This is a genomic window from Microbacterium trichothecenolyticum (genome assembly GCF_000956465.1).
Lineage (GTDB): Bacteria > Actinomycetota > Actinomycetes > Actinomycetales > Microbacteriaceae > Microbacterium > Microbacterium trichothecenolyticum.
Map to the genome: position 1 here is coordinate 114,733 of NZ_JYJA01000031.1, position 50,211 is coordinate 164,943.

Consider the following 50,211-nt stretch of genomic DNA (forward strand, 5'->3'; position numbering starts at 1 on the left):
ACTCGCTCGCGCTCACGCGCACGATCCCCTTCGACGACGACCGATCCAGCGAGGCGCTCATCACCGACGGCCGGGGTGGCCTCGTGGCCGCGGGGTGGGACGGCACTGTCCGCATCGCCCCCGACGGCACCGTGGCGTGGCGTCGCTACGGGGACGCGACCGCGACCTGCGTGGCTCTGCACCTTGCGTCCGCCGACACGATCGCGTGCGGATCCTACGGAGGGCTGTCGCTGCTCGATCTCGACACCGGCGAGCCGACAGGGGCGGGGGCACCGCTCCAGTACAACCGCAAGGCGTTCTTCGACACCATCGACGACGAGTCGCTGCTCGCGTTCCCCACGGTCCCCGCGGTCTGGCTGCGCTGGCGGATCGACGGCGGCGGCGCGGGAGCGGACGTCGTCGCGAAAGGACGCGAACTTCTCGAAGGACCCGAGGCGGGAGGCTCTCTCGTCGTCACCCAGCCGTCGGGCGGCGGTTCCATGCAGCTGTGGGACATCGACCGCGACGTCCCCGTCGGGAAGGAGTCGGCGCGGATCATCCCGCTCGGCAGCGGTGTGGTCGCGCGCTTCGCCGAGTACGAGCCGGGTCCCCTGTTCGCCCGGTATGAGCCCCGGTGGGGTCGGCCGACGCTCGAGCGCGTGTCGACGGAAGAAGAGATCCCGCTGCGCATACCGGACCTGCCGGACTCGGTGACCCTCTTCCCGGGCGGCTGGGCGACTCCCGCCTTCGCCGCGTGGCCCGAGGGCGTCGTCGCCTTCGATCCTTCGACGGGCCGGGCCCTCGGCCCCATCGTCACGCCTCCAGAGGGCCGCTTCGCGACGGTGACATCGGTGAGCGAGACGCCCGACTCCACGCTGGCGGTGATCACCTGGTGGAATGAGGAGCGAGCAGCCTCCGAGACCGGCGTCTTCGACTTCACGACCGGCGAGCTCCTCGCACGCGGTCTCTTCGGTCTGGAAGGAAGCCTCGCCGTCGACGATGACCGCATGATCGGCGTGGCGGCCGACGACGCGCGGATCTACGACCTTCGCACACTCGAGCCGCTGGTGGCCCTCCCCCGAGCGGCGGGAGGCGGCAATCGGATCGGGGTCAGCGCCGACGGTCGCACGCTGCTGAACGTCGGATACAACAACACGCTCACGCTCTACGATCTGGCGGGAAACGTGGCCCTCGCAGCCCCTCTCGACGGCCGTGCGGACGCGACCCGCATCTCCGGCGGGTTCCTCACGGCGGACGGCCAGACTCTGATGGAGGCTCTGCCGAACGGCATCCGGATCTGGGATCTGCGCGCCAGGCAGCAGGCGACTCAGGCGTGCGCGCTGGCCGGGCGAGAGCTCACCGCGGACGAATGGTCGACATACTTCGCGGGCGAGGAGCAGGTGAAGACGTGCACCGCGCTGGTCTCAGCCGCCGCCACCGACTGAGACCGGCTTGCGGACCGCGGCTCCCGATCCGCGCTGACGTCCTGACGGGGAGACCCCGAGGGTGCGGTGAGGGCCCGGCACTCCGGAGGTTGCCGGGCCCCGGCGGCGGGCGTCAGAACACCGGCGTGCCGGCGCGGACCAGCCGCCAGTTCTCGACGTGGAAGTCGGCGGAGTCGATCACCCCGGTGGCGGAGGCGTACGCGACGATCGCCTCGCGGATCGCGACCTGCGCGTTGTAGACCACGGGCGCCGTTGCGACGTGCGGGAACCCGCCGCCACCTGACTGCCGGTAGTTGTTGATCGCCACGACGAACCGCTGGTCCGCCGCGACCGGCGCGCCGCCGAAAGCGAGGTTCACGATGCGCGAACCCTGCGGCTGCGAGATGTCGATGTCATATGTGACGCCCGAGAACTGGTCGAAGTTGTAGTCGGGGGTGCCGAGCGCATTGGTCCAGGTCGCAGGCGCGACCGGAGCGTCGGGTGGGACCTGCTGGAAGTACTTGGCCGAGTACTCGAGGTAGTCCTTGATCTGGGCGCCCGTGATCACCGACCCGAGCAGCGTGTTGTCGTAGATGTACAGCCCCGCGACGTCCTTGATCGTGACCTGCCCGGCCGGGAACGTCGCGGCGCGGTTGAACGGCGCCGCGAGCGAGATGATCGGCAGGGATGCCTCGGGGGTGCCGACGATCGCCTTCGACACGGTGTCGATCTGCACGTGGTGGACGTAGTCGAGGATCGCGGTGTCCTTCCAGCACGACTCGGCGGCGGAGAGCACCTCCGTCGACGTCGCGACCGGAGTGTTGACGTACGCCACGACGGCTTCGTGCTGCGCTTTCACGACCTGCACGAACGCGGGGTCGTCGGCGACCGTGTTGGTGTTGCACGTGAGCGACTTCGCTCCCGTGACGACCCACTTGCCGCGCTCCATCGTCAGCGTGAGGTCGAACACGCTGAGTCGCTGGCCCCAGTTCTTCGGCTCGCTCATCACCACCTGCTTGCCGGTGACCTTGTTCGTCACGAACCGCTGCGGGACGTCCTGGTGGGCGTGGCCGAAGAGGATCGCATCGATGCCGGGCACCTGCTCCGCGAGCAGCGCCGACGCGTTCTCGACCGGGATGTCGCTGCCGTACGACGACAGGCCGCTGTCGCCGGCGTGGACGCTCACCACGACGACGTCGACGCCTTCCGCGCGCATGACCGGCACCCAGCGGGCTGCCGTCTCGACGACGTCCAGCACCTCGATGCGGCCGCTCACGTTCGCCTTGTCCCAGATGACGACGCCGGGGTTGGTGAGGCCGAGCACGCCCACGCGGATCGGCTTGTAGCCGGGGATGTGCATCTTCTTGACGACATACGGCCGGAACGCCGGGTCGGTCGTGCCTGCGTGCACGGCGTTCGCGGCCAGGGCGGGGGCATCCAGCTGTGAGATCCAGTTGCCGAGGAAGTCGAGGCCGTAGTTGAACTCGTGGTTGCCGAGCGCCACCGCGTCGTAGCCGATCGCGTTGAACGCGGCCGCCATCGGGTGCACCGCGCCCGACGCGGTGACCGGATCGACGGTCGCGTAGTAGAAGCCCAGCGGTGACCCCTGGATCGTGTCGCCGGCGTCGAACAGCAGCGTCCGGCCGCGCCCGCGATCGGCGCGGATCTGGTTCACCAGGCTCGACACGCGGGCGAGCCCGATCGTGTTGCCCGCGCTGTCGCTGTAGGCGGCGTCCTTGTAGTAGTCCCAGTTGAGCGCGTTGGCGTGGATGTCGGATGTGCCCATGACGGTGATGGTCACGGACTTCCCCCCGGGTGCGGCCAACGCCTGCGGCGACTGCACCCAGCCGGCCGCGGCGAGCACGCTCGCCGCGGAGACGCCGACGAGGAAGTTGCGTCGACTCAGACCCGAGTGGGGCGGGTTCTCCGCCGTGGTCCCGAGGTCGTGGTCGGATGCGCGATCAGGCATGTTTTCTCCCATGGCGAGGATCGAACCACGCTCGCGTGCGCGCCGACAAGAGTCCGCGGATGAGGAAACTCTCAGCAATCGCTCCGACCAGCAGCGGTGCTCAGCCCCGGGCGGCCACCACCGCTTCCGCCACGATCCCTGGATCGGTCACGTCGTGCCCGTCCGTACCGCCGCCGGGCCCCGCGGGCGCGCCGAGCCCCGCGCGTCGGCGCGCCGAGAGGTGCACGGCGTCCACGCCGGCGTGGACGAGGTGACGGATGTCCGCCGGCGCCACTCCTCCGCCCGCCGTCACCTCGAGGTCCGGCCCGGCGAGGCGGGCGTACGCCTCGAGGCGGTCGATCCCCTGGATGCTGCGCGCCGCGCCTCCGGACGTCAGCACCCGGCCGACGCCCTCGACCAGGAGGGTCTCGAACACCTCGGCGCTGCGTGGCGACGCGTCGATCGCACGGTGGAAGACGAGCGTCGCCGGGCCTGCGGCATCCGTCCACCGGCGAAGCGCCTCGCGGTCGGCGCGGCCGTCCGCGTCGAGCGCGCCGACCACGACCCCGCCCACCCCCCGCGCGACACACGCGCGGATGTCGGCCGAGACGACCGCGACCTCGTCGGCGTCGTACACGAAGCCGCCACCCCGGGGACGCACCAGCACGTTCACCTTCTCGGCGCCGACCGCGGCGCACACGGCCTCGATCGACCCGATCGACGGGGTGAGACCGCCGACGACGAGCGCCTGGCAGAGCTCGAGTCGATCGGCTCCGGCGTCGATCGCCGCACGGGCGCCCGCGGCGTCCTGTACGGCGATCTCGACGACCGTGCGGATCACGGCCCGACCCGGAGGGCGACCGCCGGCTCGGTCCGGAAGGCGTCGGGGACCATCGCGTGCACGCGACCGTCGGGCCCGCGCTCAAGCGCCGCCTCGGTGCCGTCCGCCCAGCGGGCCGGCCGGCCCGCGAGCTCCTCGGGAAGATCGAACTCCCCCGCTGCGGGGTCGAGGGCGATCACGTTCACCACGCCCTCGGCAGCGGTGTACGCGCGCGGCGCGCCGTTCTCCTCGTCGGCGCGCACCCACGGACGCGTGGCGTAGATCGCGTCGCCGTCGCGGCGGAGCCACGTGCCGAGCTCCCGCATGGCGCTTTCCTGCAGCTCGGGGATCGATCCGTCGGCGCGCGGGCCGACGTTGATCAGGAGGTTGCCGTTCTTGCTCACGACATCGGCGAGGAGCCGGATGAGGGCGTCGCCCGACAGCGAGTGACTCGCGTCCTCCGCCTGGTTGTAGCCGAAGGAGTACCCGAGTCCGCGCGTCGACTCCCAGGGCTCCGCGACGATGTCGGCGACGTGGGTGTACTCGCGTGTGAGGAACCCGTGCCGAGGCACGCCCCAGCGGTCGTTCACTGCGCCGTCCGGCACGACGGCGAGGTAGCGGCGCAGCAGCGCGGCGACCGCGAAGTCCTGCTGTCCCTTGCCGCCGTCCGGCCACTCGATGTCGTTCCAGAGCAGGTCGGGGCGGAAGCGGTCGACGAGTTCGTCGAGCTGGGCCGCGGCATACCGCGAGAACCACTCGTCCGCACGGCGGAACCGGAAGAGGTCGGTGTCGGATTCGATCGGCGGGTAGTCGCTGACGTGCCAGTCCAGCGCGCCCGAGAAGTAGACGCCGAACCGCGTGCCCGCGCGGCGCGTCGCGTCGTGGAGTTCGGCGATCAGGTCCCGGCGCGGGCCGCGGCGGGCCGCGCTGAACGTCGTCGTCGCGGTGTCCCACAGGCAGAACCCGTCGTGGTGCTTCGTCGTGGGGACGACGTAGCGGGCGCCCGCGTCGACGAGGGCGCCAACGAAGGTGTCAGCGTCGAACCCGCCCGGATTCCACTGGTCCGCGAGGTCCTCGTAGCTCGTGCCGGTGCCGTACAGCTCCTGGTGGCGCCGCCACGTCGGGCTGCCTGCGATGCGCACGGTGTTGGCGTACCACTCGGCGTACTGGTGGTGGGCATAGGCGTCCTCGGTGGGCACTCCCCCGGGAGGGTGGGCAGGCGCCCATGCAGGCACGGAGTACAGGCCCCAGTGCACGAAGAACCCGAGCTTCGCGTCGCGGTACCACTCGGGCACCGGAGTATCGGGGTACTCGGGCGCCGCGTGGCCGAGGTCGGGTCCGGTGCGGGTCTCGAAGTTCATGCGCGTGCCTCCGTGCCGCGGCGTCGGGTGACGAGTGCCGCAAGGTCCGGCTCGACGTCGGTCGTGGCGAACGGGTAGGTGCCAGGGCGCAGCCGGGAGTGGCCGAGGCGCAGCAGATCCTGGTCGACGCCGCCGGGTGTGAGTGCGAGCGTCCATCCCGCGGCGAGATCGTAGAGCTCGGGCTCGAGATAGCCGATCTTCACGATCACGATGTCGGCCGTCTCGGGGTCGAGTCCCAGCAGCCGGAAATCGTCGAGGTGGTGGAAGGGCTTGCGACGCTCCGTCACGATCGCGTGCACGGCGCCGCGGCGCACCACGACCTGCGTGCCCGCGACCGGGTCGCCGCCGGTGATCGAGACGATCTCGCCAGTGACCTCGACGGGCCCGCGCGGACCGGGATCGACACGCCCGCCCACGTGCACCGTGACCGTGGCGCCGATCCCCGCCGCCTCGGCGGCGCGCACCGCCTCCGGATCGAAGACGGATGCCGCGAGCACCGTGCGCGACGCATCCTGGAGGTCGGCCCGCTCGAGCAGTCGTCCGAGGGTCCACGAGACGTCTCCGGCGCCGCCCGCAGTCGGGTTGTCGCCGGAATCCGAGATCACGTAGGGCCGCGGCGCGTCGTCCGCCAGAGCCAGATCGAGCGCCTCGTCGAGGCTCGCGGTCGGACCCGCGAAGACGAAGTCCGCGCGCGCGCCCCAATACCGCTGTCCGAGTCGCTCAGCTTCACGCGCGATCACCGCCGGGTCGTCGCCGGTCACGATGACCGTGGCGTGGCACCGGGGCTCGTCGGCCCACGCGTACCCGACCCACACGGCGGCGTCGACGACGCCCTCGAGGTCCTCGACATCCGGGATCGTGCCGTAGAGCCCCTTCGCCGGCTCGAGCCGCGTACTCGTCTTCTCGCCGGGCAGCAGCACCGGAACGCGCACCCACGCCTTGTATGGGCGGCGCGCGTCCGGGTCGGCGCCCGAGGCGCCGCGCAGCCGCTCGAGCAGATTGTGCACCGCGCGCTGCTTCGTGTTCATCCAGTCCTCGTGCGGGGCCATCCGGTAACAGGTGATGAGGTCGACGGCGTCGAAGAGGGCGTCCGACACGTTGCCGTGCAGATCCATCGACGCCGACACGAGGGTGTCGGGACCGAGCGCCTCGCGTACCGCGGCCGCGAGGTCGCCCTCGGCGTCGTCCATGCCCACGACGCTCATCGCTCCGTGGATGTCGAAGAAGAACGCGTCGAACGGGCCTTCCCTACGGATCCCCTCGACGATCGCCTGCTTCATGCGCAGATAGGTCTGCGGGTCGACCGCCCCACCGGGAAGGGAGCGCCCGTGCGTGAGAGGGACCCAGGCCGCAGCATCCCGCAGCTCCTCCCCCTCGGCGAGGAAGGGGTAGTACGCGAGCAGCTCGTCGCCGGTGCGGATCGTGAACGCCTCGTCACCCGAGATGTGCGGTGAGAACGTGCTCGACTCGATCGAGATGCCGCCGATGCCGATGCGCGGGCGGGTGAGCCCCGCCGGGTGGAGCGGGCCCAGCGGGCCCTTCCAGATCTGGTCGTGGTCAGGACGCGACGTCACGGAGGAGCTCACCTTCTGCGAACGGTTCGGAGGGGATGGAACGATCGGATGCCGCCACCAGCGCCGCGGCGCCGAGCACGACCGCGTCACCGCGCAGCGTGCCGGGCACGATGCGCAAGGGAGCGCCCGACACCGGCGGATCGGTCAGGAGCGTGGCCGCGACGGCAGGAGCGAGCAGGTCCCATGCGGACGCCACCCCGCCCCCGACCACCGCGAGCGGCACGTCGACGAGGGTTGCGGCGGAGATGCACGCGAGGGCGACCGCCCTCCCCGCGACGTCGAACACGGTCTTCGCGACGGGGTCGCCGGTTCGCGCCCGGTCGGCCACGACCCGCGCGGATACGACGGCTTCGCCGGTCGCGGCCGCATAGCGGCGTGCGATCGAGGTGCCCGACGCCAGGGTCTCGAGATGGCCGGTGCGACCGCAGGTGCAGACCAGATCGCCGTAGCCCGGAGTATGGCCGATCTCGCCGGCGGCGCCGTAGGGACCGTGGCGCAGGGTGCCGTCGAGCACGAGTGCTCCGCCGACGCCGGTGCCGAGCATCACGCCCAGCACGTCGCTGCCCCGCCCCGAGCCCCACGCGGTCTCGCCGAGGAGGAAGGCGTTGACGTCGTTCTCGACCCGCACCTCGACGTCGAGCCGGTCGCCGAGGTGCTCGCCGAGCGGGAATCCCGCCCAGTCGACGAACATGTCCGATGCCGCGCGAATCGCACCGCTGCGCGGGTCGACGACCCCCGCCGCACCGACGCCTACCGCATCAGGGCGCACGCCCGCGTCGTCGGCGAGCTCCTCGACCAGAAGCGCCGCCGTCTCGGCCATCGCGGCGCCGCCGGTGCGGGCGGGGGTGTCGCGCGTCGCCCGCGCCAGCACCGTGCCGTCAGCGGCGACGAGGGCGCCGGAGGTCTTCGTGCCCCCGATGTCGATGCCGGCGACCACCGCGGGGGCCTCTGCGCACCCGCTCATCGGCCGCCCAGCCCGGCCATCGCGATGCCCTTCACCAGGTGCTTCTGCAGGACGATCACGAGGATCGTGGTGGGGATCATCGAGATGATCGCGGCGGCCATCTGCAGGTCCCAGCGCGTGCCGGTGAGACCCGAGAAGCTGGCGAGGCCCACGGGCAGCGTGCCCAGTGTCGCGTAGTCGACCGTCACGATGAGCGGCCAGAGGTAGCTGTTCCAGAACGACAGGAAGGTGAACACCGCGAGCACCGCCACCGCCGACTTGGACAGCGGAAGGATGATCTGGAGGAACGTGCGCACCGGACCCGAGCCGTCCACCCGGGCAGCCTCCTCGAGCTCGAACGGGATGCCTCGGAAGAACTGACGCATGAGGAAGGTTCCGAACGCCGTGAAGGCGAACGGGAAGATGAGCGCCTGATAGGTGTTGACCCATCCGAACCACTGCATCACCTGGAACATCGGGATGACGAGCACCTCGGCCGGCACCATGAGGGTGGCCAGGAACAGCACGAAGACCGCGTCGCGGCCTCTCCAGCGCAGGCGCCCGAACGCGTAGCCCGCCGTCGTCGAGACGATGAGCACGACCAGGGTGCCGGCGACCGCCACGAACAGCGAGTTGCCGATATAGGTGAGGAACGGCCCGTAGGCGAAGACCTCCGCGAAGTTGCCCCACTTGATCTGCGAGCCGACCAGCGTGGGGGGCATCGAGAAGATCTCCTCGTTGGGCTTGAGCGCCGAGAAGAAGGCGTAGACGAGGGGCGCGACGAAGATGAGCGCCGCGAGGTAGATGCACATGTGCGCGAGAACCAGGCGGATGCGCTCGCCGGCGGTGCGGGCGGCGGTGCGGCGGCGCGCCGGGGGCGCCTCGACGAACTCGTCCTCGGAGGTCATCAGAAGCGTCTGCTCGATCGCCGACGCTTCCTTGTCGGTCTCGGTTCCGGTCCCGGTGTCAGTGCTCATAGTGCACCCACTTCCGCTGTGCGGCGAACTGCATGCCTGTGATGAGGATGATGATCGCGAACAGGATCCACGCCGCAGCTGCGGCGAGTCCCAGGTCGCCGAAGGTGAAGCCCTGCTCCCAGATGAACATGACGAGCGGTTTCGTCGCGTTGCCCGGGCCGCCGCCGGTCAGCAGCTGCGGCTGCGCGAACACCTGGAGGGCGGTGATCATCGTCATGATCGTCGCGAAGAAGATCGACGGCGAGATCATCGGGATCATGACGCTCCAGATGAGACGGAAGCCCCGGGCGCCGTCGATGCTGGCCGCCTCGAGGACGCTCTCGGGAAGCTGCTCGAGCGCCGCGGAGAAGATCAGCATGTTGTAGCCGAGTCCCTGCCACACACTCATCGCGACCACCATGATCATCGCCCACGAGGGATCGGCGAGGAAGTTCGGCAGCGTGATGCCGAACCAGCTCTGCGCCAGCCCGTTGAACAGGCCCTGCGGCTGCAGCATCATCTTCCACACCAGGACGTTGGCCACCATCGGCACGACGACCGGGATGAAGAAGAGCACGCGGAGGGCTCCGCGGCCGCGGATGCGCGGCCCGAGCCCGATCGCCAGGGCGAGCGAGAGGGCGATGCTGAGCGGCACGTACAGCAGCGTGTACACCGCCGAGTTGCGCAGCGCCGGCCAGAAGTCCGGGCTGCTGGTGAACAGCTTGGCGTAGTTCTCGACGCCGTTGAAGGTGCGGTCGCCGAACGTCGGCCAGTCGTAGACGCTCATCACGATCGAGAGCCCGACGGGCACGATCGTGAACAGGGCGAGCCCCACCAGGGCCGGGCTTGCGAAGCCCAGCGCCTGGCGGGCCTCGGCCCTGGCGAGCGACCCGCGACGTGTCGTCGTGGTCGTCATTGCTCTGCTCTCTTGCTCACGTGCGAGGGTTCGAGGACGAACCCGGTCAGTTGCCGAACTGCGCCTGGGCGCTCTCCAGCAGGTCCGACATCTCCATCTGGCCGTTGTAGACGCTGACGAGGTTCGGCTGGATGTAGCTGTCGAGCTTCTCCCAGTTCTTCGTCATGTACAGCGGGACGGTGGTGGCGAAGGCGGACTCGAAGACCGTCTGGACCTGGTCGCGGTACTCCTCGTCGATGGAGTCGAAGTACAGCGGCTGCGACTCGGTGCGCGCCGGGTACGAGCGGCCCGACGAGGCGATGTAGTCCTGCGCGTCCTTGCCGAGGAGCGAGCCCATGACCTTGAGCGCGGCCTCGGGGTCGTCGCACGTCTTCGAGATGCCGTAGCCCGAGCCGAGGATCGGTCCCGAGTTGCCGTGCTCGCCCGTCGGGAGCGGCGCCATGCCGGCCGCGAAGCCCGACTCGTTGTTGAGGTAGCTCACCGCGTTCCACGTGCCGTCGACCGCCATCGCGGCGTTGCCGCCGGTGTACTGGTTCTCGCCCCAGCCCGTGTCCGACGCCGACGCGACCGGCGCCGCGACACCGAGATCGGTGACGAGACCCGAGTACCACGACGCTGCGTCGACGAAGTCGGGGTCGTCGATGTGGAGAGTGCCGTCCTCGGACGCCGGCTGCTTGCCCGACAGGGCGATGGGCATCGACATCCACTGGTAGCCGCCCATGCCCATACCGAAGCCGTACTTGCCGTCGGCGGTCGCCGCCGTCGCGATGTCCTCGAAGTCGTCGAAGGTCCAGCCGATCTCGGGCGTGGCCGCACCGGTCGCGGTGAGCATGTCCTGGTTGTAGTACACGAGCATCGTCGCGACGTCGAAGGGAACGCCGTACAGCCCGCCCTCGAAGCTGAGGATCCCCTCGGCGCCCGGGTTGAAGTCGGCGAAGTCGAGGCCCGCCGTCTCGAGGTCTTGCGCCGTCAGCTCGCGGAATCCGTCGGTGAACCCACCCAGCTGCGCGCCGCTCATGCCGGTGACGCACGCCATGTTCCCGCTGGCCATGTTGGTGGTGAGCTTCGTGAAGAAGTCGTTCCACGGCGCGGTCTGGAGCTTGATCGTCACATCGGGGTTCTCCTCCTGTGCGATCGCGACCTGCTCCTCCAGCGCCGTCGTGTCGGCCTCGCTGCCCGCCCACATGTCGACGACGATCGTGGGCTTGCCGCCGGTGGAGCTCTCTCCGCCCGAACCGCTCGCACACCCCGTCAGGACCACCGCTACACCGGTGGCTGCGGCCACCGCGCCGACGCGCAACTTCTTCATCGAATGCCTCCTATGGCAGCCAGTTCCCACAAGGTTATTTCGATGTTCGAACCAACCTTGTACTCTTGTGTCGCAAGTCACCCTCGCAGGTTTCGATCGGTGACGCAACCCGAACATCGGATGTTTATCGACGTGTGATACTTCGTCACATCTCGGAAACACGACCAGACCACCACCCGCGAGAGGGACCATGACCCCCGACACCGACCGTTCTTCCGCCGACGAGGACCTGTCCCGGCGAATCATCGATCTGATCGCGCGCGGGCACGCGCGCTCGCGCAGCGAGCTCGCCGCGGCGCTCGGCCTCGCGCCGTCGACCGTCAGCCTGAGGGTGCAGTCGCTGATCGACGCCGGGCTCGTGACCGAGCGCGGCGACGGCGCGTCACGCGGCGGTCGACGTCCGCGACTGCTGGGCATCGACGAGGGTTCGGGGATCGTGCTGACGGTCGACCTCGGCGGCGGCCACGCCCGCGTCGGCGCGCACTCGCTCAGCGGCGAGCTGCGCGCGACGCGTTCCATCCCGGTCACCCTCGCCGACGGCCCCGAGGCGACGCTCGACGCCGTGTGCGAGGTCTTCGACGAGCTCGCGCGCGACACCACGATCCACGCGATCGGCATCAGTCTGCCCGGTCCGGTCGACATCGACCGCGGCACCGTCACGCAGCCTTCGCGCATGCCCGGGTGGCCAGGCTTCCGTGTCACCGAATACGTGCGGCGCCGTTACGGCGTGCCTGTCGCCGTCGACAACGATGCCAACCTCGCGGCGCTCGGCGAACACCGCGCGCAGTTCGGCGCGAACGGCCACAGCATCACCGTCAAGGCAGGCACCGCCATCGGCAGCGGCATCATCGTGGACGGCCACATCCACCGAGGGGCCACGGGCGCGGCAGGCGACATCACGCACACGCGCATAGACGGCAGCGGCGACATCCCGTGCTCCTGCGGGAACACCGGCTGCCTCGAGACCGTGGCCAGCGGCGCGAGCCTCGTGCGGCAGATGCGCGAGCGCGGGCGGACGGATGTCGAGACCACCGCCGATGTGCTGGCGCTGGCCCGCGACGCGGAGCCGGAGGCGACCACGATCGTCCGCACGGCGGGCACGCACCTCGGTCAGGCGCTGTCGGGCGTCGTGAACTTCTTCAACCCGCACGCGGTGTTCCTGACGGGCAGCATGAGCGCGTCCGAGCCGTTCATCGCCGCGGTGCGCAGCCGCGTGTACGAGGCATGCCACCCGCTGGCGACCCAGCAGCTGCGGATCGAAGCCGCGCAGACGCGCGCCGACGCCATTCTCTACGGCGCTGCGCGGTGGGCGCTCGACAACCTCGAGCTGCCCACCGCCTGAGCGTCAGCCTTCGCTGAGCGTGAGTTCGATCACGGGCACGAGCACGTCCGGCCGGGCAACGGGGAGGTGTACCGTGAGCGTTCCCTCCGCCTCGCCCGCCGGTGTCATGTTGACGGCCTTCTGACCGGGATCCGCCGCCGACGTGCGAAGCCAGGAGCCGTCGTTGAGCAATCGCGCGTACGTGACATCACCGGCGAGACCGGGAAGGTGGACGAAACCCAGCGGCCACGACAGCAGGTGCAGGTAGAGCTTGTGGCCGCGACGGGTGTACACGCCCTCACGCGGCGGCTCGAATGCCGCATGACCGGCGCCGACGATCGCACCTCGGTGCAGCCGCATCCACTCCCCGATATCCGACAGGGTGCGCTCGTCACGCGGGGCGATCGCGCCGCGCCCGTCCGGGCCGATGTTGAGCAGCATGTTGCCGTCCATCGACACCGAGTCGGCGAGCATCTGGACGAGGAGCGTCGCCGGCTTCTGCTCGGTGTTGTCGCGGTGATACCCCCACGAGCCGTTCATGGTCTGACAGGCCTCCCACACCTGCGGCACGCCGTCGACCATCAGCGGCGCGGTGGGCTGGTACTGCTCGGGGGTGACGAAGTCCCCCGGGATGCCGAGCCGGTCGTTGACGAGCATCTCGGGCTGCAGTTCGCGGCACATCGCCAGCAGCGCCACGGCGTCCCAGTCCTCGGGGCCCTTGCCTGCCAGCCCGTCCATCGACTCGGGGTAGGTGAAGTCGAAGAAGAGATAGTCGATCTGTCCGTAGTCGGTCAGCAGCTCGCGCACCTGGGCGTGCAGGAACTCGCGGTAGCGCGCCATGTCGCGACCCTCGTTGAGGGCGGCGACGTCCTCGTCGGCCCGACGCGGGTGGTTCCAGTCGACCGTGAAGTCGGGGTGATGCCAGTCGATGAGCGAATGGTAGAGGCCCACCCTGAGCCCTTCGGCGCGGAGCGCATCGACATACTCCCGCACGAGGTCCCTGCCGCACGCCTCGACCGCGTTGAAGTCGCTGACCGCCGTGCCCCATAGCGCGAAGCCGTCGTGGTGCTTCGTCGTGAGCACCACGTAGCCCATGCCCGTCTCCTTCGCCCGCCGGGCGAGCGCCCGCGCGTCGAACAGGTCGGGGTCGAAGTTCTCGAAGTACGGGAGGTAGTCCTCGTCGGTGAGGAACTCGTAGTTCTGCACCCACTCGTGCCGTGCTGCACCGCTGTACAGGCCGAAGTGCACGAACATCCCGAATCGCGCCTCGTCGAACCACTGCTGTCGCATACTCGCCCCACTCGCCTTCCGTCGCTGGTCGACTCCATCCTTCCATAAACATCGGATGTCTCCTCATTCCGAGGCCTCAGTCGACCGCGAACGCCGAAGGCCCGGCCCCCTTGAGGGGAGCCGGGCCTTCGGTGAATCGTGGCTCAGCGCGCGGCCGAGCCCTCGACGTAGTCCGCGTCCTGCTGCTTCCACGCGAAGAGCGAGCGCAGGTCCTTGCCGACCAACTCGATCGGGTGGGCGGCTGCCTTCTCGCGGAGCTCGAGGAACTCGACGGCGCCGTTGTCCTGGTCGTCGATGAAGCGCTTGGCGAACGCGCCCGACTGGATGTCGGCGAGCACGGCCTGCATGTTCTCCTTGACGTGCGGGTCGATGACGCGGGGGCCCGAGACGTAGTCGCCGTACTCGGCGGTGTCGGAGACCGACCAGCGCTGCTTGGCGATGCCGCCCTCCCACATGAGGTCGACGATGAGCTTCAGCTCGTGCAGCACCTCGAAGTAGGCGATCTGCGGCTGGTAGCCCGCCTCGGTCAGGGTCTCGAACCCGTACTGGACGAGCTGCGACACACCGCCGCAGAGGACGGCCTGCTCGCCGAACAGGTCGGTCTCGGTCTCCTCGGTGAAGGTCGTCTTGATCACGCCGGCGCGGGTGCCGCCGATGGCCTTCGCGTACGACAGGGCGGTCGCCCATGCGTTGCCGGAGGCGTCGCGCTCGACCGCGATGATGTCGGGGATGCCGCGGCCCGCGACGTACTCGCGGCGCACCGTGTGGCCCGGGGCCTTGGGGGCGACCAGGATCACGTCGACACCCTCGGGCGCCTCGATGTAGCCGAAGCGGATGTTGAAGCCGTGCGCGAACGCGAGGGTCTTGCCCGGGGTCAGCTTGTCCTTGATGCTGTCGTTGAAGATCCCGCGCTGGTGCTGGTCCGGCGCGAGGATCATGATGACGTCGGCCCACTCGGCCGCGTCGGCCACCGACTTGACGTCGAAGCCCTCGTCCTGCGCCTTCTCGATCGACTTCGAGCCGTCCTTGAGCGCGATGACGACCTCGACACCCGAGTCGCGAAGGTTCTGGGCGTGCGCGTGACCCTGCGAGCCGTAGCCCACGATCGCCACCTTCTTGCCCTGGATGATGCTCAGGTCGGCATCGGCGTCGTAGAAGATCTCAGCCATCTTCGTGTTTCTCCTTGATTGATCGGTTCTGGAAAGTGTCGGATGCTGCACGGCTCAGCCGCGCAGCACGCGCTCGGTGATGCTCTTGCCGCCGCGGCCGATGGCGACGAGGCCGGACTGCGCCAGCTCCTTGATGCCGAAGGGCTCGAGCGCGCGCAGGAACGCGTCGACCTTGCCCTTGTCGCCGGTGACCTCGACCACGAGCGCGTCGGGCGCGTAGTCCACGATCTGGCCGCGGAAGAGGTTCACGACCTCGAGCACATTCGAACGGGTCTGGTTGTCGGCGCGCACCTTCACGAGCATGTGCTCGCGCTGGACGGATGCTGCGGGGTCGAGCTCGACGATCTTGATGACGTTGATGAGCTTGTTGAGCTGCTTGGTGACCTGCTCGAGCGGAAGCTCGTCGACGTCCACGACCACCGTGATGCGCGAGAGCCCGGGCACCTCGGTGACGCCCACCGCGAGCGACTCGATGTTGAAGCCGCGCCGGGCGAACAGGCCCGCGACGCGCGTCAGCAGACCGGGCTTGTCCTCCACGAGGAGGCTCAGCACGTGACTCGTCATGTCTCAGTCCTCCTGCTCGTCGAAGGCGGGCGAGTGATCCCGCGCGTACTGGACGAAGCTGTTGCTCACGCCCTGCGGCACCATCGGCCACACCATCGCGTCGGCGCTCACGACGAAGTCGATGACCACCGGGCGGCCGTTCGTCTCGAGCGCCGTCTGGATCGCGGCATCCACGTCCTCTTCCTTCTCGACGCGGATCGCGAGGCAGCCGTACGCCTCCGCCAGCTTCACGAAGTCGGGGATGCGCACCGTGCCGTGGCCGGTGTTGAGGTCGGTGTTCGAGTGACGACCGTCGTAGAACAGCGTCTGCCACTGGCGCACCATGCCCAGGGACGAGTTGTTGATGATCGCGACCTTGATCGGGATGTTGTTGATCGCGCAGGTGGCGAGCTCCTGGTTGGTCATCTGGAAGCAGCCGTCGCCGTCGATAGCCCACACGACGCGATCGGGCTCGGCGACCTTGGCGCCCATCGCCGCAGGAACCGAGTAGCCCATCGTGCCGGCGCCGCCCGAGTTGAGCCACGCGTTCGGACGCTCGTACTTGATGAACTGCGCCGCCCACATCTGGTGCTGGCCCACGCCGGCGGCGTAGACGCCCTCGGGGCCGGTGAGCTCGCCGATGCGCTGAATCACGTACTGCGGTGACATGTGGCCGTCGGTGGGCTGGGTGTAGCCGAGCGGGAACTCGTCGCGCAGCCCGTCGAGGAACGACCACCACTCGGTGATGTCGGGCGCGGTGCCGCCGCTGACCGCGCGGAACGCCACGTCGAGGTCGACGAGCACGTCCTTGAGGTCGCCCACGATCGGCACGTCGGCGGTGCGGATCTTCGAGATCTCGGCGGGATCGATGTCGACGTGCACGACCTTCGCGTGGGGCGCGAACAGGGCCGCCTTGCCGGTGACACGGTCGTCGAAGCGGGCCCCGAGGGCGACGATGAGGTCGGCCTCCTGCAGCGCGAGCACCGCCGGCACCGTGCCGTGCATGCCGGGCATGCCGAGGTGCTGCGGGTGTGAGTCCGGGAATGCACCGCGAGCCATCAGCGTGGTCACGAGGGGCGCGCCCGTCGTCTCGGCGAGCGAACGGAGCTCCTCGGAGGCCCGGGCGCGGATCACGCCGCCGCCGACGTACAGCACCGGCTTCTTGGCGTCGGCGATCAGCTGAGCCGCTGCCTGGATCTGCTTGCCGTGCGCCTTCGTCACCGGCCGGTAGCCCGGGAGGTCGATGTTCGGCGGCCAGACGAACGGCGCCTCGGCCTGCTGGGCGTCCTTCGTGATGTCCACGAGCACGGGACCGGGACGACCGGTCGCGGCGATCTCGAACGCGGCCGCGATGGCACCCGGGATGTCTTCCGCGCGCTTCACCAGGAACGAGTGCTTGGTGATCGGCATCGTGATGCCGACGATGTCGGCCTCCTGGAAGGCATCCGTTCCCATGAGGGTGGAGAAGACCTGGCCGGTGATGCAGACGATCGGCACGGAGTCCATGTACGCGTCGGCGATCGCGGTGACGAGGTTCGTCGCGCCGGGGCCCGACGTCGCGATCGCGACGCCGACACGACCCGATGCGGCGGCATAGCCTTCGGCCGCGTGGCCGGCGCCCTGCTCGTGGCGGACGAGGATGTGACGCACGGACTCGTCGTCCATGAGCGGGTCGTAGACGGGCATGATCGCGCCGCCCGGGAGACCGAAGACGTCGGTCACCCCGAGCAGATCGAGAGAACGGACGACCGCTTCCGCGCCCGTGAGCACGGGCGTCGAGGCGGTGCGGGCTGGCGGCCGGGGAACGGCCGCGGCGGTGTCGGCTGACATGGTGATTTCCTCTGAAATGGGTCGGAGGCGGATGTCGGAAGCCAGGCTCAACCGGTGGTCGCGCCCTCCGCAGCGGAGCGCACGAGTCGGGAGTACTTGGCAAGGACGCCACGGGTATAGCGCGGGGGAAGCGGCTCCCAGCCAGAGCGGCGGGAGTCAAGCTCAGCCTCGTCGACGAGTAGGTCGAGAGTGCGAGCCGCGATATCGACCCGTATCAGATCACCATCGCGCACGAAGGCGATGGGACCTGCGTCCACCGCTTCGGGTGCTATGTGGCCGATGCACAGGCCGGTTGTGCCGCCTGAGAATCTGCCGTCCGTCAAGAGTAGTACATCTTTTCCGAGCCCAGCGCCCTTGATGGCCGCGGTGATCGCGAGCATCTCTCGCATGCCCGGGCCGCCCTTGGGACCTTCGTAGCGGATCACGACGACGTCCCCGGCGGCGATCTCGCCGGCCTCGAGGGCGTCCATCGCGGCGCGCTCGCGCTCGAACACGCGCGCAGGTCCTTCGAACACGTCGGCGTCGAAGCCGGCGGACTTCACGACGGCACCCTCGGGGGCGATGGACCCGTGCAGGATCGTGATGCCGCCCTTGGCGTGGATCGGGTCGTCGAAGGAGTGGATGACCGTGCCGTCGACGGGGTCGGGGTTCAGGTCCGCGAGATTCTCGGCCAGCGTCTTGCCGGTGACGGTGAGCGCGTCGCCGTGGAGCAGGCCCTCGTCGAGCATCGCCTTCATGATCACCGGGATGCCGCCGTGGCGGTCGACGTCGTTCATGACGTACTTGCCGAACGGCTTCATGTCGGCCACGTGCGGCACCTTGTCGCCGATGCGGTTGAAGTCGTGCAGGCTCAGGTCGACATCGGCCTCGCGGGCGATCGCGAGCAGGTGCAGCACGACATTGGTCGAGCCGCCCAGAGCCATCGCCAGCGCGATCGCATTCTCGAACGCCTCCTTGGTGAGGATGTCGCGTGTCGTGATGCCCTGGCGGAGGAGGTTCACGACCGCCTCGCCTGAGCGGTGCGCGAAGTAGTCGCGGCGGCGGTCGGCCGACGGCGGCGCGGCCGAGCCGGGGAGGCTGAGGCCGAGCGCCTCGGCGACGGAGGCCATCGTGTTGGCGGTGTACATGCCGCCGCACGCACCCTCGCCCGGGGCGATCGCGCACTCGATGCGCTTGAGGTCGGCCTCGCTCATCTTGCCCGCGAGGCACGCGCCCACGGCCTCGAACGAGTCGATGATGGTGACGTCCTTCTCGGTGCCGTCAGAGAGCTTGACCCAGCCCGGCGCGATCGAGCCGGCGTAGAGGAAGACGCTCGAGAGGTCGAGGCGCGCCGATGCCATGAGCATGCCGGGGATCGACTTGTCGCAGCCGGCGAGCAGCACCGAGCCGTCCAGGCGCTCGGCCATGATGACGGTCTCCACGGAGTCGGCGATGACTTCGCGGGAGACGAGCGAGAAGTGCATGCCCTCGTGGCCCATCGAGATGCCGTCCGAGACGGAGATGGTGCCGAACTGCAGCGGATAGCCGCCGCCCGCGTGCACGCCCTCCTTGGCGCCCTGCGCGAGCCGGTCGAGGCTCAGGTTGCAGGGGGTGATCTCGTTCCAGCTCGAGGCGATGCCGATCTGCGGCTTGTCCCAGTCCGCGTCGCCCATGCCGACCGCGCGGAGCATGCCGCGGGAGGTCGTTGCTTCGATGCCGTCGGTGACGACGCGACTGCGGGGCTTGATGTCGATGGAGTTGTCAGCGGGCGAATCGGGCTGGGCCATTGACTCAGTGTATTCCCGTGACAGGAGCCGCCAGCTCCCAGTGACGCACCCGCGACGGCGATCTACGCGCGACGCCGCGACCGAGCCTCCGCGAGCTGCTGCAGAAGCACTGCGAGTGCCGCGATGTCGGCGACCCGCACGGTGGCGGAGGTGGGCCCCTCCCCCACGCGAACGCCGAGGTCATCCTCTCCGAGGCTGGCCAGCGCGTCTTCGTCGGTGACGTCGTCGCCGGCGAACAGCACGGCGGTGGCGCCGACGCGCTCGCGCAGCTCGGCGATCGCCGAGTCCTTGCCCTCGTGCCGGAAGGCGAACTCGACGATGTTGTGGCCGGTGCGCCGGCGCCAGTGGGGCGCCTCGCCGGCGACGATCGCGTCGACGCGGCGATTCGCCTCCTCCGCCGCCTCGGCGGTCGCACGGCGTGTGTGCACGCCGAACCCGAAGGTCTTCGGTTCGATCCAGACTCCGTCGAGGTGTGCCGTCGCGTCTTCGGCGCGGCCTCGCAGCGTGTCGCGCAGCGCGACATCCGTCTCGTCCTCGCCGTGACTCACGATTCCTTCGCCCGGGATCCAGAACTCGGCCCCGTGCGATCCCGCCAGCAGCACCCGCGACGTGTCGTCGTGCTCGGCGATCACGCGAAGATCCACGAGGCTGCGCCCCGACACGAACGCGACGATGGTGTCCGGCGTCGCGACCAGCGCGTCGACGGCCTCGCGCGCGGCGGGCAGCATCCGTGCATCCATCGGCTCGTCCTCGAGCGGTGACAGTGTGCCGTCGAAATCGAGGGCGACGAGGAGACGATCGGATGCTGCGAGCTTGTCGATCGCCTCGCCTTCAGCGAGCGGGGCGTCGGTCATGCGCCGGCCCCCGCGGCTTTGTTGAGCGCGGGGAACCTGTTGCGCTCGCGCGCCCCGTCGAGTGCGTCGAGGAACGACTGCGACCATCGCGCGACGTCGTTCTCGAGCACCTTCCTCCGCAACGCCCGCATGCGACGGCCCTGCTCGGCCGGAGGCATCTCGATGGCTCGCATGATGGCGTCCTTCATGCCGTCGATGTCGTGTGGATTGATCCGCACCGCGCTCGAGAGCTCGTCGGCGGCGCCGGCGAACTCGCTCAGCACGAGCACACCCCGGTTGTCGATGCGCGCGGCGACGTACTCCTTCGCCACGAGGTTCATTCCGTCGCGGAGGGCGGTGACCAGCATGACGTCGGCAGCCATGAACAGCGCCACCATCTCCTCCCGCGGATACGCCTGGTGGAGGTACCGGATCGCCGTGTGGCCCATCGTGTCGTGGTCGCCGTTGATGCGACCCACGGTGAGTTCGATCTCATCCCGCAGCTGCATGTAGGCCGCCACCCGCTCCCGGCTGGGACTCGCGACCTGCACGAGCGTCACATCCTCGACCGTGATGCGACCGTCCTCCAGCAGCTCGCCGAACGCCTTCATGCGGTGACGGATGCCCTTGGTGTAATCCAACCGGTCGACGCCGAGCAGGATCTTCTTCGGATTCCCGAGGCTCTCCCGGATCTCCTTCGCGCGCGCCTTCACGTCGTCGCGCTGAGCGAGCTCCACGTACGACGAGGCATCGATCGAGATGGGGAAGGCCTTCGCCAGCGCGCGGCGGGTGGTGCCGTCGGGATTGGGGACGGTGATGCCGGACGCTTTCGTCTCGTAGCGGAACTGCCGTCGCACCGCGCGGGCGAAGTTGCCGGCATCCGCCACCCGCTGGAAGCCGATGACGTCCGCGCCCAGCAGCCCTTCGAGCACTTGCCTGCGCCACGGCAACTGCGAATAGAGGCCGTATGCGGGGAAAGGAATGTGGTGGAAGTAGCCGATCGTCAGGTCGGGGCGCGCCTCGCGGAGCATCTGCGGGACGAGCTGGAGCTGATAGTCCTGCACCCACACCGTCGCGCCCTCGGCAGCCACAGCGGCGGCCGATTCGGCGAAGCGCCGGTTCACCTTCACGTACGAGTCCCACCACACCCGGCGGTACCGGGGCTCGGCGATGACGTCGTGGTAGAGCGGCCAGAAGGTGTCGTTCGACATCCCCTCGTAGTACAGCTCGACGTCTTCGGCGCTGAGCGCCACGGGCACCAGGTACGTGCCCTCGAACTCGAACGGATCGACCTCGATGTCGGCCTGCCCCGGCCAGCCGACCCAGGCGCCGTCGGTGCGGCGCATCATCGGCTCGAGTGCGGTCACGAGGCCGCCGGGCGAGCGCCGCCAGCCCGGCTCGCCGTCCCCGTCCACGACGCGGTCGACGGGCAGACGGTTGGCGACGACGACGAGTTCGGCGGTGTGGGCGGCGGGCTCTGTCACGCGGTCTCCTGACGGTTTCGTGGACTCGGCACGCCCAGGCTACAGCGCGCTGGCGCGGGCCCGGGTCCCCTTGACTCGCCGGGCGGGCCCATGTCAAGGGCGCGGCGCACGCGCACGCCGCGCTAACGTGGCCCCATGCGCAAGTACCTCTTCGGCACCGGCATCCTCACTGCCATCACCGGCGGGCTGACGTTGTTGAGGGGCCTCCGCGAGAACGAGCCCTTCACGTGGCGCATGGCGCTCGCCTGGCTCAGCTGGGGCATCTCCATCGCGCTCGCGATCGGCGCGATCGTCGACGTCCGCCGCGCCTCGCGCGGCGAGCTCATCGCGAACGACTCACCCGTCCACGGGCGGGAGAAGAAGCTCCTCAAGCGCCGCATCCAGCCCTGATCCCCGCCCGCGGGCGATCGCGAAAGGGTGCATCCCAGCCCCGACCAGCGTGACGGGATGCACCCTCTCGCGATTCCTGCTCAGCGTGTGAGGATGAGCGCGTCGCCCTGCCCTCCGCCCCCGCACAGCGCCACTGCCGCCGTGCCACCGCCTCGCCGGACGAGCTCATGCACCGCGTGGACGACCAGGCGGTTGCCGGATGCTCCGATCGGGTGTCCGATCGCGATACCGCCGCCGTGCGGGTTGACGACGTCGTCCGAGAGGCCGAGCTCGGCCTGCGAACGCACGACCACGGCGCCGAACGCCTCGTTGATCTCGACGATGTCGAGATCGCTCGCGGCGATGCCCTGCTTGGCCAGCGCCTTCTCGATCGCCCGAGCGGGCTGCGAGTGCAGCGAATTGTCGGGGCCGGCGACCTGGCCCGACGCACCGACGACCGCGAGCACGTTCCAGCCGTTCTCGTCGGCATGCGAGCGCGTCGTCAGCACGACCGCGGACGCGCCGTCCGAGATCTGCGACGAGTTGCCCGCCGTGATCGACCCGCTCGACGCGAAGGCCGGACGCAGGCCCGCGAGGGTCTCGACGGTGGTCTCGGGGCGCACGCCCTCGTCCTTCGTCACGACGACGGGATCGCCCTTGCGCTGAGGGATCTCGACCGGCACGATCTCGGCGTCGAAGAGCCCCTGGGCCTGCGCGGCGGCCGCGCGCTGATGCGACCTCGCGGCGACGGCATCCTGAGCTTGCCTCGTCACCTCGAGCCGCTCGTTGTGTCGTTCGGTCGATGCGCCCATGCTCTCGCGGTCGTAGGCATCGGTGAGCCCGTCGAACGCCATGTGGTCGAGCACCTCGATCGAGCCGTAGGCCCAGCCGTCACGCGAGCCCATGAGCAGGTGCGGGGCGCGGGTCATCGACTCCATGCCGGCGGCGACCACGACGGTCGCGTCTCCCACCGCGAGCATGCGTGCCCCGTCGATGATGGCCGTGAGGCCGGAGAGGCACACCTTGTTGACCGAGCTGGAGTGGACGTCCCACCCGATGCCGGCGCCCACCGCCGCCTGACGCGCGGGGTTCTGCCCGCTTCCGGCCGCGAGCACCTGGCCGACGAGGACAGCATCGACAGCATCGGCGGGGATGCCGCCCCTTTCGAGAGCGCCCTTGATCGCGGCGCTGCCCAGTTGCACCGCCGTGAGCGGAGCCAGCTGGCCCTTCAGTCGCCCCTGCGGCGTGCGCGCAGCGGCGACGATGACGACGTCGTCGTGGTTCATGCTTCGATTCTCTCTCCGACGGCGACCGTCAGCTCCGGTTCGGTGGCCGCGATGACGTCTTCCACGGTGACGCCCGGGGCCGTCTCCACCAGCACGAGTCCGGCATCGGTCACGTCGATGACCGCCAAGTCAGTGATGATGCGGTCGACCACGCCGCGTCCGGTGAGGGGCAGCGAGCACTCGTTCACGATCTTCGCCGAGCCGTCCTTGGCGACATGCTCCATCAGCACGATCACCTTCGCGGCGCCGTGCACCAGGTCCATCGCGCCGCCTGGCCCCTTCACCATCTTTCCGGGGATCATCCAGTTGGCCAGATCGCCCGTCGCCGACACCTGCATCGCGCCGAGGATCGCGGCGTCGATCTTGCCGCCGCGGATCATCCCGAAACTCGTCGCCGAATCGAAGAACGCCGCTCCGGGCAGCGTCGTCACCGTCTCCTTGCCGGCATTGATGAGATCGGGGTCGACGTTCTCCTCGGTCGGGTAGGGCCCGACGCCGAGGATGCCGTTCTCGGACTGCAGCACGACGGTCACGCCCTCAGGCACGAAGTTCGGCACCAGGGTCGGCAGGCCGATGCCCAGGTTGACGTAGGCGCCGTCGGCGAGCTCCTCCGCCGCGCGGGCGGCCATCTCGTTGCGGGTGAGCGGCATGTCAGGCTCCTTCCGGCATCTCGCGCGCGGCGGCCTGTGCGACCGAGACCGTGCGCCGTTCGATGCGCTTCTCGATGTCGGATCCGACCTCCACGATGCGGTGCACATAGATGCCGGGGAGATGGATGCTGTCGGCCTCGAGCTCGCCGGGGTCGACGAGCTCCTCGACCTGGGCGATGCACACACGCCCGGCCATCGCGGCGAGCGGGTTGAAGTTGCGCGCGGCCTTGTTGAAGACGAGGTTGCCGTGGCGGTCGCCCTTCAAGGCGTGCACGAGGGCGTAGTCGGTGACGATCGCCTCTTCGAGCACGTAGTCGCGAGGCGCGCCCGAGACGTCGAAGCTTCGCACGTCCTTGACGCGTGACGCGACCGCGATGCCGCCGTCCGCGGCGTAGCGGCGGGGAAGCCCGCCTTCCGCCACCTGCGTGCCGACCCCGGTCTGGGTGTAGAACGCGGCGATGCCCGATCCGCCGGCGCGGAGCTTCTCGGCGAGGGTGCCCTGCGGCGTCAGCTCCAGCTCGAGCTCGCCCGAGAGGAACTGCCGCTCGAACTCCTTGTTCTCACCGACGTACGAGGAGGTCATCTTCCGGATGCGCTTGGCATTCAGGAGGATGCCGAGCCCCCAGTCGTCGACGCCGCAGTTGTTGCTCACGATGCTGAGGTCGCTCGTGCCCTGCGCGAGCAGCGCCTCGATCAGCGCGATGGGGTTACCCGAGAGCCCGAACCCTCCCACTGCGAGAGACGCCCCGTCGGGGATGTCGGCGACGGCCTCGGCCGCCGACCTCCAGGTCTTGTCGATCATTGTGCTCCTTCGCATTCCGGTCGCTCGGCTTCCATCGTCCGGCTTGGCGGCGCGCACCGCCACCTCCTCGCTTGCCATGTGGCCACCCCGGGTCGTAGCGTCCATATCGTGGACACCGCAGCCAAGCGCACCGTTCCCGGGGCCCAGTCGATCGCCCGCGCGGCCCAGCTCCTGCGACTGGTCACCTCCGGTGGCGAAGAGGGGATGCCGGTGGCCGAGCTCGCCCGCCGCGCTGAGCTCACCCGCCCGACGACGCATCGTCTCCTCACCGCTCTGCGCCACGAGGGGCTGGTCGATCAGGACGAGCGCACCGGGCGCTGGATGCCCGGACCCGAGCTGTACCTGATGGGCACGGTCGCAGCATCCCGCTACGACATCACTTCCGTCGCGCGCGACATCGTGCGCTCGCTCGCCGTCCGCACCGAAGAGAGCGCGTTCCTCTCGGTGCGCCGCGGCGACGAGACCGTATGCCTGCTCCGCGAGGAGGGCAGCTTCCCGATCCGCTCGTTCGTGCTGTCGGAGGGCGTGCGGTTCCCGCTCGGCGTCGCCTCCGCAGGGCTCGCGATCCTGTCGTTCCTGCCGCCCCACGATGTGGACGCCTACTTCGAGCGCCACCCCGAACTCTCCCGCGAATGGGGCGCCGCCCACAGCGAGCAGCGGTTGCGCACGCGCCTGCGCGACACCCAGGAGCGCGGCTACGCCGTCAACCCCGGGCTCATCGTCGAGGGCTCCTACGGCGTCGGTGCGGCGGTCTTCACGCGAGAGGGCCACCCGCAGTGGGCGCTGAGCCTCACGGGCGTGGAGTTCCGCTTCGGCCCCGACCGCCTCCCCGAGCTCGGCCGAACGCTGCTCGCCCACGCGCACCAGCTCACGACCCGCATCGCCGCTGCCCGGTGACGACCTGTTGCCCTCGCCACGAAACCGGCGAGAGTGCACCCAGCTCGAGACGATGACGAGGCGGGGGCCATGGGTGGCACCCGACCGACGTGGGTCACACGCGGGCCGCGAGCTCCTCGCGCAGCGCGGCGGCGACCACATCCGCCCCCGAAGGCGACATCACGATCGTGTAGTGGTTGAAGCCGTCCACCCGCTCGTGCTCGACCGCCGGGTACTCCGAGAGCAATCGCGCGAGGTGCTCCGGGGCGTACAAGCCAGGCGGCTCGTCCTGCAGGCCGCGGGGGACGGTGATGAGGCGGGTCGGATGCTGCAACCCCGCCAGCGCCGCCGGCAGCGCGTCGCCCGTGTTCATGTCGACGGTGTCGTCGGCGGTCGTCGCATAGCTCGTCGCGGGGCGGAACGCGCCCGCGCCGTCGTCGACGAGGTCGTACGCGAGATAGCGTTCGAGCTCTGGTGTCCACGCGCCGGTGAAGGCCGGATGCTGCCGCCAGAAGTCCAGGTATTCCCCCGCGTCTGCGAACCGCATCGACAGGCGCGCCGCGGTCGGGCCGAGGATGCCGGCGACGAGCTCGTCGGTGCTGAGTCCCGCGGGGACGTCGAGCGGAAGCCCGCCGTCGACGAGCAGCAGCCGCGAGACGCGCTCGGGAGAGAGGTGCGCGAATACGACGGATACGAATCCGCCCATCGAGTGCCCGACGACCACCGTGCTGTGGATGCCGAGCGCATCGAGCAGTGCGGTGAGGTCAGCCGCGTGTGCGGCCATCCCTGCGGCTCCGTCGATGCCGTTGCTGCGCCCGCGCCCTCGCAGATCGGGCGCGACGACGCGCACTCCCGGGAGGCGCTCCACGACGAACGGCCACGCCAGATGCGAGGCCGTGACCCCGTGCACGAGCAGCACGGTCGGCGCGTCGGGTCCGGCATCCTCCGGATCCCACACTCCAGCGCGCAGCGCGCCGCCATCGACGGGGACGTCGATCGTCCGATACTCGTGGTTCACCGCGCCGTCCATCCGCCGTCCATCGTGTACGAGGCTCCGGTGACCATGCCGGCCCTGTCGGACACGAGCCAACCGGCCAACGACGCGACCTCGTCGGCTTCGACGAGCCGCTTCACCGCGCTCTCGGTCAGCATGATCTTCTCGACGACTTCGCTCTCCGCGATCCCGTGGACGGCGGCCTGGTCGGCGATCTGCTTCTCCACGAGCGGTGTGCGCACGTAGGCGGGATTGATGCAGTTGCTGGTCACGCCGTGCGGGGCGCCCTCGAGCGCCGTCACCTTCGACAGGCCTTCGAGCCCGTGCTTCGCGGAGACGTACGCCGACTTGAACGCGCTCGCCCGCAGGCCGTGGGCACTCGAGATGTTCACGACGCGGCCCCAGCCCCGCTCGTACATCGCCGGGAGTGCGGCGCGGATGAGGAGGAACGGCGACTCCAGCATGAGTCGGACGATGAGCCGGAACGCATCCGGATCGAACTCCGTGATCGGCGCGACCCGCTGGATGCCCGCGTTGTTCACGAGGATGTCGACGTCGAGGGTGAGGTCGTCGAGCGCGGCGGTGTCGGCCAGGTCGACTGCCCACGACTCGCCGCCGACGGCGGTGGCGGCATCCGTCGCGGCATCCGCGTTCAGGTCCGCGATGATGACGTGCGCGCCGCGCGCCGCGAACTCGTGCGCGCAGGCGAGGCCGATGCCGCTCGCACCGCCGGTGACGAGCGCGCGCTTGCCCGCGAGATCCTTCTCCGCCATCAGGATTCCTCTCCTGCATCGTCCCCTCGCGGCGCGAGGGCGTTGTCGATGAACCGGGTCATGCCGGCGAACACCACCGGGTCGAGCTGCGCGGGCGGCCTCCCCTCGGCGTCGCGCTCCCACAGCAGGAACCGCATGCCGATGAGCTCGCCCATGCCCATGAGGGCCCACGCCGTCGTCTCGGGGTCGAGGGCGCGGTCGACGTCGCCGGTCGCCTGCGCCGCGCGCAGGCCGGCCTCGTAGCCCTCGACGATGCGCGTGTAGTGCGTGCGCAGCACCTCGGGTGAGACGAACTCCGCCTCGCGTACGACACGGTAGAGCGCGGGGTGCTCGGCGGTGAACCGGAAGAAGCCGGCGAACCCCGCACGCTCCGCTTCGAGGCGACCGGATGCGCCGGCCATCGCCTCCGACATCGAGTGGCGCACGCGGCGGTTGAGGTCGAGCACGAGCGCCTCGAAGATCGCCTGCTTGCTGTCGAAGTAGAGGTAGAACGTGCCGAGGCCGATGCCCGCACGCTCCGTGATCTTGACGATGGATGCCTCGTGGTACCCCTGCGCGGCGAACACGAGCTCCGCCGCCTCCAGCAGGCGACGCCGGGTCGCCTCACCGCGCTTGGTGAGGGGGCGTCCGGTGGCGGACGACACCAGCCCCTCTTCCCGGTCGACGAGTTCGTCGGACATGCTCATCGGGATTCCCCCTTCGTACGCTCGCGCCCCACTGTGTGCGCGCGCTCCCCAGCACGATCTTCCTGCTCCCGCCGCCGTTCGACCAGCAACGCGGCCTCTTCGCGGAGACGCGATCGTGCGAGCTTCTCGATGGTCGACCGAGGCAGCGTATCGACGAACTCCACGTGGACCGGGATCTTGAAGGCGGCGAGGTTGCGTCGCGCGTGGGTCAGCACCTCGTCGACCGACAGCGCCGCCCCCGCCACAGGCACCACGAACGCGACTCCCCGCTCGCCCCACACCGCATCGGACACGCCGACGACGGCGGCCGCCTCGATGAGCGGGTGCAGACACAGCGCGTGCTCGACCTCCGCGGGAGCGACGTTCTCGCCGCCCGAGATGAAGATGTCCTTCAGGCGGTCGACGATCCGGTACACGCCGGACGCGTCGCGCGACGCCAGATCGCCGGTGCGCAGCCACTCGCCGCTCATCGCACGAGCCGTCGCATCGACGTCGTCGAGATAGCCGGCGAAGACGCTCGGACCGCGCACCCACAGCTCGCCGGTGGCCTCGCCCTCCAGGGCGAGCCCCGAGGCGGGATCGACGATCCGCACCGACACGTGCGGGTACGGCCGGCCCACGGCGCCCGGCGACTCGATCGACTCGTCCGCCGGCAGGTGGAGCACATTGGGTGCCGCCTCGGTGAGGCCGTACCCCTGGGTGAGCGGGATACCCCGCGCGGTCCACTCCTCCTGCAGCTGAACCGGCATCGTCGCGCCCCCGACGAGAGCGAGGCGCAGCGCCGAGGCATCTGTCGTCCGCCACTCACGGTCGCCCGCGAGCAGCGCGTACTGCGTCGGCACGCCCATCATCGCGGTGACCTTCCGGTCGGCGACCAGCTGCAGCACGCGCGCCGGCTGGAAGGACCGCTCGAGCACGACCGTCGCGCCGACCCACCAAGCCAGCAGCGGCTGGCAGTTCCACGCAGCCACGTGGAACTGCGGCAGCATCGCGAGCACGACGTCGTCCTGCGTGAGCGGCAGCGCCTGCGCGAGGGCGAGGTTGTTCCAGAAGCAGTTCGCGTGCGTCAGCACGACGCCCTTCGGCGCGGCTTCGCTCCCCGACGTGAAGATCACGAGCAGCGGGTCGTCGTCGCGCACCGGCCGACGGACGCGGCGCCGAGGCGGACGAGGCACGCTCGCCTCGATGCCGGTCGTTCCGAGCACCGCGACCGGCGGCGTCGCGTCCGCCAGGCGCAGCGCCTCGCCGGCGAGCGCCGCGTGCTCGTCCTCGATCAGCACCAGCGCCGGAGCGGAGCGGGTGAGGACATCGGCGAGCTCGCGCGGCGTGAGCCTCCAAGACAGCGGCACGAAGGCGATACCCGCGATCGCGCACGCGAAGAACGCCACGACGTGGTCGGTGGCGTTGCCCGACACGGTCGCGATGCGGTCGCCCGGCCCGTAGCCGGCCTGGCGCAGTCCGTCGGCGAGCCCGGACGAGCGGGCGGCGAGGGTGGCGTAGTCGGTCGTCACTCCGCGGTCGTCGATCGCGATGCGCTCAGGCGAGCGGGTCGCGCGGTCCACGATCCACCGACCGACGGTGTGCGGCCCGTCGTCGATGTCGGGGTCGGCCGTCCAGCTCATGCGCGCACCTCGACGGTCCCCACGCCCTCTCCGGCGGACTCGCCGGCGTCGTCGAGCTGCCGCAGCGACCCGCGGACCCTCTCTCCGCGCCGACGCCGGACCGCGGCGTCGATGGTGCCTGCGATGCCTCCAGGGAGGAACATCACCACGATGATGAACAGCACTCCGAGGAGGAAGAGCGGCTCCGACAGCGGGATCCGCAGAACGTCGGGAAGCCCGGCGATCGCCTCGGAGCCGGCGAGCACCGTGAGCCGCTGATCGAGCAGCGTGTAGAGCACACCGCCCACGATGGCACCCCAGCGGAATCCGACGCCACCCAGCACCACCATCACCAGGACCGTGATCGTGAGGTCCGCGGAGACCGACCGCGGAACGGTGCCCGACTGCAGCAGCATGTACGCGACTCCGGCGAGGCTCGCAAGGCCCGCTGCGATGACGAACACGATGAGCCGGACGCGGTAAGGCGACAGTCCCAGCACACGCACGCGCTGCTCGTTCTCGCGCGTCGCACGGGCGAGATGCCCCAGACGCGATGTGTCCACCCACAGCACCACGAGGTACACCAGCACGAGCACGACGAGCGTGAACCAGTACAGGTTGCGGGTGTTCACGACCCCGATGAGGAAGTCGGGCACCTGCGCCGTGTTGAGGCTGAGTCCTTCCTCGCCACCGGTGACCTGCGAGTTGCGCCGCACCAGCACCGACCCGGCCTGCGCGAATGCCAGTGTCACCATCGCGAACGGGATGCCCGAGACCCGCATCGACACCGCGCCCGTCACGAGGGCGATGACCATGCCGCCGATCAGGGCGATGAAGACGCCCGGCCACAACGGCACGCCGAAGTGCTCGAGCGCGATGCCGAGTCCGTACGCACCGGCGCCGAAGTAGAGGGCGTGGCCGAACGACAGCATCCCTCCCGATCCGAGCAGCAGGTTGTACGACAGCGCGAGCGCCGCGAACACCATGCAGAGGGAGAGCAGCGCGAGGGTGCCGGGCATATAGGTCGGCGTGGGCAGGATGCCGGGGACCGAGAGGTTGAGCAGCGGCAGCATGGCCATGAACGCGACGAGCACGACGCCCACGACGGCGGGAATGAAGCGACGGATGCTGCGATCCGGGGCCTCCCCCGGTCCCCGAGCGTGTCGAAGGGTCATGCCTTCCTCCCCAGGAGTCCGGTCGGACGCACCAGCAGCACGAGTGCCAGGAGGATCACGACGATGAAGTCCCCGGTGCCGCCGAGGTAGAAGTTCGCGAACTGCTGCAGCACCGCCACGAGGACGGACGCCACCGCCGCACCGGTGAGCGAGCCGAGGCCGCCGACGACGGTGACGATGAACGCGAAGATGAGGAGTGTCTGCCCGAGGTGCGCCGACACGAAGGTCGAGTAGTGCATCGCCAGCACGCCGCCGATTCCCGCGGCCGCGCCGCCGATGGCGAAGACGAGGGTGAACGAGCGACGGACGTCGATGCCGAGCGCCGTCACCATCGAGCGGTTCTCGACACCGGCGCGGATGATCATGCCGTAGCGCGTCTTCTGCAGGAACAGCACGAGGGCCGCGAGCACCAGCACGGCCGCGATCATCAGCACCCAGTAGGTGTTGGGGATGCGGGCGCCCAGCACGTCGGTGGTCTGGGTGAGCCACGGGGGTCCGCCGATGTGGATCGGGTCGGTGCCCCAGATCCCCTCGAACAGCGCCACGGCCGCGAACGAAAGACCCACCGTGACGAGCACCTGCTCGATGTGCCGCTCGTACAGCGGTCGGATGAGCACGAGCTCGGTGAGCGTCGCGAACACGGCGCCCACGCCTGCGCCGACGAGGACCGACAGGAGGAACGATCCCCACGAGCCGGTGCCGAGCGCCTGCGCGACCATCCAGCCCATGAATGCGCTCAGGGTGAGGAACGCGCCGTGCGCGAAGTTGAGCACGTGCATGAGCCCGTAGATGAGGCTCAGGCCACTGGCGACGAGGAAGTAGAGGGCGCCGAGACCGACGCCGGTGATCAGGGTGAGGACGAGGGTGCTCATGCTGCATGCTCCGCGTGGACGCCGAGGAGGCGGCGGGTGAGGTCTTCGTCGTCGAGGAGGTCGCCCGCCTTTCCGACGTGCGCAACGCACCCGCCGGCGATGACGACGACGTCATCCGCGAGACGGCGCACGACCTCGAGGTTCTGCTCGACGAGGAGGATGGGGACGGTCTTCGACGCCTTCTGGAGCGCGTCGGCGACCTCGGTCACGATCTTCGGCGCGAGACCCTTCGTCGGCTCGTCGACGAGAAGCAGCCGGTTGTCGTTGAGCAGAGCCCGCGCGACCGACACCATCTGCTGCTGGCCGCCCGAGAGCGTGCCGGCCTGTTGCTCGCGGCGCGCGACCAGGTCGGGGAAGAGCTCTGCGACGAACTCGCGCCGAGGGTTTCGCTGACGCTCGGCGAGGGCGAGGTTCTCGGCGACGGTGAGCTTCGAGAAGACTTCACGGTCCTCCGGCACGTACCCGACGCCACGCCGCACGATGCGATGGGTGGGGAGGCCGTCGATGCGGTCGCCCGCGAGCGTCACCTCGCCACGACGGGAGATGAGGCCCAGGATGCCTCGAAGGGTCGAGGTCTTGCCGACGCCGTTGCGGCCGAGCACCGCGGTGATGCCGGTGGCGGGCACGTCGAACGAGACGTCCTCCACGACCTGCTGGCCCGCGATCGTGCAGCGGAGGTTCCGGACGGTCAGGATGGGGGTTCCGGTAAACGCCCCGGTTCCAGAAGAAGCGCCGCTCATGCCGCCGCCTCCCCCGCCGATCCGGTGCCCAGGTACGCGCTCTGCACGAGGGGGTTCTCCATGATCCGCTGCGGCGTGTCGTAGGCGATGATCGTTCCGAAGTACATGACCGCGACCTTCTCGACAAGGCCCATCAGGACGTCGATGTGGTGCTCGACCATCAGCAGCGTGCAGCCCTTCTCCCGCTGCATGTCGCGGATGTTCTCGACGAGCCCGGAAACGTCGCCCGAGGCCACGCCCGCCATGGGCTCATCGAGCAGCACGATGCTCGCCTCAGTCGCCAGCAGCACCGCGATCTCGAGCTTGCGCTTGTCGCCGTGCGAGATGTCGCCCGCGAGCGCGTCGCGCTTGTGGCCGAGCCCCACGACCTCGAGCTTCGCCAGCGCGAGCTCGGTGGCGGCATCCGTCCGCTTCGGGAAGTGCACGAGCGAACCGGAGCCGCCCAGCGACACCTGGGCCGCCAGGCGAACGTTCTCGAGCACCGACAGCTTCGGGAAGAGGCTCGACGTCTGGAAGGTGCGCCCCAGTCCCGCCCGCGCCCGCGCCGGCACCGACGCCGTCGTGATATCCCGGTCGTCCAGCACGACGCGGCCGGCGGTGGGCTTCATGAGCCCCGAGATCACGTTGAAGAGCGTGGTCTTGCCGGCGCCGTTGGGACCGATGACGCCCACGAGGGAGCCGGCGGCGACGTCGAGCTCGACGTCTTCGAGGATCGTCGCGCCGCCGATCTGCAGACCGAGGGCCTCGATCTTCAGCGGAGAGCCGCGGCGCGCGGTCTCCGCGACGGACGCGGACGGGACTGCGGTGCTCATCGTTTCGCGGAGCCCGGATCACTCGGCTTCGGCGGGAGCGACGTCGTCGGCCGAGACCGTGTCGACGAGCTCGGGCACGAACGTGCCGTCCTTCGCGACGAGCTTGACCTGGTACATCTCCTGGATGAGGGCATGGTCGCTCGCGCGCACCGTCATGCTGCCCTTCGGACCGTCGAACTCGAAGCCCTCGAGCGCCGCGACCATCCCGTCGACGTCGCCTTGGCCCGACTCGATGGCGTGGACGATCATGATCGCCGCGTTGAAGCCGTCGGGGCTGAACAGGTCGGGCGTGCCGCCGGCCTCTTCGATCGCCTCGACCATCGCGGTGTTGACGTCGTTGGCAGGAGCCTCGGCGAAGTAGTGGTTCAGGAAGTTGATCTTCTCGGATGCCTCGCCATAGGCGCCGAAGGTCGCGGAGTCTCCCAGACCGGTCACCACCGGGATCTCGTCGAGCACGCCCTGCTGGCTCATCGCCTGCCACATCGCGCCCGAGGTCGCGCCGGCCCAGGCGACGAACACGAGGTCGGGAGCGCCCGCGAGCACCTGCTGCGCGAACGGCGTGAACTCGGTCGCGTCCTCCGCGACGAGCACGGAGTTCACCGTCGCGCCCTGGCCGCCGAGGATCGCCTGCACGGCCGCGACGTTGCCCTGGCCGAACGCGTTGTCCTGCGCGAAGACCGTCACGGTCTTGCCGTCGATGTCGTCGAGGAACGTGCCCGCGGTCGCGACGTCCTGTGCGCTCTGCCGGCCCGAGCGGAACGTGTAGTCGTTGATGCCCGTGATCGCATCGGCGGCCGCGGGTCCCGAGATGTAGAGCACCTTGTTCTGCTCCGCCTGCTCGGCGACGGCCAGGGCGACGCCCGACGACGCGGTGCCCGCGATGATGTTGACACCCGAGCCGATGAGCTCCTTGACGGCGGTGACGGCCTTGTCAGGGTCGCCGGCGTCGTCGCGGTACTCGACGTTGATCGTGGTCCCGTCGATCTCGCCGGTGCCGTCGGTGGCGTAGTCGAGCCCCGCCTTGAGGGCGTCGAGGTACTGCTTGCCGTAGCCGGCGAGCGGGCCGGACTCGCTCGTGACGATGCCGACGGTGACCTCGGACAGCCCGCCCGGCTCTGTGGATCCGTTGTCGGGATCGCCGGACGGCGCGCACGCCGCCAGGGCGAGCGCTGCCGTGACGACCACGGAGCCCAGGAGCAACTTCTTCGTAACCCGCATGTGCGTGCCTTTCCCCATTGGAAGGATCTGGTGCGTGAATCGGTGCTTCGGTCTCAAACATGAGATCCGATTCAGGTTCTTGCAATCTAGGAAGCGGAAGCCGCGCAGGTCAAGTCGGCGAGCCCACTCCTCCCCCGTCGTTACCGAATCGGGACGAACTCTCGCATCTTCCCGGATTCGCATACCAGAGGTATATATCAGCGGTATGCTTCTTGGGTGACCCACGATCAGGACATCGAGACCCTCATCGTCGCCGCCCACGCGCTGACCCGCGTCGCGGCGCTCGAGACCGCCAACGAGACACCCGCCGCCCAGTGGCGCACCCTCACGATCCTCCGCGACAACGGAGCGCTCCGCATCGGCGAACTCGCCCGCCTCAGTCGGGTGACCCAGCCCGGCATGACGCGTCTGGTCGGCCAGATGGCCGACCACGGACTCGTAGCGAGGACGACGGATGCCGCGGACTCGCGCGCGACGGTCGTGGAGGTCACCCCGCTCGGCCTCGAAGCACTCCAGACCTGGCTGCTGCAGCTCACCGCCGCACTCGCCCCCCACTTCGACGACCTCCAGCCCGAGGAGTGGGACGCGCTGCGGACCACGGCATCCGTCCTCACGCGAAAGCTGGACCGCACCCGCGCCGCGTCCGCCTCCGACACGGCCGAGGCCACCCGATGAGCGCGCACAGCGGCACCACGGGCTCGGTGTGGCGCCAGCCCGCGCAGGTGTGGGCGGTCGCCTTCGCCTGCGTCGTGGCGTTCATGGGGATCGGCCTCGTCGACCCGATCCTCCCCGCCATCGCCGAGTCGCTGCAGGCGAGTCCGGTGCAGACCGAACTCCTCTTCACGAGCTATCTGCTGGTGACAGGGCTCGCCATGCTCATCACGAGCTGGATCTCGAGCCGCATCGGCGCGAAGGCGACGCTGCTCATCGGACTCGCGCTCATCGTCGTGTTCGCGCTGCTGTGCTCGCTGAGCGGCAGCGTCGATGCGATCATCGGCTTCCGCGCCGGCTGGGGCCTCGGCAACGCGCTCTTCATCTCGACCGCCCTCGCCACCATCGTGGGCGCCGCGTCCGGCGGCAGCGGCGCGGCCATCGTGCTCTACGAGGCCGCCCTGGGCCTCGGCATCGCGATCGGTCCGCTCCTCGGCGGCCTGCTCGGCGAGATCAGCTGGCGCGGGCCGTTCTTCGGCGTGGTGGCGCTCATGGCCATCGCGTTCGTCGCCGTCCTCGTCCTGCTGCGCGGGCCGAGTGAGAAGCCTGTACCGGTGCCGCTGTCGGCGCCCTTCCGGGCACTGCGCATCCCGTCGCTGGCCGTTCTCGCGGTCGCCGCACTGTTCTACAACATCGGCTTCTTCGTGCTGCTCGCCTTCTCGCCGTTCCCGCTGGGTTTCGGCGCCATGGGGATCGGCTTCACCTTCTTCGGCTGGGGCGTCGCCCTCGCGGTCACCAGCGTGTGGGTCGCCCCGCTCCTGCTGCGCGTCATGGCCCGCACCACCGTCATGCTCCTGACGCTGCCCCTGCTCGCGATCGATCTGGTCATCGCCGGAATCCTCGTCGAGGACGCCGCGGCCCTGGTGGTCTGCATCATCGTCGGCGGCCTGCTCCTGGGCGTCATGAACACGGTGCTCACGGAGTCCGTGATGGAGGCGACGGATCTCCCCCGTTCCGTCGCGTCCTCGTCGTATTCGGCGGTCCGCTTCCTCGGCGGCGCCGCCGCTCCTCCGCTCGCCGCGCTCCTGTGGCACCTGTACGGCCCGACCGTGCCGTACCTCTTCGCCGCAGCATCCGTCCTCATCGCCACCGGCACGATCCTCTTCGGCCGGCGCGCTCTCGCCCGCATCGACGAACGCGAAGCGGATGCTGCCGATGAGGCCGCAGCCGTGCTGGTGGGCGACGCGGCCTGATTCCCCCGCCGATCGGCTCGCGGCGCCGGTCGTCGATCACTAGCGTCTGGGGTGTGGACCATTCGCACACCGACGTGCTCGTGATCGGCGCCGGCCCCGCGGGCCTCGCGGTCGCCGCGTGCCTCCGCCGCCGCGGGATCGCCGCGACCATCGTCGACTCCGGTGAGGCCGTCGGCGAGACCTGGCTTCGCCGCTACGAGCGCCTGCATCTCCACACGCCCCGCATCCAGTCGGCGCTGCCCGGCCTGCGCATGCCGCGCCGTTTCGGTCGCTGGGTCGCGAAGGACGACGTCGCGCACTACCTGCGTGTCTACGCTCGCCTCCACCACCTCCACCCTCACTTCGGGATCGAAGTGCAGCGGATCGAGCGCGAAGACGGCGTCTGGCGCGCGACCACCTCGAACGGTGACATCACGGCACGCCAGGTGGTGCTCGCGACGGGTTACAGCAACCGCCCGATCGAGCCGCAGTGGCCGGGGCAGGCGACGTTCACGGGCGAGATCCTGCACGCCTCCCGATACCGCCATGCCGCGCCTTTCGCCGGGCGAAGCGTTCTCGTCGTAGGGGCGGGCAACTCCGGCGCCGAGATCGCCGCCGACCTGGCCGAGCAGGGCGTCACCGAGGTGCGGCTGGCCGTCCGCACGCCGCCGAACATCGTCCCCCGTCAGCTGGGCCCCCTCCCGACGACCCTCGTCGCCATTCCGATGGACTTCCTTCCCGCGTGGTGCTCCGACCCGGTGAACCGGCTCCTGCAGCGCCTAGTCGTAGGAGATCTCACCCCCTACGGCATGCCGCTCGCACGCTCCGGGCTCGTCGCGCAGCAGCGCGCGACGGCGGTCACCCCGACGATCGACGTCGGCCTCGTGGCCGCGCTGCGCGCCGGCACGGTGACCGCCGTCCCCGCGCTCGAGCGCTTCGAAGGGAACGACGCGGTCCTGGCGGACGGCTCGCGGCTCACCCCCGACGCCGTGATCGCGGCAACCGGCTACTCGACGGGCCTCCAGGGCGTCGTCGGCCACCTCGGGATCCTCGATATCCACGGACGACCGGCGTCGACCGGCGCCCGCACGCATCCTCGCGCGCCAGCCTTGCGTTTCGTCGGCATCCGGAGCCCGCTGAAGGGCCTCCTCCTGCAGATCAACCTCGATGCGAGGGCGGCCGCTCGAGCGATCTCGCGTGAGCTGCGCAGCCGACGCGTGCAGCGCGCGCGGCGGTGATCCCCGACTCGCCGACGGGATCGCGCCGGACAGCAGAAAGGCCCCGGAGATTCCGGGGCCTTTCTGGTCGGTGCACCCCCTGGGACTCGAACCCAGAACCCACTGATTAAGAGTCAGTTGCTCTGCCGATTGAGCTAGAGGTGCGTTGTTCACTTACGAGGCGAACGAGGATCAACATTAGCATCACGATCGCGTCTCGTGAAATCGAGGCAGGAACGCCCCGGCTATCCTTGATTCCGTGACCTCCCCCTCCCCCGTTTCGACGTTCGACACGCCGTTCGAGGGAGACCTCCGGGCCGATCTCGATCTCGCGCTGCGTCTGGCGGATGCCGCGGACGCGGCATCCATGTCCCGCTTCGATGCGGCCGATCTCGACGTGCACCTGAAGGCCGACGCGAGCCACGTGACCGAGGCGGATCTCGCCACCGAGCGCGCGCTGCGCGACGTGCTCGAGAGCGAGCGCCCGGGCGATGGGGTGTTCGGCGAGGAGTACGGCATCACGGGCGATGCGGCGCGGCAGTGGATCATCGATCCGATCGACGGCACCGCGAACTACCTCAAGGGCATCCCGATGTGGACGACCCTCATCGCCCTCGCGATCGACGGCGTACCGCGCGTAGGAGTGGCGAGCCAGCCGGCGATCGGACGCCGCTGGTGGGCCGCGAGCGGCCTCGGAGCGTGGACGAACACGCCGACGGGCGAGACCAAGCGCCTCGCCGTGTCGACGGTCGACACGATCGCCGACTCGAGCGTGAGTTTCCAGAGCATCGGGCAGTGGCGCGACGCCGGCAAGCTCGACGCCCTGGAGCGCCTGACCTCGTCGGTGTGGCGCGATCGCGGCTACGGCGACGCGTGGCCGTACATGCTGCTGGCCGAAGGTCGTCTCGAATTCGTCGCAGAGTTCGGCGTCAAGGAGTACGACATCGCCGCGCTGGTGCCGATCGTGACCGAGGCCGGGGGAAAGTTCACGTCGTTCGACGGCAACGACTCGCTCTCGGATCTCTCCTCGCTCGCAACCAACCGCGTGCTCCACTCGGCCTATCTCGACCTGCTCCACTCCGCGTGATCCCGCACTCCTGACACCCGACCGCCTCCCATCCCCCACGGAGCCCCTCTGATGCCTTCCACCCGCATCCTCGGCACAGCCGCCGCCCTCGCCCTCTCCGCCGTGCTCCTCTCGGCCTGCGCCGGAACGCCCGAGGCCGCGCCCGAAGACACCGGCAACGCGAAGACGCCGACCGCGGCCGCACCCGAGCCTTCGGCGACGCCCGAACCTGCGCCCGCGTCGACCGAGGACCCGACCTGCACCACGATCATCGGAGCGTCGGTGGTGGCCGACTTCGAGAGCCTCGGGTGGAGCTCGCAGGCGTCGCCGCTGTACATCGGCAGCACCGAGATCGAGGACGGCCTGCAGTGCATGTGGGCGGACTTCGAGGGTCCCGCCGGCGACCACGGGCAGATGTTCGGCTGGGCGCCCGTCTCCGACGCCGACGCCGTCGACCTGCAGGAGGAGCTCCAGTCCCAGGGCTGGCTGCGCGAGGAGGATCCCGCAGGCGTCTACATCACCGAGAGCGCGGACACCGCGATCGCGACGGATGCCGAGGGCTACGGCATGACGTACCTGTTCACGTCCGGCCAGGTGAAGGTCGCCGACACGAAGCAGGGCCTCCTGCTGATCGAGTGGCCCAAGAGCTGACGCGCGGGCTCGGCGCGGCTCACTCGGGCAGTGCATGCTCCGTCCGCGCCCGCGCGGCCTCCTCGAGCACGATCCGGCCGCCGCGCTCGTAGAGCGCCATCGCACGCTCGGGCGTGTCGCCGACCGCCGTCATGCCGATGCGACCCTGTTCGGTGATCGAGCTGATCATGTGGAACACGATCCCCTCCTGCCGCGACCGGTCGAAGTGCAGGTCGTGGCGCGCCACGGCGTCGAAGAGGTCTCCCACCGAGAGCGCGCGCAGGTCGTCGCCCTCGAGGTGGTCCGTCGCGACCAGGTGCTTCGGCACGCCCTCCGGGGTGATGAACGCGCCTTCGTCGCCGTCGTAGCGGCCGTCGGTGAGGAACTGCAGGGTGAGGAACGGATGGGTCGTCCCGCCCTTGCGGAGATTCAGCTCGATCGCCCACGAGCTCCATTCGCCCGCAGCATCCCGCACGACGACGAAGTCCAGCGCGAAGCGCCCGCGCACCCCCATGTCCGCGAGGCGCCGGGCGACTGCCAGCGCCGGCTCGCTGATCAGCCGCGAGTACGCCGGATCGGCGGGGAACACGCAACCGAGGTAGCTCTGCCCGCTCGGACCGCCGAGCAGCTGGTCGTGGGTCGAGAGCAGCTCGATCGTGCGATCGGGCAGTACCCGCAGCTGCACGCTCGGGCTGAGGATCTCCTCGCCCACGATGCGCTCCTCGATGATGCCGTGCCGGGACGCGAGGGCGTCGAGCATGTCGGCAGGGCTCAAGGTCTCGACCTCCGGCTGCATCGCCTCAAGGGCCCGGACGATCGCGGCGCGGCGGGCGTCGCCCGCGAGCTCGCCCGCTCCGGTGAGGTCCACGAGCGCGTTGCCCGACCCCGACACGCCCTCGTCGAGCTTGAAGATCATCTGCCGCACCGTCGGCTTGTCGTCCAGCACCGCCTCGATCGCCCGCACGGCGTCGTCGCGGCTGCGCAGATCCTCGACACCGAGCGGATGCGGCACGCCGACGTCGCGGAACAGCCGCCGGCATCCGGTCTTCGTGCCGAGCGCGGCGAGACGGTGGTCCGCGCCGAACATCGGGATGCCGAGCACCAGCGCGAGATCGCGCTCGCGCTCGGTGGTGTTGTACGGGATCAGGTGACACCGCTCGCGGTCGGGGATGCTGCGGGCGATCCGTGCGAGCACCCGCGGCCGCTCGAGCACCTTCTCGCTGAGTGTGCGGTGCGTGCCGTCGCCCACCGAGACGAGCGTGAGCCGTGCCAGCGCGTGGCTCGGGATGACTCCAGGAAGGAGCGCGAGGTAATACTCGATGATGCGGGGGTCGATGGGCTGCGAGGTGACGTAGGTCATACGCAGCATGGGCTGGCGCAGCAGCAGGAGAAGGAACAGGAACCGTTCCTCGTACGCCTGCACCATGGCCGCCGAGGTCGCGCGGCTGCCGACGGTGAGCGACGGGACGACGACGACCGATTCGTCCTCGAGGTTCTGCTGCATCGACGCCCAGACCCCCGGCATCCGTGCCTGCAAGCGGTCGAAGCGTTCATCACGTTCGGCGTCCGAGAGCGACGAGAGCATCACCGGCGCCGTGTCTGTGAGGGTCATGGTGCGACTCGATTCTCGGGATGACGGATGCCGTCGACGGCGTACGCGCGGACGGCCCGGCTGAAGCCGCGAACGTCGAGCTCCCCCACCGGGCTCGCGGCGATGTGCTCCTCGACGGCGGTGAACGCGCGCTGCGCGACGAGGATCTGCCCGGCTGCGGCGGCTGCGCAGAGGCGGGCGGCGAGGTTGGTGACGCTGCCGATGGCGGCGTAGTCGAACCGGCCCTCGAAGCCGATCCGCCCGAGCGTCGCGTACCCCTGCGCGACACCGATGCCGATGCCGAGATCGATCGCGCGCCGGTGCCACTCGGCGGTGAGATCCCCCACCCTGTCGCGGATCTCGATCGCCATCTCGATCGCGCGGCGCGCCGGGTCCTCGAGCGGCAGCGGGTCGTTGAAGAACACCATGACGCCATCGCCGGTGAAGCGCTCGAGCGTTCCCTCGTAGCGGTCGATGAGCTCGCCGAGCACCACGTGGTACTCCGACAGCACGCCCATGACCTCTTCGGGTTCGCTGGCCTCGGCGAACGCGGTGAAGCCGCGCAGATCGCAGAAGACGACCACGATGTCCCGCCGGTGGCTCGCCAGCACCGCCTCGTCGCCGGCGTCGAGCACGACGTCGACGACCTGCCGCGACAGGAATCGCCGCAGCCGGTTCACCCGCTCGAGCTCCTCGACCTGGCTCGCGACCCTGGCCTCGAGTTCGACGTTCCAGCGGGCGAGTTCGGCGGCCTGACGCTCGATGGTGTCGTGGTACCGCTTCAGTCGTGCGAGCGACGCCACGCGCGCGATGAGCTCTGCCTGATCGAACGGCTTGCTCACGAAATCGTCGGCGCCGGCCTCCAGCGCGTGCCGCTTCCCCTGATCTCCGCTCGCGGTGATCATCACGACGGGGAGGAACCGCCATCGCGGCACCGCGCGGATGCGACGGCACACCTCGTAGCCGTCGATGCCCGGCATCATGATGTCGAGCAGCACGAGGTCGATGTCGTGCCGCTCGAGCTGCGCGAGGGCCTCCTCGCCCGAGGCGGCGGTGACGACGCCGTAGCCTCGCGGGCTCAGCACCGCGTCCAGCAGCCGCAGGTTCTGCTCGAGGTCGTCGACCGCGAGCACGAGGATCGGATCACGGCGCATCGGCGCGGCCCCTGCCGATGAATGCGCCCACCTGCCCGGGCAGTTCGCGGATGCTGATCGGCTTCTCGAGGTACCCGTCGAAACCCGACTCCTTCGCCCGTTCGCGGTCCTCGCGCATGGCGAACGCCGTCACCGCGACGACGGGCACGGCCTGCAGGGCGGGATCCTCCCGCAGTCGCCGCAGCGCCTCGTACCCGTCGAAATCGGGCAGCTGCAGATCCATCAGCACGAGGTCGGGGTCGCATGTCGCCGCGAGCGTGACCCCCTCCGCGCCGGTGACCGCGGGCAGCACCTCGTAGCCCGACGCCGTGAGCACGTCGCGCACGAGCTTGAGGTTGAGGGGATTGTCCTCGACGACGAGGACCCGGCGTCCGGCAGTCACGGCGCCTCCTCCGCGCCCGGGCTCGCCGCGACCGCGCCGGCGAGCGCTCCGACGTCGCGCAGCGCCCCGACGAGCGCGTCCCGGCGGACGGGCTTGACGAGGTACGCCGAGGCGCCCATCGCGAGCCCGCGCGCCCGCTCGTCCACGATCGACACCACGATGACCGGCACCGCGGCGGTGGCGTCATCCGCTCGCACGCGTCTCAGCACCTCCCAGCCATCCGTCCGCGGCAGACGGATGTCGAGCAGCACCGCCGCGGGCACGTGCCGGCGGATCGCCGACAGGCCCTCGTCTCCGTCGCGCGCGATCACGACGTCGACCCCGAGCCCGTCGAGGTAGGCCGAGGTGAGGTCGAGCGACGCGCGGTCATCTTCGACGAGGACGATCATCGGCCGTCCCGCCTCGTCGTCCGCCTCGGGCATCGCGATGGGCACGCGCCGCGGGATCGTGAACCCGAAGGTGCTGCCGACCCCGACCTCGCTCTCGAGCCGCATCGTGCCGCCGAGGATCGCCACGATCCGCCGGCACAGGGTGAGGCCGAGACCCGTGCCCTCTTCGCTCTGCAGTCCCCGCCGACCCTGCTGGAAGGACTCGAAGATCCGCTCTCGGTCCGCCGGCGCGATGCCGATGCCGGTGTCGGCGACCGCCACGGCGATCTCGTGCTCGCTTCCCCGGGCGGTCACCGTGACGCTCCCGCCGTCCGGCGTGAACTTCACGGCGTTGCTGAGCAGGTTCACGAGCACCTGCTTGACTCGCAGTTCGTCGGACTCGACCGTATCGAGGTCGGCCTCGACGTCGACGGACAGTCGGATGCCGTGCCTCGCGGCCCGCTCGCGCACCATCGACGCGCCGTACTCGAGTGCGGAGCGCAGCGAGAACGTCGACGGTTCGAGCTCCATGCGGCCGGCCTCCACCTTCGACAGGTCGAGGATGTCGTTGAGAAGCTGCAGCAGGTGCCGGCCTGAGCCGAGGATGTCGCGCAGGTACTCGTCCTGCCGGTCGTTGAGCTCGCCGAACATGCGCTCGAGGAGGACCTCCGAGAACCCGATGACGGCGTTGAGAGGAGTGCGCAGCTCATGCGACATGCTCGCGAGGAACTCGGACTTGTGGCGGCTCGCGATCTCCAGCTCGGCAGACTTCGTCTCCAGCTCGCGGAACAGCTGCGCGTTCCAGACCGCGAGCGCCGACTGGCTCGCGAAGTTCTCGAGGAAGTCCATCGTGTCGGCCGAGAAATCGCCGGGCGTGCGTCGGCGCACCACGAGCGCGCCGACGATCCGATCACCCCGGAGAACGGGCACTGCGACCATCGACCGCCAGCCATCCTCGTGAAGCAGACGCAGGTGGATGTCGAGTTCGACATCGTCGAGGTCGGCTACGGCGATGGGATGCCGCTCCCTCGCAGCACGGCCGACGAGGGTGGTGTCGAGGTCGACCTTGATGCCGCGCAGCCGCTCGAGGAGTCGGTCGCTCGCGTACGCGCTTCTCACCGTGAACGCGCGCTCGTGCTCGACGTACTCCATGATCGAACCGCCGTCGCAGCCGGCGAAGCGCACCGCGTTCATGATGATCGTGGTCAGCACCTCGTCGAGCACGAGGCTCGAGCTCACCGCCTCGCCGACCTCGCTGAGGGCTTCGAGCTGATCGACCTTCCGCGCGAGCTCGACACTGCGGTCCTCGAGCGCACGCACCAGGTGGACCTGACGCACCACCACAGCCGCCTGCGTGGCGAATGCCTCGAGGGCGGTGCGCGCGTGCGCGTCGAACGGGGCGACCTCGGTGCGCCAGAGCGAGATCACGCCCACGACCTCGTCGTCGAGCAGCATCGGCGCAGAGATCACGGTGCGGTAGTGACCCACCTTCTGCGCGTCCTGCCGCCCATACTCGGCATCGGCGAGGACGTCGTCGATCTGCTGCATCTGCCGATCCGTGGCAACGCGTCCGACGAGACTGGCGCGGTCGAGCCGGAAGGGGTGCGCGGCGATGTACGCGACCACCTCGTCGGGCACGCCGACCCACGACGACAGCACGAACCTGTCCCCGTTGATGAGATACACGTGGGCGGCGTCGGACCGGCAGAGCCTTCGTGCACTGTCCACGATCGTGTCAAGAGCCGAATCGGGATCCGAAGCCGAGCGCCCGAGTGCAAGCAGCACTTCGTTCATCGCTGCGAACTGCTCGGTGGCGTCGGTGTAGCCACGCTGGGGGGTTTCGAGTTCCCCCTCGCCGGCTCCATCCGAACGCTCCACGGGTGGCCTCCTCCCAGTGAGACCTCGCGTTCGCCGCGATGACAGGCCACATTGTCCTCGCGCTCGGGAGCGCTTTCAAGACGAGGGGGTTCAGCCGTGCGGAGCGCCCGGAAGGTTCGCGGCGAACACCTGCTCGGCGTAGCCCGCGAGTTTCTCGGTCACGTCTTCGAGTCGCAGCGCGGCGGCGGTGGCGATGTCGAGCTCGACGACGTTGCGGCGACGCAGGTCGCGGTGCCAGCGGCGCAGGCGCTCGAGGCTCTGCTCCTCCTCCTCGAGCTCGCCGAACGTGAATTTCTCCTTGGCGATCTCGCGGTCGATCTCGTCGGAGAACTTGCCGCAGTCGGCGAGGAACTCCTCCCATTCATCGGCGCGCGCGGCGATGAAGGCGTCGCGCAGCACCGCGATGTCGTCCTCCCCGTGCGAGGAGGCGGTGAGCACCGCCAGCGTTCCCCCGCCGCGCTCGGCGAGCTCGCGCACGGTCGGGAGAGCATCGGTGAAAGCCGGCAGGTCGGGGATGGTCCATACGCCGGATGCCGCGGGGACCGCGCCGACGCGGCGAAGCTCGCGCCAGACGGCGACGCGGTGGCGCGACGGCTCCGCCGGGACCTTCGGAATGACCAGCAGCCAGGACACGGTTGCATCGGGGGTCATCGGAACACGGTAACAGGCGTTACATCCGCCGGCACCACGTAGGCTCGATTCCCATGGCGATCGGCGTGACGATGTACACCTTCGATATCCAGCTGGCCGACGTCGATCGGGGCGTCTACGAGGATCTCTCGGTGCGCGTGGCGCGGCATCCGTCCGAGACCGACGCCTTCATGCTGACCCGAGTCCTCGCGTACGCACTCGAGTACGAGGAGGGCATCGCGTTCAGCGAGGGCATCTCGGCCACCGACGAGCCCGCCGTGCTCGTCCGCGACCTCACCGGTGCGCTGGTGGCGTGGATCGAGGTCGGGGCTCCCGACGCCGCACGCCTGCACACGGGCAGCCTGGCCGGCGCGCGCGTCGCGGTGTACACCCATCGCGACCCCGCGAAGGTGGCGGCGCCCTGGGCGGCGAAGAAGATCCACCGTGCCGGGGAGATCAGCCTCTACAGCTTCGACTCGGGCTTCTTCGATGCGGCGACGGCGGTGCTCGAGCGCCGCAACACGATGACCGTGTCGATCACCGAACGCCGGTTGTACCTCGACCTCAACGGCTCATCGTTCGAGTCGGACGTCCACGAGGTCGCGGCAGGCTGACACGGGGGTCAGGGCAGGAAGTTCTCCCGCGCGAGCGGGGCGACCTCGAGCTCCCGGGCATCGGCGCGCGAGACCCACCGCAGCTCCTCGATCTCGGCGTCGGTCACGGGCACCTGGGCGCCGATGTCGGCGACGAACACGTCCGCCACGACGACGAAGCCCGGTTCGTTCGCCGCTGCCGCTGTGTACAGACCGAGCGACTGCAGCTCATCCGGATCCACCGAGAGGCCCAGTTCCTCGAACAGTTCGCGGCTCAGCGTCTCGGCCGGCGTCTCGCCCGGTTCAGGCTTGCCACCCGGCTGCATGAACGCGGTCGTTCCGGCTTTGCGCACGAGCAGCAGTTCGTCGCGGTCATTGACGATGACCGCGGCCGACACATGGATGCTGCGCGCCGACGTCGATGCCGGGTTCGAGGTGCTCACGAAGGCACGCTAACAGGAACCGCCGCACCGGCCCGGCGTAGAATCACGTGTGCTTCCCGATTCCCCCGAGCCCTCCGACCTGCCGCCGAGCGGCATCGACCCGGAAGATCTGGCGACCACCCTGCGGGTGCTCGCGATCATGCCGGGCGTCGACGAGTCGCACCCCGACTACGTGGCCGTGCGCCGTGCCACCGCCGCGATGTTCAAGGCCGTCAAGAAAGTGCGGCGCCGCGAGATCCGTGAGGCGATCGCCTCCGCCGATCGCGCGGTGGTCGCCGCCACCGCCACCGGGGCGCCGGACCGGATCGACGACGAGACCCGCGGCATCCCGATCAGCTCGTCCACCACGGCGGCCAGTGCAGGCACGCTCCTCAAGCCGCGTGCCTGCTACATCTGCAAACAGCCGTACACGGTGGTCGACGCGTTCTACCACCAGCTCTGCCCCACGTGCGCGGCCATGAGCCACGCGAAGCGCAACGCGCGCACCGACCTCACCGGCAAGCGCGCGCTGCTCACCGGCGGCCGCGCGAAGATCGGCATGTACATCGCGCTGCGCCTCCTGCGCGACGGCGCACACACGACGATCACGACGCGCTTCCCGCGCGATGCCGTGCGCCGCTTCAGCAGCCTTCCCGACTCGCCCGAGTGGATCGACCGCCTGAAGGTGGTCGGCATCGACCTGCGCGATCCTGCCCAGGTGATCGGTCTGGCGGAGGATGTCGCTGCCGCCGGTCCCCTCGACATCCTCATCAACAACGCGACCCAGACCGTGCGCCGCTCGCCGGGTGCGTACCAGCCGCTGGTCGACGCCGAGCTCGCGCCGCTGCCCGATGGCCCGCTGCCGGAGCTCGTCACGTTCGGCCACACGAACGACCGTCACCCGCAGGCGCTCGAGCGCTCCGTGACAGCGCACCCGATCCTCGCCGCGGCAGCCGCCCGCGCCGACGAGCTGACCGAGCAGGCCATGGCCGCGGGTTCCAGTTCCCTCGAACGTCTCGCCGCCGGCACCGCCATCGACGCCGGCGGGCTGATCCCCGACCTCGACCACACCAACTCGTGGGTGCAGAGCGTCGAAGAGGTCGACCCCCTCGAGATGCTCGAAGTGCAGCTCGCGAACACGACAGCGCCGTTCCTGCTCGTGTCGAAGCTGCGCTCGTCGCTCGCGGCGAGTCCGGCACGCCGCACGTACGTGGTCAACGTCAGCGCGATGGAGGGAGTCTTCAATCGCGGGTACAAGGGGCCGGGGCATCCGCACACGAACATGGCCAAGGCGGCCGTGAACATGCTCACGCGCACAAGCGCGCGGGAGCTGTTCGAGACCGACCGCATCCTCATGACCAGCGTCGACACCGGCTGGATCACGGACGAGCGCCCGCACCCGACGAAGGTGCGGCTCGCCGAGGAGGGCTTCCACGCACCGCTCGATCTCGTCGACGGCGCGGCGCGCGTGTACGACCCGATCGTGCGCGGCGAGGCCGGCGAAGACCTGTTCGGGGTCTTCCTCAAGGACTACGCGCCCGGCCAATGGTGAACCTGCCCGAGCCCGGTCACCGGGTGGTCGTGCGCTACATCCTGCCGACGGGTCAGGCGACGGACGCCCTCGGCGAACTGCTGAGCGCGGATGCCGATTCCGTCGTCGTCGACGGCAAGCGCGGCGTCGAACGCATCCCGCACGGCGCGATCATCGCCGCGAAGGAGGTGCCGCCGCCGCCTGCTCCCCGCGCGCCGCGGCATCGGTCGGACGACGAGACCTGAGCCGCGGGGAAGAACTTCGCCCCGTCGGCGGTTCGACGATCCATGAGCACAGTCGCAGAACTCCTCCGTCTGAACCTCCACGGCGTCTTCGGGAACCGGGATGCCGCCCAACGACGCGAGGCTGCCGCTCGCGCCTACTCCCCCGGGGTGGTGCTGACGGACCCCGAAGGAACGGTCGTCGGCCCCGAGGCGGTCCTCTCCAGCGCGGAACGGCTGCTGAAGGACGCGCCCGAGGAGTTCGTGCTCGTCGAGGACGGACCGGCCTACGTCTCGGAGACGACCGGGGTGCTGCCGTGGGCGTTCGGCCCTGCCGGCGCGCCCGCCGTGCGGGGCCTCGATCTCATCACCGTCGACGACGGCGCGATCACGTCGCTGACCGTCCTGCTGGCCGAAGCCTGAATCCGCGTGGGCCGCGCCGCCGCGGCCCACGCGCACACGCTCAGAACCGCAGCAGCACCTTGCCTGCGCGGCCGGGCACGGCGCTCGCGGCCGCTGCCGCGCGCGCCTGCTCGAACGGGAACACCTCGTCGACCGGCAGCGACACCTCACCCGACCCGATGCGCTGCACCAGTTCGGCGAACAGCGCACCGCGGGTGGCGGCATCCATCGTCTGGCTCACCTTGCTGCCCCAGAAGCCCTTGACCGTCGCCTGCTTGAAGATGAGGTCACCCGCCGACAGCTGCAGCGTGCTCGAGCCCATCGATCCGAACGACACCAGGGTGCCGCCCTCGCCGAGCAGCGAGAGCAGGTCGCCGGCAGCTTCGCCGCCGACCGAGTCCACCGCCGCGCGCGGAGCGTTCTCGCCGAGGATCTGCGCTGCCCGCTCCCGCCAGTCATCCGACGCGGTGGACACAACATCGCGGATGCCGAGCCCGGCCAGTTCGTCGACCCCCGCGTCGCGGCGCACCAGACCGAGAACGTGCACCCCACGCGCCGCGGCGAACTGGGCGACGAGCTTGCCGACGGCGCCGTTGGCCGTGTTCTGCACGATCCAGTCGCCCGGTTCCACGTCCAGGAAGTCGAGCAGGCTCAGCGCGCTGAACGGCATCGAGATCAGCTGCGCGGCCGTCTCGTCGCTGACGGCGTCGGGGACGGGTACCAGCCCGGCCGCCTTGGCGACGAAGTACTCGCTCCACACGCCGAATGTGCCGCCGGTGGCGACCCGCTGCCCGACCCTCAGGGAATCGACCCCCTCGCCGAGCGCGTCCACGACACCGACGGCCTCGGTCCCGGAAGCGGCGGGCAGCTCGGGCTTGTAGCCGTATGTGCCGCGGATCGTCCAGAGGTCGTGGTTGTGGATCGGCGAGAGGACCGTCCGCACCCGCACCTGCCCAGGACCCGGCTCCGGCAGAGGTCGCTCCGCGACCTGCAGAACCTCGGTCGGGTCGCCGAAAGCGGAATGGATGAGTGCGCGCACGGTGGTGCTCCTTGGTAGATCTCGGGCCGCGGGTGCGCGGCCCCGAAGGTACAGCGGTGCGCCGCCCGCCTGCATTCCCCGGGTCGTTGCTGGGCGACGCGGGTGTCGCCCTTCCGCCGAGTCGGCGATGGGGTTGAGCGAGCGGGGTGGTCTAGGCGGACCTGGCCCGTCTGAGCTCGCGCAGCAGGAGCCGGTTGGGCCCTCGCCACTGCCCGCGCGGGTCGATCCAGGCCGGTGGTCGCACGTGCGGCATGCCGTCGATCATGCGGATCTCCCATCCGCTGGTCTCGATGCCGTGGTGATGGTGCCAGCACAGCAGCACCCCGTTGTCGACCGAGGTGGGACCGCCCTTGGCCCAGTCGACGACATGATGCACCTCGCACCACGCCGCCGGGACGGTGCAGCCGGGGATGATGCAGCCGCCGTCACGAACGCCGATCGCCTTGCGCTGCCAATGGTTGAACACCCGGTCCTCGACGACCAGCGCTTTGATGGCGCCGGTGCCGGTGAGGGTGAGCCGGTGAATGGTGCCGTGGCAGCCGACATGCCTCGCGAACGAGGCCGGTACCGGTACCGGACCACCGGCGGACTCCACGAACGCCACGCCGTCGGGGTCGGCCAGGTCCTCGACGGTGGTGGTGACGATCAGCGTCGGCGCGGCCCCGCCCAGCGTCGGCGTCGCGGCCGCACCCGCCGCGACCGACAGGATCGACGCGAACGCGTCGTGCCGCTTCTGGTCCGCGGTCCGCGGATCCCCCACCCGCTCCGCCGCCTCGCCGGTCGCGGCTTCAGCCTCGCAATCGACGAAGCGGGGCCCGCTGTCCTGCACCCGCGGATTCAGGTGCGCGTCCATCAGCCGATCGAACTGCGCCGCGACGTCGTCG

Annotated in this window: 48 protein-coding genes and 1 tRNA gene (1 of these 49 only partly in view); 13 read left to right on the forward strand and 36 right to left on the reverse strand. The window is 69.8% G+C overall.

Annotated elements, in window-relative coordinates; genetic code table 11:
* On the forward strand, nt 1-1,424 hold the final stretch of the coding sequence (locus RS82_RS07430; protein WP_084695511.1) for an nSTAND1 domain-containing NTPase. 2,815 nt of this gene lie to the left of the window's left edge; the window shows 1,424 of its 4,239 coding nt (coding positions 2,816-4,239); the start codon falls outside the window, past its left edge; the stop codon is at nt 1,422-1,424.
* Nucleotides 1,425-1,536: 112 nt separating this feature from the next.
* On the opposite strand, the gene RS82_RS07435 is transcribed toward RS82_RS07430, so the two are convergent.
* The 8 genes from RS82_RS07435 to RS82_RS07470 form a co-directional block, all read right to left on the reverse strand.
* A complete protein-coding gene (locus RS82_RS07435) occupies nt 1,537-3,372 on the reverse strand; it encodes a 5'-nucleotidase C-terminal domain-containing protein (protein ID WP_045297953.1) in 1,836 nt (611 codons plus the stop codon).
* 100 nt (nt 3,373-3,472) lie between these two features.
* A complete protein-coding gene (locus RS82_RS07440) occupies nt 3,473-4,192 on the reverse strand; it encodes a copper homeostasis protein CutC (protein WP_084695512.1) in 720 nt (239 codons plus the stop codon).
* Nucleotides 4,189-5,532, reverse strand: coding sequence for an alpha-L-fucosidase (locus tag RS82_RS07445; RefSeq protein ID WP_045297954.1), 1,344 nt, complete (start codon nt 5,530-5,532; stop codon nt 4,189-4,191). Before RS82_RS07445 ends, RS82_RS07440 begins: the two co-directional genes overlap by 4 nt.
* Entirely contained in the window at nt 5,529-7,106 is a 1,578-nt protein-coding gene (locus tag RS82_RS07450; RefSeq protein ID WP_045297955.1) for a M81 family metallopeptidase, read from the reverse strand. Before RS82_RS07450 ends, RS82_RS07445 begins: the two co-directional genes overlap by 4 nt.
* Nucleotides 7,090-8,070 (reverse strand): ROK family protein, encoded by a 981-nt coding sequence (locus RS82_RS07455; RefSeq protein WP_045297956.1) that lies wholly within the window; start codon nt 8,068-8,070, stop codon nt 7,090-7,092. The genes RS82_RS07450 and RS82_RS07455 overlap by 17 nt, the downstream gene beginning before the upstream one ends.
* The gene (locus tag RS82_RS07460) at nt 8,067-9,026 is read right to left on the reverse strand and encodes a carbohydrate ABC transporter permease (protein ID WP_245619542.1); all 960 of its coding nucleotides are present in this window, start codon (nt 9,024-9,026) and stop codon (nt 8,067-8,069) included. Before RS82_RS07460 ends, RS82_RS07455 begins: the two co-directional genes overlap by 4 nt.
* The gene (locus RS82_RS07465) at nt 9,016-9,921 is read right to left on the reverse strand and encodes a carbohydrate ABC transporter permease (protein WP_045297957.1); all 906 of its coding nucleotides are present in this window, start codon (nt 9,919-9,921) and stop codon (nt 9,016-9,018) included. The genes RS82_RS07460 and RS82_RS07465 overlap by 11 nt, the downstream gene beginning before the upstream one ends.
* A 46-nt stretch (nt 9,922-9,967) precedes the next feature.
* Nucleotides 9,968-11,230, reverse strand: coding sequence for an ABC transporter substrate-binding protein (locus RS82_RS07470; RefSeq protein ID WP_245619543.1), 1,263 nt, complete (start codon nt 11,228-11,230; stop codon nt 9,968-9,970).
* Nucleotides 11,231-11,420: 190 nt separating this feature from the next.
* Here RS82_RS07470 and RS82_RS07475 point away from each other — a divergent pair, with 190 nt between their 5' ends.
* A complete protein-coding gene (locus RS82_RS07475) occupies nt 11,421-12,572 on the forward strand; it encodes an ROK family transcriptional regulator (protein ID WP_045297958.1) in 1,152 nt (383 codons plus the stop codon).
* A gap of 3 nt (nt 12,573-12,575) precedes the next feature.
* On the opposite strand, the gene RS82_RS07480 is transcribed toward RS82_RS07475, so the two are convergent.
* The 7 genes from RS82_RS07480 to RS82_RS07510 form a co-directional block, all read right to left on the reverse strand.
* On the reverse strand, nt 12,576-13,841 hold the full coding sequence (locus RS82_RS07480; protein ID WP_045297959.1) for an alpha-L-fucosidase: 1,266 nt from the start codon (nt 13,839-13,841) through the stop codon (nt 12,576-12,578).
* 143 nt (nt 13,842-13,984) lie between these two features.
* Complete coding sequence (ilvC, locus tag RS82_RS07485) at nt 13,985-15,061, reverse strand: ketol-acid reductoisomerase (RefSeq protein WP_342666934.1); 1,077 nt, start codon at nt 15,059-15,061, stop codon at nt 13,985-13,987.
* 3 nt (nt 15,062-15,064) lie between these two features.
* Nucleotides 15,065-15,574, reverse strand: coding sequence for an acetolactate synthase small subunit (ilvN, locus tag RS82_RS07490; protein ID WP_045297961.1), 510 nt, complete (start codon nt 15,572-15,574; stop codon nt 15,065-15,067).
* Nucleotides 15,575-15,577: 3 nt separating this feature from the next.
* Nucleotides 15,578-17,383, reverse strand: coding sequence for an acetolactate synthase large subunit (locus tag RS82_RS07495; protein WP_045297962.1), 1,806 nt, complete (start codon nt 17,381-17,383; stop codon nt 15,578-15,580).
* A gap of 47 nt (nt 17,384-17,430) precedes the next feature.
* A complete protein-coding gene (ilvD, locus tag RS82_RS07500) occupies nt 17,431-19,149 on the reverse strand; it encodes a dihydroxy-acid dehydratase (RefSeq protein WP_045297963.1) in 1,719 nt (572 codons plus the stop codon).
* Nucleotides 19,150-19,211: 62 nt separating this feature from the next.
* Nucleotides 19,212-20,003 (reverse strand): trehalose-phosphatase, encoded by a 792-nt coding sequence (gene otsB / locus RS82_RS07505; RefSeq protein ID WP_045297964.1) that lies wholly within the window; start codon nt 20,001-20,003, stop codon nt 19,212-19,214.
* Nucleotides 20,000-21,466, reverse strand: a complete 1,467-nt coding sequence (locus RS82_RS07510) for an alpha,alpha-trehalose-phosphate synthase (UDP-forming) (protein ID WP_045297965.1) — start codon at nt 21,464-21,466, stop codon at nt 20,000-20,002. The genes otsB and RS82_RS07510 overlap by 4 nt, the downstream gene beginning before the upstream one ends.
* Before the next feature lie 135 nt (nt 21,467-21,601).
* Between RS82_RS07510 and RS82_RS07515 the strand changes: the two genes are divergently transcribed.
* Nucleotides 21,602-21,856 (forward strand): hypothetical protein, encoded by a 255-nt coding sequence (locus tag RS82_RS07515; RefSeq protein WP_045297966.1) that lies wholly within the window; start codon nt 21,602-21,604, stop codon nt 21,854-21,856.
* 80 nt (nt 21,857-21,936) lie between these two features.
* Here RS82_RS07515 and RS82_RS07520 read toward each other — a convergent pair whose 3' ends face one another.
* The 3 genes from RS82_RS07520 to RS82_RS07530 are packed head-to-tail and all read right to left on the reverse strand — an operon-like array spanning nt 21,937 to nt 24,573.
* The gene (locus tag RS82_RS07520; protein ID WP_045297967.1) at nt 21,937-23,121 is read right to left on the reverse strand and encodes an acetyl-CoA C-acetyltransferase; all 1,185 of its coding nucleotides are present in this window, start codon (nt 23,119-23,121) and stop codon (nt 21,937-21,939) included.
* Nucleotides 23,118-23,771, reverse strand: a complete 654-nt coding sequence (locus tag RS82_RS07525; protein WP_211255885.1) for a CoA transferase subunit B — start codon at nt 23,769-23,771, stop codon at nt 23,118-23,120. Before RS82_RS07525 ends, RS82_RS07520 begins: the two co-directional genes overlap by 4 nt.
* A 1-nt stretch (nt 23,772) precedes the next feature.
* Nucleotides 23,773-24,573: a CoA transferase subunit A gene (locus RS82_RS07530; protein ID WP_045297968.1), complete on the reverse strand. Its 801-nt coding sequence runs from the start codon at nt 24,571-24,573 to the stop codon at nt 23,773-23,775.
* A 108-nt stretch (nt 24,574-24,681) separates the two neighbouring features.
* Between RS82_RS07530 and RS82_RS07535 the strand changes: the two genes are divergently transcribed.
* Nucleotides 24,682-25,470, forward strand: coding sequence for an IclR family transcriptional regulator (locus RS82_RS07535; protein WP_045297969.1), 789 nt, complete (start codon nt 24,682-24,684; stop codon nt 25,468-25,470).
* A gap of 94 nt (nt 25,471-25,564) precedes the next feature.
* Here the strand turns inward: RS82_RS07535 and RS82_RS07540 are convergent, their stop codons facing one another.
* From RS82_RS07540 to RS82_RS07580, 9 genes are read right to left on the reverse strand one after another with little or no spacing between them, the layout of a single operon-like run.
* Nucleotides 25,565-26,479: an alpha/beta hydrolase gene (locus RS82_RS07540; protein ID WP_045297970.1), complete on the reverse strand. Its 915-nt coding sequence runs from the start codon at nt 26,477-26,479 to the stop codon at nt 25,565-25,567.
* Entirely contained in the window at nt 26,464-27,216 is a 753-nt protein-coding gene (locus tag RS82_RS07545) for a 3-hydroxybutyrate dehydrogenase (RefSeq protein ID WP_045297971.1), read from the reverse strand. Before RS82_RS07545 ends, RS82_RS07540 begins: the two co-directional genes overlap by 16 nt.
* The gene (locus tag RS82_RS07550; protein ID WP_052676740.1) at nt 27,216-27,902 is read right to left on the reverse strand and encodes a TetR/AcrR family transcriptional regulator; all 687 of its coding nucleotides are present in this window, start codon (nt 27,900-27,902) and stop codon (nt 27,216-27,218) included. The genes RS82_RS07545 and RS82_RS07550 overlap by 1 nt, the downstream gene beginning before the upstream one ends.
* Nucleotides 27,899-29,524: a class I adenylate-forming enzyme family protein gene (locus RS82_RS07555; RefSeq protein ID WP_045297973.1), complete on the reverse strand. Its 1,626-nt coding sequence runs from the start codon at nt 29,522-29,524 to the stop codon at nt 27,899-27,901. The genes RS82_RS07550 and RS82_RS07555 overlap by 4 nt, the downstream gene beginning before the upstream one ends.
* Nucleotides 29,521-30,678 carry a branched-chain amino acid ABC transporter permease gene (locus RS82_RS07560; protein ID WP_045297974.1) on the reverse strand — a complete coding sequence of 386 codons (1,158 nt, stop codon included), beginning with the start codon at nt 30,676-30,678 and terminating at the stop codon, nt 29,521-29,523. The genes RS82_RS07555 and RS82_RS07560 overlap by 4 nt, the downstream gene beginning before the upstream one ends.
* The gene (locus tag RS82_RS07565; RefSeq protein ID WP_045297975.1) at nt 30,675-31,550 is read right to left on the reverse strand and encodes a branched-chain amino acid ABC transporter permease; all 876 of its coding nucleotides are present in this window, start codon (nt 31,548-31,550) and stop codon (nt 30,675-30,677) included. Before RS82_RS07565 ends, RS82_RS07560 begins: the two co-directional genes overlap by 4 nt.
* Nucleotides 31,547-32,290, reverse strand: coding sequence for an ABC transporter ATP-binding protein (locus tag RS82_RS07570; protein WP_045297976.1), 744 nt, complete (start codon nt 32,288-32,290; stop codon nt 31,547-31,549). Before RS82_RS07570 ends, RS82_RS07565 begins: the two co-directional genes overlap by 4 nt.
* Nucleotides 32,287-33,102 carry an ABC transporter ATP-binding protein gene (locus tag RS82_RS07575; protein WP_045297977.1) on the reverse strand — a complete coding sequence of 272 codons (816 nt, stop codon included), beginning with the start codon at nt 33,100-33,102 and terminating at the stop codon, nt 32,287-32,289. Before RS82_RS07575 ends, RS82_RS07570 begins: the two co-directional genes overlap by 4 nt.
* Nucleotides 33,103-33,120: 18 nt before the next feature.
* A complete protein-coding gene (locus tag RS82_RS07580) occupies nt 33,121-34,320 on the reverse strand; it encodes a substrate-binding domain-containing protein (protein WP_045297978.1) in 1,200 nt (399 codons plus the stop codon).
* A 216-nt stretch (nt 34,321-34,536) separates the two neighbouring features.
* On the opposite strand from RS82_RS07580, the gene RS82_RS07585 reads away from it, so the two are divergent.
* The 3 genes from RS82_RS07585 to RS82_RS07595 are packed head-to-tail and all read left to right on the forward strand — an operon-like array spanning nt 34,537 to nt 37,441.
* A complete protein-coding gene (locus tag RS82_RS07585) occupies nt 34,537-34,995 on the forward strand; it encodes a MarR family winged helix-turn-helix transcriptional regulator (RefSeq protein WP_045297979.1) in 459 nt (152 codons plus the stop codon).
* A complete protein-coding gene (locus RS82_RS07590; RefSeq protein ID WP_045297980.1) occupies nt 34,992-36,224 on the forward strand; it encodes an MFS transporter in 1,233 nt (410 codons plus the stop codon). Before RS82_RS07585 ends, RS82_RS07590 begins: the two co-directional genes overlap by 4 nt.
* 53 nt (nt 36,225-36,277) lie before the next feature.
* The gene (locus tag RS82_RS07595) at nt 36,278-37,441 is read left to right on the forward strand and encodes a flavin-containing monooxygenase (RefSeq protein WP_157005460.1); all 1,164 of its coding nucleotides are present in this window, start codon (nt 36,278-36,280) and stop codon (nt 37,439-37,441) included.
* A 71-nt stretch (nt 37,442-37,512) separates the two neighbouring features.
* Here the strand turns inward: RS82_RS07595 and RS82_RS07600 are convergent.
* A tRNA-Lys gene (locus tag RS82_RS07600) sits at nt 37,513-37,585 on the reverse strand.
* Between the two features lie 94 nt (nt 37,586-37,679).
* Here RS82_RS07600 and RS82_RS07605 point away from each other — a divergent pair.
* A complete protein-coding gene (locus RS82_RS07605; RefSeq protein ID WP_045297982.1) occupies nt 37,680-38,507 on the forward strand; it encodes an inositol monophosphatase family protein in 828 nt (275 codons plus the stop codon).
* A 51-nt stretch (nt 38,508-38,558) separates the two neighbouring features.
* The gene (locus RS82_RS07610; RefSeq protein ID WP_045297983.1) at nt 38,559-39,137 is read left to right on the forward strand and encodes a hypothetical protein; all 579 of its coding nucleotides are present in this window, start codon (nt 38,559-38,561) and stop codon (nt 39,135-39,137) included.
* Nucleotides 39,138-39,156: 19 nt separating this feature from the next.
* On the opposite strand, the gene RS82_RS07615 is transcribed toward RS82_RS07610, so the two are convergent.
* The 5 genes from RS82_RS07615 to RS82_RS07635 form a co-directional block, all read right to left on the reverse strand.
* Nucleotides 39,157-40,728, reverse strand: a complete 1,572-nt coding sequence (locus RS82_RS07615) for a peptide ligase PGM1-related protein (protein WP_052676741.1) — start codon at nt 40,726-40,728, stop codon at nt 39,157-39,159.
* Entirely contained in the window at nt 40,725-41,861 is a 1,137-nt protein-coding gene (locus RS82_RS07620; protein WP_045297984.1) for a response regulator, read from the reverse strand. The genes RS82_RS07615 and RS82_RS07620 overlap by 4 nt, the downstream gene beginning before the upstream one ends.
* Nucleotides 41,851-42,243 (reverse strand): response regulator, encoded by a 393-nt coding sequence (locus RS82_RS07625; protein WP_045297985.1) that lies wholly within the window; start codon nt 42,241-42,243, stop codon nt 41,851-41,853. The genes RS82_RS07620 and RS82_RS07625 overlap by 11 nt, the downstream gene beginning before the upstream one ends.
* A complete protein-coding gene (locus RS82_RS07630) occupies nt 42,240-44,489 on the reverse strand; it encodes a hybrid sensor histidine kinase/response regulator (protein ID WP_045297986.1) in 2,250 nt (749 codons plus the stop codon). Before RS82_RS07630 ends, RS82_RS07625 begins: the two co-directional genes overlap by 4 nt.
* Nucleotides 44,490-44,579: 90 nt before the next feature.
* The gene (locus RS82_RS07635) at nt 44,580-45,140 is read right to left on the reverse strand and encodes a Chromate resistance protein ChrB (RefSeq protein ID WP_211255886.1); all 561 of its coding nucleotides are present in this window, start codon (nt 45,138-45,140) and stop codon (nt 44,580-44,582) included.
* Nucleotides 45,141-45,193: 53 nt separating this feature from the next.
* Between RS82_RS07635 and RS82_RS07640 the strand changes: the two genes are divergently transcribed.
* Nucleotides 45,194-45,733: a YaeQ family protein gene (locus RS82_RS07640; RefSeq protein WP_045297987.1), complete on the forward strand. Its 540-nt coding sequence runs from the start codon at nt 45,194-45,196 to the stop codon at nt 45,731-45,733.
* 8 nt (nt 45,734-45,741) lie between these two features.
* On the opposite strand, the gene RS82_RS07645 is transcribed toward RS82_RS07640, so the two are convergent.
* On the reverse strand, nt 45,742-46,155 hold the full coding sequence (locus RS82_RS07645; protein WP_045297988.1) for an NUDIX hydrolase: 414 nt from the start codon (nt 46,153-46,155) through the stop codon (nt 45,742-45,744).
* Between the two features lie 49 nt (nt 46,156-46,204).
* Here RS82_RS07645 and RS82_RS07650 point away from each other — a divergent pair, with 49 nt between their 5' ends.
* The 3 genes from RS82_RS07650 to RS82_RS07660 are packed head-to-tail and all read left to right on the forward strand — an operon-like array spanning nt 46,205 to nt 48,309.
* Complete coding sequence (locus tag RS82_RS07650) at nt 46,205-47,686, forward strand: SDR family oxidoreductase (protein ID WP_045297989.1); 1,482 nt, start codon at nt 46,205-46,207, stop codon at nt 47,684-47,686.
* Nucleotides 47,680-47,910, forward strand: coding sequence for a putative acetyltransferase (locus RS82_RS07655; protein ID WP_045297990.1), 231 nt, complete (start codon nt 47,680-47,682; stop codon nt 47,908-47,910). Before RS82_RS07650 ends, RS82_RS07655 begins: the two co-directional genes overlap by 7 nt.
* Before the next feature lie 42 nt (nt 47,911-47,952).
* The gene (locus tag RS82_RS07660; RefSeq protein WP_045297991.1) at nt 47,953-48,309 is read left to right on the forward strand and encodes a nuclear transport factor 2 family protein; all 357 of its coding nucleotides are present in this window, start codon (nt 47,953-47,955) and stop codon (nt 48,307-48,309) included.
* Between the two features lie 40 nt (nt 48,310-48,349).
* Here RS82_RS07660 and RS82_RS07665 read toward each other — a convergent pair whose 3' ends face one another.
* Nucleotides 48,350-49,327, reverse strand: a complete 978-nt coding sequence (locus tag RS82_RS07665; RefSeq protein WP_045297992.1) for a zinc-binding dehydrogenase — start codon at nt 49,325-49,327, stop codon at nt 48,350-48,352.
* 151 nt (nt 49,328-49,478) lie between these two features.
* The coding region (locus RS82_RS07670; protein ID WP_045297993.1) for an HNH endonuclease signature motif containing protein at nt 49,479-50,211 on the reverse strand (733 nt) is incomplete at its 5' end.

Coding starts and splice junctions, on each gene's coding strand:
- RS82_RS07620 (WP_045297984.1), bottom strand. CDS start 41,861: ATGCGCCGTGATCCGATCCTCGTGCTCGCGGTCGACGACCTCGAGCAG.
- RS82_RS07525 (WP_211255885.1), bottom strand. CDS start 23,771: ATGCCGCTCACCCGCAACGAGATGGCCGCCCGCGCGGCGGAGGAGCTC.
- RS82_RS07640 (WP_045297987.1), top strand. CDS start 45,194: ATGGCGATCGGCGTGACGATGTACACCTTCGATATCCAGCTGGCCGAC.
- RS82_RS07540 (WP_045297970.1), bottom strand. CDS start 26,479: ATGGACGGCGCGGTGAACCACGAGTATCGGACGATCGACGTCCCCGTC.
- RS82_RS07460 (WP_245619542.1), bottom strand. CDS start 9,026: ATGAGCACTGACACCGGGACCGGAACCGAGACCGACAAGGAAGCGTCG.
- RS82_RS07545 (WP_045297971.1), bottom strand. CDS start 27,216: ATGGCGGAGAAGGATCTCGCGGGCAAGCGCGCGCTCGTCACCGGCGGT.
- RS82_RS07635 (WP_211255886.1), bottom strand. CDS start 45,140: ATGACCCCCGATGCAACCGTGTCCTGGCTGCTGGTCATTCCGAAGGTC.
- ilvN (WP_045297961.1), bottom strand. CDS start 15,574: ATGACGAGTCACGTGCTGAGCCTCCTCGTGGAGGACAAGCCCGGTCTG.
- RS82_RS07570 (WP_045297976.1), bottom strand. CDS start 32,290: ATGAGCGGCGCTTCTTCTGGAACCGGGGCGTTTACCGGAACCCCCATC.
- RS82_RS07555 (WP_045297973.1), bottom strand. CDS start 29,524: ATGAGCTGGACGGCCGACCCCGACATCGACGACGGGCCGCACACCGTC.
- RS82_RS07580 (WP_045297978.1), bottom strand. CDS start 34,320: ATGCGGGTTACGAAGAAGTTGCTCCTGGGCTCCGTGGTCGTCACGGCA.
- RS82_RS07520 (WP_045297967.1), bottom strand. CDS start 23,121: ATGAACCACGACGACGTCGTCATCGTCGCCGCTGCGCGCACGCCGCAG.
- RS82_RS07590 (WP_045297980.1), top strand. CDS start 34,992: ATGAGCGCGCACAGCGGCACCACGGGCTCGGTGTGGCGCCAGCCCGCG.
- RS82_RS07610 (WP_045297983.1), top strand. CDS start 38,559: ATGCCTTCCACCCGCATCCTCGGCACAGCCGCCGCCCTCGCCCTCTCC.
- RS82_RS07445 (WP_045297954.1), bottom strand. CDS start 5,532: ATGAACTTCGAGACCCGCACCGGACCCGACCTCGGCCACGCGGCGCCC.
- RS82_RS07660 (WP_045297991.1), top strand. CDS start 47,953: ATGAGCACAGTCGCAGAACTCCTCCGTCTGAACCTCCACGGCGTCTTC.
- RS82_RS07495 (WP_045297962.1), bottom strand. CDS start 17,383: ATGTCAGCCGACACCGCCGCGGCCGTTCCCCGGCCGCCAGCCCGCACC.
- RS82_RS07575 (WP_045297977.1), bottom strand. CDS start 33,102: ATGAGCACCGCAGTCCCGTCCGCGTCCGTCGCGGAGACCGCGCGCCGC.
- RS82_RS07550 (WP_052676740.1), bottom strand. CDS start 27,902: ATGAGCATGTCCGACGAACTCGTCGACCGGGAAGAGGGGCTGGTGTCG.
- RS82_RS07655 (WP_045297990.1), top strand. CDS start 47,680: ATGGTGAACCTGCCCGAGCCCGGTCACCGGGTGGTCGTGCGCTACATC.
- RS82_RS07455 (WP_045297956.1), bottom strand. CDS start 8,070: ATGAGCGGGTGCGCAGAGGCCCCCGCGGTGGTCGCCGGCATCGACATC.
- RS82_RS07465 (WP_045297957.1), bottom strand. CDS start 9,921: ATGACGACCACGACGACACGTCGCGGGTCGCTCGCCAGGGCCGAGGCC.
- RS82_RS07475 (WP_045297958.1), top strand. CDS start 11,421: ATGACCCCCGACACCGACCGTTCTTCCGCCGACGAGGACCTGTCCCGG.
- ilvD (WP_045297963.1), bottom strand. CDS start 19,149: ATGGCCCAGCCCGATTCGCCCGCTGACAACTCCATCGACATCAAGCCC.
- RS82_RS07480 (WP_045297959.1), bottom strand. CDS start 13,841: ATGCGACAGCAGTGGTTCGACGAGGCGCGATTCGGGATGTTCGTGCAC.
- otsB (WP_045297964.1), bottom strand. CDS start 20,003: ATGACCGACGCCCCGCTCGCTGAAGGCGAGGCGATCGACAAGCTCGCA.
- RS82_RS07530 (WP_045297968.1), bottom strand. CDS start 24,573: ATGATCGACAAGACCTGGAGGTCGGCGGCCGAGGCCGTCGCCGACATC.
- RS82_RS07560 (WP_045297974.1), bottom strand. CDS start 30,678: ATGACCCTTCGACACGCTCGGGGACCGGGGGAGGCCCCGGATCGCAGC.
- RS82_RS07435 (WP_045297953.1), bottom strand. CDS start 3,372: ATGCCTGATCGCGCATCCGACCACGACCTCGGGACCACGGCGGAGAAC.
- RS82_RS07470 (WP_245619543.1), bottom strand. CDS start 11,230: ATGAAGAAGTTGCGCGTCGGCGCGGTGGCCGCAGCCACCGGTGTAGCG.
- RS82_RS07565 (WP_045297975.1), bottom strand. CDS start 31,550: ATGAGCACCCTCGTCCTCACCCTGATCACCGGCGTCGGTCTCGGCGCC.
- RS82_RS07615 (WP_052676741.1), bottom strand. CDS start 40,728: ATGACCCTCACAGACACGGCGCCGGTGATGCTCTCGTCGCTCTCGGAC.
- RS82_RS07515 (WP_045297966.1), top strand. CDS start 21,602: ATGCGCAAGTACCTCTTCGGCACCGGCATCCTCACTGCCATCACCGGC.